Source organism: Pseudomonas sp. YA1 (genome assembly GCF_058680555.1).
Map to the genome: position 1 here is coordinate 1 of NZ_JBZWBG010000029.1, position 55313 is coordinate 55313.

A 55313-nucleotide genomic window follows, 5' to 3' on the forward strand; every position below is an offset into this window, starting at 1 on the left:
TGCCAGATCCAGACCAATGCGACTAAGGTTCATGCTGACTCCCCCTCCGGGACTTGTGGCTGCACCATTAGTCTGGCGCTTGACGCCGTAGGAGGGAGGAGTCCATTTCATTGCCCTACAGGACTTGCCTTATGTGGGCGGAAGCTCCATGCCTGTGGGCCTCGGAGCCAGGGCGGGCTTCGGCTCTGGCTCCGTAGTGCGGATGACCGCTTAGCGCCGATCCGCCGGCCCAGCGGCGTATCGGCGGATGGCCGAGCGCAAGGTCACGGCACCGCCACGAAGCGCAGATCGCTCGGTGACCCCACCTCGACGCTTTGCAGCGTCTTGCCCACCTGGCCGCTCTGCGGATCGCGGGCGAACACCCGCAACTGGTCGCTGTTCTGGTTGGCCACGAGGACGAAGCGCCCGCCGGGCGAGAAAGCGAATTCGCGCGGCTCGGTGCCTTCCACCGAGCGCCGTTCGACGAAGCGCAACTGGCCGCTGGCCGCGTCGACGGCGAAGGTCACCAGTTGGTTGTCGTCGCCGCGATTGAGCACGCCGAGGAAGCGGCCGTCGGCGGACAGGTGCAGGGCGCCGGCGCCGACTTTGCCCTGGAAGCCGGCAGGCGCCAGGTCGTGGGTCTGCAATTGACGCAGGCGGCCATTGCCCTCATGGGCGAACACCATCACCTGGCCGCTCAGTTCCAGGGTCAGGTAGGCGAAACGCCCGTCGGCGCTGAAGATCAGATGGCGCGGGCCGCTGCCGGGCGGGGTCGGGACGAATGCCGGATCGGCCGCCTGCAGCGGACGTTCGGCCTGTTCCGGGGCGTAGCGGTAGACGAATACCTTGTCGGCGCCGAGGTCGGGGGCGAACAGGTACTGGCCGTCGGGCGAGGACACCACCGAGTGCACATGACCGGAAACCTGGCGCGGATGCACCTTGCTGGCCTGGTGCGACTCCACCTGCACCACCGGCGCCAGCGAGCCGTCCGCGCGCACCGGCAGTACCGCCACCGAACCTTCCGGCTGTACCGAGTAGTTGGCGACGAACAGGTAGCGACCGTCGTGGCTGAGGCTGCTGTAGGTCGGATGATCGCCGAGGGTCTGGACCTGGCTGATCTGTTGCAGGCGGCCGCTGATCGGATCGAAACGGTAGGACGTGGCGCGACCGACGGTATCGCCCTTGCCGCCCCGTCCGTTCTCGTTGACCACGAACAGAGTGCGTTGGTCCGGGGCGAAGGTCAGGTACGAGGGGTTGCTGGTATGGGCCACGCGCAGCGGGCCTTTCACCGAGCCGTCGGCGCCGTCGAAGTGGTATACCTGGATGCCTTCGCTGGAGCCTTCGGTATAGGTCCCCACCAGCAGGTTGTAGAGGCTGGCGGCCTGGGCCTGGGGCGCCACGCCGGTGAGCGGCGCGAGGGCCAGCAGGCAGAGGGTGGGCAGTCTTCTCATGGGCAACTCCTTGGCTCGCTATTGTTCTGATGGCTCGGGGTTGGACCGGAGCCAGGCCGTTGGGTTCGCCCCTGGCCGCTCAGTCGCCGGCCTGGCCCAGCAGGCCGCGCCAGCGTTCGAAGGCGGCGGTCGCGTAGCCTTCGCGCCAGACCAGCCAGGTGTCTACTTCGGCAAGGGGCAGGCTGCGCAGCGGCGGTGTGCCGAGCAGTTGCAGCACCGAGCGCGGCAGCACGCCGACACAGGCGCCGGCGGCGACGCAGGCGAGGATCGCATGGTAGGAGCCGACTTCCTGCACCGTCAGCGGCGCGCCCAGGCTGTCCTCGGCCAGTTGCCGGTAGGTGCAGCCACGGGCGAAGCCGGCCAGGGTGCGCAGGCGCACCTCGGCGACGTCGTGGACCGGCGGGTGTTCGGCCGGCAGGATCATCAGCAGGTCCTCGCGGAACAGCGGCTCGCCGCGCAGGCCGCTGCCATCGAGTTCGCCGGCCCAGCCCGGGCCGGCGGCCACCAGCGCGCAATCCAGGCGCCGCGCCCGCACCCCATCGAACAACGCGCGACTGGTGCCGGTGGAGACTTCCAGGGCGACCCGCGGACAGGCCTTGTGATAGCTCGCCAGCAGCGCCGGCAGGCGGCTGGCCGCGGTGCTTTCCATGCTGCCCAGGCGCAGGCGCCCGCCGGGCTCGGCGGGATGCATCGACTGGCGCGCCTCGTCGGCGAGAGCCAGCAACTGCTCGGCGTAGGCGAGGAACTCGCTGCCGCGTTCGGTCAGGCTCATGCGCTTGCCGTCGCGCAGGAACAGTTCGACGCCCAGGTCCTCCTCGAGCTGGCGGATCCGCGTGGTGACGTTCGACTGCGCTCGCTGCAACTGCTGAGCGGCGCGGGTGACGCTGGCTTCGCGGGCGACCGCGCGGAAGATTTCGAGGGAGGAAAGGTCCATCGATTTATCTCTTTATGAGAATGAATTGTTAAAAATATTCTTTTATGAAGATATATTGGTCAAGCGTCGGCCGACGCGGTGTCGTCCGACCGGGAGAGGGAATCGCCATGACTGACCGCTTCACGCGCCTGCTCGGCATCCAGCAGCCGATCGTCCAGGCACCCATGCTCGGCGTCTCCACGCCGGCGCTGGCCGCCGCCGTATCCAACGCTGGCGGGCTCGGTTCGATCGCCATCACCGGTAGCGCCGCCGAGAAAGGCCGGGCGCTGATCCGCGAGGTGCGCGGGCTGACCGACAAGCCGTTCAATGTCAACCTGTTCTGCCACCGCCCGGGTCAGGCCGACCCGGCCCGCGAGCGCGCCTGGCTGGACTACCTGAAGCCGCTGTTCGCCGAGTTCGGCGCCGAGCCGCCGGCGCGCCTGAACAACATCTACCTGAGCTTCCTCGAAGACCCGACCCTGCTGCCGATGCTGCTGGAAGAGCGGCCGGCGGCGGTCAGCTTCCATTTCGGCGCGCCGCCCCGCGAGCAGGTTCGCGCGTTGCAGGCGGCGGGCATCCGCGTACTGGTCAGTGCCACCACGCCGGAGGAAGCGGCCCTGGTGGAGGCCGCCGGCGCCGATGCGGTGGTCGCCCAGGGCATCGAGGCCGGTGGCCATCGCGGGGTGTTCGAGCCGGAGCGCGGCGACGCCGCCATCGGCACCCTGGCGCTGGTCCGCCTGCTGGCGGCGCGTGGTTCGCTACCGGTGGTCGCCGCCGGCGGGATCATGGACGGACGGGGCATCCGCGCCGCCCTGGAGCTGGGCGCGAGCGCCGTGCAGATGGGCACCGCCTTCGTCCTCTGTCCGGAGTCCTCGGCCAACGCCGCCTACCGCGAGGCGCTGAAGGGGCCGCGCGCGGCGCGCACCGCGCTGACCGTGACCCTGTCCGGGCGCAGCGCCCGCGGCCTGCCCAACCGGTTGTTCTTCGATGCCGCCGCGCCTGGAGTGCCGCCCTTGCCGGACTATCCGTTCGTCTACGACGCGACCAAAGCGTTGCAGACCGCCGCTCTGGCTCGCGGCAACCATGATTTCGCCGCCCAGTGGGCCGGCCAGGGCGCGGCGCTGGCGCGGGAGCTGCCGGCCGCCGAACTGCTGCGCACGCTGGTCGAGGAACTGCGCGGCTGAGGGAGGCCGTTCGCTGCGCGCGACGATGACTGTCTCTGTTCAGTTACCCCTGTGTTGTGCTTTTCTGCCTCCAGCACTGGAACGACAGGTGGAACATGGGACAGGACAAGTTGAAGGTCGCCGTTCTCTTCGGCGGCAGCAGTGAGGAACGGGACGTCTCCATCGCCAGCGGCGCGCAGGTGATCCAGGCGTTGCGCAGCGCCGGCCACCAGGTGCTGGCGGTGGATACCGCCAGCGGCCTGCTCGGCGCGGAGGAAGAGCGCCGCCTGCTGGCGAGCAAGGTCAAGGAGGTCCCGCCGGACTCCGACTCGCTGGCGATCATCCGCAGCGGCAAGCAGAGCCTGCTGAGCGCCGGCGAACTGGCCGGGGTCGACGTGTTCTTCCTCGCCCTGCACGGCGGCACCGGCGAGGACGGCACCCTGCAGGCGCTGCTGGATGCCGGTGGTTTCGCCTATACCGGCAGCGGCCACTTGGCCAGCGCCATGGCGATGGACAAGGACGTGGCCAAGCGCCTGTTCCTCGCCGCCGGGGTGGAGACCGCCAGTTGGCTGATGGCGCCGGCCTCGGAAGAGGCGGTGCGCGAGCAACTGGGCTTCCCCCTGGTGGTCAAGCCGAACAGCCAGGGCTCCACCGTGGGGCTGTCCATCGTGCATTCCCAGGCCGAATTGCAGCCGGCCATCGAGCTGGCCGGGCGCTATGGCGACGAGGTGATGCTGGAGCGCTTCGTCGCCGGCCGCGAGGTCACCGTCGGGGTGCTCGACGACCAGGCGCTGCCGGTGGGTGAGATTCTCCTCGGCGGCCAGGAAGTCTTCGACTACGAACACAAGTACCAGGCCGGCGCGGTGCGCGAGGTGTTTCCCGCCGACCTGCCGCCGGCGATCGCCGCCGAGGCCCAGCGTCTGGCGCTGAAGGTACACCGGGCGCTGAAGCTGAGCGGCTACAGCCGCACCGACTTCCGCCTCGACGAACAGGGCCGGCTCTGGTGTCTGGAGGTCAATACCCTGCCGGGAATGACCGCCACCAGCCTGCTGCCGCAGGCCGCGGCGGCGGCCGGGATCGGGTTCGCCGAACTCTGCGAGCGGATCTGCCGGCTCGGTATCGAGCGCTGCAAGGGCGCGCGCAAGGCGCGTTCCTGATTCCCGCGGCCCGCCGCCGGGGCGGGCCGCGCCTTTCGCTCAGGCCTCGAGGTTCTCGACCCGCTCGAGGGTGTCGTAGAGGCTGTAGCGCTCCTGTTCGTCGCGTCGCACCCGGCCCATGGCGACGCACGGATCATGGGTGAAGACCAGCCGGCCGTTGCGGGCGATGAGGCTGTCCAGCAGGCGTTCCTTTTCCTCGATCAGGCCTTCCGGGAAGCGGTCGTAGCCCATGGTCAGCGGCAGGTGTACCCAGGGTGCGCCGGGGATCAGGTCGCCGCTGAATACCACCGGGCCGTCGGGCATGGCGATCTCCGGGAGCATCTGGCCCGGGGTATGGCCTTCGCTGAAATGGAAACGCCAGCCTTCGCCCAGGTGCGCCGAGCGCTCGCCGTCGTCGAGCAGTTCCAGGCGTCCGCTGGCCTGCAGCAGGTCGAGCAGTTCCGGCACGAACGAGGCGCGGTCGCGCGGGTGCGGCTGGCGCGCGCGCTGCCAGTGGCGGCGGCCGCTGACGAAATGCGCGTTGGGGAACAGCAGGCGCGCCGGCTGGCCTTCTTCCCAGGCGGCGAGCAGGCCGCCGGCGTGGTCGAAGTGCAGGTGGGTGAGCAGCACCACGTCGATGTCGGCGTCGTCCAGGCCGACCGCGGCGAGGCTGTCGAGCAGTACGTGGCGCTCTTCCTGGACGCCGTAGCGCTGGCGCAGGGCGGGCGGGAAGAACGCGCCGATGCCGGTCTCCACCAGTACGTTGCGCTCGCCGTCGCGCACCAGCAGGGCGCGGCAGCCGAGGTCGATGCGGTTCTCCGCATCGGGCTGCATCCAGCGTGACCAGAGCGCGCGCGGGGCATTGCCGAACATGGCGCCGCCGTCGAGTTTCTGGCTGTTGCCGAGGAGGGTGGTGAGGGTTCGCATGGATATGTCCTTGTTCCTGGTCTAGCGAATAACCGGCGGTTGCGTCGTTTTTCAAGAATGCCTGGCCGGCTTCCCGGGCGTCGTAGGGCGAATAACCGCTTCGCGGTTATTCGCCGTTATCGCGGGCTGTCGGCGGACAGCGCGTTGCATGCTGTCCCGGAAAAAACACGCGGCCCACGGGCCGCGCGACAACGCTCGACGGAAGCTTCAGAACTGTTCCGCCTCCAGGCCGTACAGGCTTTCGCTGCCGGCTTCGACGGCGGCGGCGAGGGAGTGCACGCGGGGCAGGATGCGGGCGAAGTAGAAGCGCGCGGTGGCCAGCTTGCCGTCGTGGAACGCCGGGTCGGCCTCGCGCTGGCGCAGCGCGGCGGCGGCCATGCGCGCCCAGAGGTAGGCGTAGGCGGTATAGCCGAACAGATGCAGGTATTCCACCGAGGCTGCGCCGATCTCGCGCGGGTCGTTGCCGGCGCGGGCGACGATGCTCTGGGTGAGGTTGTCCAGCAGGTCCAGGGCGGTCAGCAGCGGGGTGACGAACTCCGCCAGTTCGGCGTTGGCGCCGGCGGCGAAGGCTCGCACCTCGCGGCTGAAGATGGAGAGGAACAGCCCGCCGTTGGCGACCACCTTGCGGCCCATCAGGTCGAGCGCCTGGATGCCGTTGGTGCCTTCGTAGATCTGCGCGATGCGCACGTCGCGCACCAGTTGCTCCTGGCCCCATTCGCGGATGTAGCCGTGGCCGCCGAACACCTGCTGGCCGAGCACGCAGCTCTCCAGGCCGGTATCGGTGAAGAAGGCCTTGGCCACCGGGGTCAACAGGGCCACCAGGGCTTCGGCCTGGCTGCGTTCTTCCTGGTCCTCGGCGTACTTGGCCAGGTCGAGCTGCTGCCCGACATAGGTGGAAAAGGCGCGGCCGCCCTCGGTCAGCGCCTTCATGGTGAGCAGCATGCGGCGCACGTCGGGGTGCACGATGATCGGGTCGGCGGCCTTGTCCCTGGCCACCGGGCCGGTCGGCGCGCGGCTTTGCAGGCGTTCGCGGGCGTAGGCGACGGCGCTCTGGTAGGACATCTCGGCGCAGCCGATGCCCTGGATGCCGATGGACAGGCGCTCGTAGTTCATCATGGTGAACATCGCCGCCAGGCCCTTGTTGACTTCGCCGACCAGCCAGCCACTGGCGCCGTCGAAGTTCATCACGCAGGTGGCCGAGGCCTTGATCCCCATCTTGTGCTCGATGGAGCCGCAGTGCACCGCGTTGCGTGCGCCGAGCGCGCCGTCGTCGCCGACCAGGAACTTCGGCACCAGGAACAGCGAGATGCCGCGCGAACCGGCCGGCGCGTCGGGCAGCTTGGCCAGCACCAGGTGAATGATGTTCTCGGTGAGGTCCTGTTCGCCGCCGGTGATGAAGATCTTCGTCCCGCTGATCCTGTAGGAACCGTCGGCCTGCGGTTCGGCCTTGGTGCGGATGATGCCCAGGTCGGTGCCGGCGTGCGGTTCGGTCAGGCACATGGAGCCGGCCCAGGTGCCGGCGTACATGTTCGGCAGGTACCTGTTCTTCAGCTCCTCGCTGCCGTGCGCATCGAGGGCCAGGCAGGCGCCGGCGGAAAGGGTCGAGTAGAGGCTGAAGCTGGCGTTGGCCGCGTACATCATCTCCTCGAACTGCACCGCCAGCATCTTCGGCATGCCCATGCCGCCATGGGCCGGATTGCCGGTGAGGCCGACCCAGCCGCCCTCGGCGTAGGTCGCGTAGGCCTCGCGGAAGCCGGCCGGGGTGCGCACGGCGCCGTCCTGCCACTGCGCGCCTTCTTCGTCGCCGCTGCGGTTGAGCGGCGCGAGCAGGCCGCCGGTGACCTTGGCCGCTTCCTCGAGGATGGCGTCGGCGGTGTCGGCGTCGATCCGCTCGGCCAGTCGCGGCAGGCGCTGCCACAGGGCGGGGGCGTCGAACACGTCGTTGAGCAGGAAGCGCATGTCGCGCAGCGGGGCGTTGTATTCAGGCATTGCACACCTCGTCGGTGAACGGCCGGCGGGACGGCCGCAGGTACAGGGTTGCCCGTGCGCATCCTGCCTACGGCCGCCGTGGCACGGCCGCTGCACGGGCAATTCGGCTGGCGGCGCTCAGAGGGCGGCGGCCCACTCGCGCAGCACGTATTTCTGGATCTTGCCGGTGGAGGTCTTCGGCAGTTCCGAGAACACCACGGTACGCGGAATCTTGAACGCGGCCAGGTGTTCGCGACAGAACGCGACGATCTCGCTCTCGGCGAGCCCCTGATGATCGCTCTTCAGGGTAATGAACGCACAGGGCGTTTCCCCCCACTTTTCGTCGGGCCGTGCCACCACCGCCGCCTCCAGCACCGCCGGGTGGCGGTAGAGCACGCCCTCCAGTTCGATGGTGGAGATGTTTTCGCCGCCGGAGATGATGATGTCCTTGAGCCGGTCGCGGATCTCGATGTAGCCGTCCGGATGGCAGACCGCCAGGTCGCCGGTATGGAACCAGCCGCCGGCGAAGGCTTCCTCGGTGGCGCTGGGGTTCTTCAGGTAGCCCTTCATCACGGTGTTGCCGCGCATGAAGATCTCGCCGATGGACTGGCCGTCGCGCGGCACCGGCTCGAGGGTCTTCGGGTCGGCCACCATCACCCCTTCGAGGGTCGGGTAGCGCACGCCCTGGCGCGACTTGATCGCGGCGCGTCGCTCCAGCGGCAGTTCGTCCCACTCGCCGTGCCAGGCGCAGACCGTGACCGGGCCGTAGACCTCGGTGAGGCCGTAGACATGGGTGACGCGGATGCCCATCTCTTCCACCGCGCCGATCACCTTGGCCGGTGGCGCGGCGCCGGCGACCATGGCATGCACCGGGTGGTCGATGGCGGCCTTGGCCGAGTCGGGCATGTTGATCAGGGCGTTGAGCACGATGGGCGCGCCGCACAGGTGGCTGACCTGGTGCTCGCGGATCAGGGTGAGGACCTTTTGCGGATCGACCCGCCGCAGGCAGACGTGGACGCCGGCCAGCGCGGTCACCGTCCACGGATAGCACCAGCCGTTGCAGTGGAACATCGGCAGGGTCCAGAGGTACACCGGGTGCTGGCCCATGGACCAGGTCATCTGGTTGCCCAGCGCGTTCAGGTAGGCGCCGCGGTGATGGTAGACCACGCCCTTGGGGTTGCCGGTGGTGCCCGAGGTGTAGTTCAGCGAGATCGCCTGCCACTCGTCCCGGGGCCATTCCCAGGCGAACTGCGGGTCGCCCTCGGCGAGCAGCGCCTCGTAGTCCAGTTCGCCAACCGGGCGGCCTTCGCCATACTCGGGGTCGTTGACGTCGACCACCAGCGGCGGGTGGTCGAGCATGCCGATGGCGGCATGGATCACCTCGTGGAATTCGTAGTCGGTGATCAGCACCTTGGCTTCGCCGTGTTGCAGCATGAAGGCGATGGCTTCGGCGTCGAGGCGTACGTTGAGGGTGTTCAGCACCGCGCCGATCATCGGCACGCCATAGTGCGCCTCGAGCATCTCGGGGATGTTCGGCAGCATCACCGCCACCGTGTCGCCCTGGCCGATGCCGCGCCCGGCCAGGGCCGAGGCCAGGCGTCGGCAGCGTTGGTAGGTCTGCGCCCAGTCGCGGCGGATGTTGCCGTGGATCACCGCGGGGTAGTGCGGATAGACGCTGGCGGTGCGCTCGATGAAGCTCAGCGGCGTCAGGGCGATGTGGTTGACGGCGGCGGGCGCGAGACCCTGTTCGAAGATCGACATGAAGAGTACCCCGTGGCTGATTGTTAGCTCTGTTCTGGGTAAGGGTCACGATCTGCCGCGCGCGGAGAGACTGCGTCGAAAACGGCTGGTTTCTCTGGCTCGGCAGATCGTGAACAGCTTCCAAGGACCAGGCGAAGCGCTCCTTGGGTTGGGGCGATTTATAGCAACGATGAAAAATATATGGAAGTTAAACCATAAGCTTATAGTATAAATACCATATAAGTTCCCAGGATCATCTTCCGCCCATGAGTCCGCTTCCCGCTTCGCCTGCCCTCAACAGCCTCCTGCGCCTGCTGCGCGAGGGCGCGCCGCTGGTCGAGCGGGTCGGTGCGCTGCGCCGCTTGCTGCTCGAACATCCGGGCACGCGCCAGGCCTGGTACCTGGCCTGGCAGCCGCAGGCGCAGACCTATACCCCGGTGCCGCCGTCGCCGGCGCTGCCGCCGGGCGCCGGCGAGCCGAACCGGGCCAGCGACCTGGCGTTGCGCGAGCGCCTGGCGCGCGACGGCCGGCTGGCGCTGGACGAATTGCGGCGTTCCGCGTCCTGGCTCGGCGCGCGCTTGCGGCGTGCCGGCGTGGAGCATGGCATGGCCTTCGCCCTCGACCTGCAGGCCGGCGACGAAGGCCTGCTGCTGGTGGCCAGCGATACGCCGCAGAGCGCCGCGCTGGACTGGCTCGGCCTGCTCCTCGCACCGTTGCTCGCCGCCGCCCGTGGCGTCACCCGCGCCGCGCCGTTCCTCGCCGCCGACCCGCAGCCGGCGCTGCTGCTCGACGGCGAGGCGCAGGCGGTGGAATTCAACCAGGCCTTCCTTGCCTTGCTTGGCGAGCGGCCGCGCGAGGCCTGGCGCGCTTACCTCCCGGCCAACCATGGGCAACTGGTGCGCGCCAGCCTGGGGCAGGCGCGGGCCCTCGGCGAGGTGGAGGCGGAGTGCGACGGACGCATCCTGCTCTGGCAGTTCATTCCCGACAGCGCCGAGGCCCGGGTGCTGGCGCGCTGCCGCGACGCCACCGCCAGCCTGCGCGGCGAGCGCGAGGCGGCGCGGGCCAGCCGGCTGTACCGGCTGATCACCGAGAACACCACCGACCTGATTTCCCGGCATACCCTCGACGGCGTTTTCCTCGACGCCTCGCCGGCCTCCTGGACCCTGCTCGGCTACTGGCCGGAGGAACTGCGCGGGCGACCGGCGCAGGCGCTGTTCCATCCCCAGGATCGCGGCCAGGTGGCGCTGCGCGCGCGCGAAGCGCTGGAGCAGGACGGCTACCTGACCATCACCTACCGTATCCGCCACCGCGACGGCCGCTACCGCTGGTTCGAGACCGCCAGCCGGGCGATCCGCGAGACCTACACCGGGGCGGTGGTGGAGGTGGTCAGCGTGTCCCGCGATGTCACCCGGCGGGTCGAGGCGGAGGAGAACCGCCGGCGTCTGGCCGAAGTGGTCGAGGCGAACACCGACCTGGTGCTGTTCGTCGAGCATGGCGGCCGCGTCACCTACCTCAATCCTTCGGCACGCGCCGCCCTCGGCATCGCCGACGGGCAGGAGGCGCCGGCGCTGGAACGCCTGCTGGCCGGCGACACCCCGGCGCGGCTGGCCGAGGAGGGTTGGCGACAGGCGCGCGATGGCGGCGTGTGGAGCCGCGAGGGGCGCCTGCAACCGCAGGACGGGCGTCCGTCGCTGCCGGTCTCGCTGGTGTTGCTGGCCCATCGCGGCCGCGGCGAGGAACGCTATTACTCGCTGGTGGCCCGCGACATGACCGAACGCGAACTGCGCGAGGCCCAGCAACGCCGTCACCAGGACGAACTGGCGCACACCGCGAGGCTGGTCACTCTCGGCGAACTGGCCTCGGGCATCGCCCACGAGATCAACCAGCCGCTGGCGGCGGTGATGAACTACGCCAGCGCCAGCCAGCGTTACCTGGCCGTCCTCGGCAGCCAGCCCGAGGCCGCCGGGCGGGTGGCCGAGGGGCTGGCGCGGATCGGCGAGCACGCCGGCCACGCGGCGGAGGTGATCAAGCGCCTGCGCGCCTTCCTGCGCAAGGGCCAGCGGCGCCTGCAGGCGCTCGACCTCAACCAGGTGGCACGCGAGGCCATCGGCCTCTGCGCCTGGGAAGCCGGGCACTGGCAAGTGGCGGTGGAAGAAGCGATGACCGACAATCCGCCGCCGCTGTATGCCGACCGCGTGCTGCTCGAACAGGTGTTCCTCAATCTGCTGCGCAACGCCATCGAAGCCAACCGCGAGGCGCATCCCGGCTCGCCGTCGCGGGTCGTCATCGGTAGCCGCGTCGAGCCCGGCGGGCTGCTCTGCCTGTGGGTTCGCGACCAGGGACCGGGAGTGCCGGCGGATCAGCTGGAACACATTTTCACGCCGTTCCACACCAGCAAGCCGGAAGGGCTGGGCCTGGGCCTGTCGATGAGCCGCAGCATCGTCGAGGGCTTCGGCGGTACCCTCGAAGCCGAGCTGCCGGTGGATGGCGGGTTGCTCATGAACTGCCGGCTGCCGCTCGCCGCCGGCGCCACGGGAGGTTAAGGATGGCTATGCCTGACGAAGCGCTGGTCTACGTGGTCGACGACGACCAGGGCATGCTCGAATCGACGGTCTGGCTGCTGGAATCGGTCGGCCTCAGGGCGCGGCCCTTCACCCAGGGCCGGGACTTCCTCGACGCCTGCGAGGGCGGCCGCCATGCCTGCGTCCTGCTCGACGTGCGGATGCCCGGCATGGGCGGGCTGAACGTGCAGGACGAACTGCTGGCGCGCGGCATCGACCTGCCGGTGATCTTCGTCAGCGGCCATGCCGACGTGCCCATCGTGGTGCGCGCCTTCAAGGCCGGTGCGGTGGATTTCATCGAGAAACCCTACAACGAACAATTGCTGCTCGACAGCGTGCAGCAGGCCCTCGATCGCCACGCCCGTCGGCGCCGGCACCGCGATCTCGACGCCGGGTTGCGCGAACGCCTGGACAGCCTCACCCCGCGCGAGCGCGACGTGCTCTTGCCGCTGGTGCGCGGCTATACCAGCCGCGAGGTGGCCGAGCAACTGGAAGTCAGCGTGAAGACCGTCGACCTCTACCGCGCGCGGGTGATGAAGCGCATGCAGGCCCAGACCCTGCCGGAGCTGGTGGGCATGGCCATCGCCGCCGGGCTGGTGGACCCGCTGCGCTTGCGCGAGGACGCCTGAGGGCTCAGCCGCGCGGAGCCTCCAGGGACGGCGACCGCACCGGCTGGTAGGAACGCTCGCCGCCCAGCGCTTCCGGCGCCCGGCTGCTGCCCTGCAGGGCGGTGTCGAAGACCCCGGCGAAGCGCTGGCGATCCTCCAGGCTGGTGGCCAGCGCATGGCCATAGGAGACGATCGCCTGGTTCACCGGGAAGCGCTCGGCCTGGTAGCCGGCCAGGGCATCCTCCAGCGCGCAGGCGTCGCGCAAGGCCAGGTCGAGGGCGTCGGCCAGGGCGCTGGCGTCCTCGATGGCCAGGTTCATGCCCTGGCCGGTGATCGGATGCACGTTGTGGATGGCGTCGCCGAGCATCGCCACGTTGTCCGCCCAGTAGCGGTCCAGGTTCAGGTAGCCGATGGGGATGCCCTTGAAGCGCGAAGTGCCGGTGACGGCGGCGATCGCCTCGGCGCTCTCGTCGCCGACGAAGCGTTGCAGGCGCCGGCGCAGCGACTCGCCGCGGGTGTCGGCCATCAGCTCGCGCGACTCCTCCCTGGGGAAGCTCACCACCAGTCGCGCGCGGTCGAAACCGATCGGATAGAAGTAGGCCAGCCCGCCCTGCGCGTCCACGTACAGGCGGTTGCGCTCGGCCACGCAGGGCGCCAGGGCGAAGGTGCCGACCAGCATCGGCGACGGGTAGGGGCGGCGTTCCACCTCGATATCGAGCAGCCGGCGGCGCACGTAGGAGGCGATACCGTCGGCGCCCACCACCACCCGCGGGCGCAGCACGCGGCCGTCGTTCAGGCGCACCTGGTCGATCGCGTGGCGCTCGTCGCGCTGCACCGCTTCGATGCGGGTCTCGAACAGCATCTCGACGGTCGCTTCGCCGTCGATCTTTTCCAGTACCAGGCGGCGCAGCGACTCGCAGGGCATGAGGATGAAATAGCCGCGCGCGTCGACGCTGGAATAGTTGAAATAGCGAAGCAGCTCGCCGTCGTGATAGACCTCCAGCTCATGGCGGACCCGCCCGCCGCGACGGGTCACCTCGGCCAACAACCCGGCCGCCTCGACCACCCGGATGCCGGCTGGCTTGAGCAGGTCGGCGCCGTTGATCGCGCGTTCGCGCCGTGCCTGCTCCACTACCACCACGCGGTGGCCCTGGCGGCCGAGCAGGTAGGCGAGCATCGCCCCGCCGATGCCGCAGCCGTTGATCAGTACATCGATATGGTTGTCCGTCATGGATGAGTCTCCGTGTCGTTCCTGGCGGAAAAGGGAAGGGTGGAGGCAGCAGCATAGCGACGGAACGTTATGCAGAATGGGTGTTATCTGCACTTGGTCGCCTGTCCGGCCCGGTTGTCCGGTCTCGCCGCCAGGCGGGAGTGCCGGCCCTTGCGGGCCGGACAGCTTCAGGAAGCGTCGATCCAGATGGTCTTCAACTCGGTGTACTGGTCGTGTGCCCAGACCGACTTGTCGCGACCGCCGAAGCCTGACTCCTTGTAGCCGCCGAAGGGCGTCGAGGCGTCGCCCTCGCCGAAGCAGTTGACGGTGACGATCCCCGCGCGGATCTCCCGCGACAGGCGCAGTGCGTGGCGCAGGCTGCCGGTGTAGGCCGAGGCGGCGAGGCCGTAGACGGTGTCGTTGGCCAGGGCGATGGCTTCGTCGATGTCGTCGAAAGAGGTGACCGAGAGCAGCGGGCCGAAGATTTCCTCGCGGAACAGCCGGCTGTGCGGCGAGACGCCATCGACCACGGTCGGCTCGACGAAGATGCCAGCCTCGGTGGCGCCGCCGAAGCGCACCGCCAACCGCTCCGTCCTGGCCTGGTCGAGGTACGCGCGGACCTTCTCGAAGTGCGCCGGGCTGACCAGCGCGCCGAGGCGATTACGCGGATCCAGCGGGTCGCCCATGCGCCACTCGCGGAGCTGCGCGCCGATGCGTTCGAGCAGTGCCTCGCGGACCTCGGCGTGGACGATCAGCCGCGAGGACGCCGAGCAGTTCTCGCCCATGTTCCAGAACGCGCCGTTGACCACGTGTTGCGCCACCAGGTCGAGGTCCTCGACATCGTTCATCACCACCGCCGGGTTCTTGCCGCCGCACTCCAGTACCACCCGCTTGAGGTTGGACTCGGCGGCGTACTTGAGGAACAGGCGGCCGGTCGCGGTGGAGCCGGTGAAGCTGACCATCGCCACGTCCGGGTGGCGGCCCAGCGGTTCGCCGGCCTCGCGGCCGCCGCCGGGGACCACGTTGAACACCCCGGCGGGGATCCCCGCCTGGCTGGCCAGTTCGGCGACGCGCAGGGCGGTCAGGCTGGTCTCGGGGGCCGGCTTGACCACTACGGAGCAGCCTGCCGCCAGCGCCGGGCCGATCTTCCAGGCGAGCATCAGCAGCGGGAAGTTCCACGGCAGCACCAGGCCGACCACGCCGATCGGCTCGCGCACCACCATGGCCAGCGCCGCCGAACCGACCGGGGCGGTGCTGTCGTAGATCTTGTCGATCAGTTCGGCATGCCAGCGCAGGGTATTGATGGTTTCCGGCAGGTCGGTGTGCTGGCATTCGCGGATCGGCTTGCCGCTGTCGAGGCTCTCCATCACCGCCAGGTCCAGCAGGTGCTCTTCCAGCAGCTCGGCCAGGCGCAGCAGCGCCGCCTTGCGCTCGGCGGGCGTGCGCGAGCGCCAGCGGCCGTCCTCGAACGCCCGCCGCGCGCTGGCCACGGCGTGCCCGACGTCCTCCGCGTCGCAGGCGGCGACCTGCGCCAGCAGCTCGCCGGTGGCCGGGTTGGTCGAGGCGAAGGTGCGGCCGCCGCAGGCATCGCGGAACCCTCCGTCGATGAAGGCGCGCTGGGGAAGGTCCAGCGTCGCGGCGATGGCCGCGTATTCCTCCCGGCTCAGCAGCTCAGTCATGGCGGCCACCCTCGACGATCCGCGCGACCTCGCCCTTGAGCCTGGCGACGATCTCCGCCAGTGCCGCCTTGCCGGCCTCGTCCAGCGCCTTCAGCGGCGCACGTACGCCGCCGGCGCGCAGGCCGGCCAGCTCGCAGCCGTGCTTGATCGACTGGACGAAGTGACCGCTTTCGAGAAAGTCCATCAGCGGCATCATCGCCGCCATGATGCGCCGGCCCTTGGCGAAGTCGTTCTCGACCACGCAGGCCTGGTACAGGGCGAGGTGTTCGCCAGGGATGAAGTTGGAGCCGGCGCAGACCCAACTGCGCGCGCCCCAGGCGAAGAACTCCAAGGCCTGGTCGTCCCAGCCGCAGGACAAGGCGATCCGCGGGTGGCGGCAGGCCAGGCGGTGCAATTGCGCGGTGGAGCCGGAGCTTTCCTTGATCGCGACGATGTTGCGGCAGCCGGCGACGGCGGCGAAGAACGCCTCGTCCATCTCCACGCCCATCCGCGCCGGATAGTTGTAGAGCATGATCGGCAGGCCGGCGGCGCGGTCCACCGCCAGCACGTGCTCGGCGATCTCCCGCGAGGTCGGCAGCGCGTAGGGCGGCGAGCCGACCAGGATGGCGTCGGCGCCGATGGCGCGGGCGGCTTCGGCGTAGGCCAGCGAGTCCTCGGTGCGGATCGCGCCGGTTCCCACCACCAGCGGCAGGCGCCCGGCGATGACTTTGCTGGCGTGGGCGGCGAGGGCCAGGCGTTCCTCGGCGGTGTGCGCGTAGTACTCGCCGGTGGAGCCGCCGATCACGATGCCGTGCACCTTCGACTCGACGAGAAACTCCAGGACCTCGGCGAAGGCTTGGGTGTCGATGCTGCCGTCGGCGCTCAGCGGGGTGATGGCGGGGGTATAGATACCTTCGAATTTCACGGGGTTTCCTCCTGTGGGATGCTGGGCCGCGGCGCACCCGGCGGACGCTGCCGCGGCGGGTGGTTCAGGTGAGCGAAGCCGCCTGCTGCAGGTTCAGCGAACGGGTTTCCGGCGCCAGGGCCCAGGTCACGAGCAGCCCGAGCAGGGTCACCAGCGCGGCGGCGTACATGGTCTGGGCGGTACCCAGGGTTTCCAGGGAAAGCGGCACCAGGTAGGTGCCCACCGCGGCGCCGACGCGCGATAACGAGGTGCCGACGCCGACCGCGAAGGCGCGGATCTCGGTGGGGAACAGTTCGTTCGGGTAGACCAGTTGCAGCACCTGGGCGCCGCCGATGAACAGCGCGTAGGCACCGAACAGGCCGAGGATGGTCGCCTCCGAGCCGGCGTGGAAGACGCCCAGCCCGAGCAGCGCCAGGCCGGACCAGAGGAAGCTGTGTAGCAGCATGCAGCGCCGGCCGATGCGGTTGATCAGGCGGGTGGCGATGATGCAGCCGATGACGAACAGCAGGGTGATCGCCACCGAACCGTAGGAGGCCCAGTCGCCCTTCAGGTTCAGCGCCAGCAGCACCTTGGGCGCGAAGGCGTAGACGGCGAACACGGGGATCACCGAGCAGGTCCAGAACAGGGTGACGAAGAGCATGCGCTTGCCGTAGCCGGCGTAGAGCAGGTGCCAGATGGTGACCTTCCGTTCCAGCGCCTGTTCGGGCAGGTTCGCCAGCGAGAAGGCTTCGCCGTAGACCTGGCGGATGACCCGTTCTGCGTCCGCGTCGCGGCCCTTGCTCAGCAGCCAGCGCGGCGACTCGGGGGTACCGATGCGTAGCAGGAACAGCACGGCGCCGATCGCCGCGGTGCTGGCCAGTACCAGGCGCCAGGCGTCCTCGCCGCCGCTGCGCAGGATCAGGTCGCCGATCAGGTAGGCGAAGGCGGCGCCGGCGAACCAGAGGATGGTCAGGGTGGCCAGGCGCGGTCCGCGATACTTCTTCGGCAGGAACTCCACCAGCAAGGCGGTGGCGACCGGGTACTCGATGCCCACCGCCACGCCGATCAGGAAGCGCAGGACGAACAGCGCCGCCGCCGAGTCGACCCCGTACTGCGCCAGGGAAGCGAGGACGAACAGGCTGGGGCCGACGAAGAACAGCCTGCGGCGGCCCAGGCGGTCGGTCAGCCAGCCGCCGAGGAAACCGCCGAAGAAGATGCCGACCAGCGCCGAGGCGGCGATCATGCCCTGCCAGAAACTGCTCAGTTGCAATGCCGCGGTCATCTGCAGCATCGCCACGCCGATGATGCTCAGCACGTAGCCGTCGACGAAGGAGCCGCCGCCGGAGCGCAGGGTCAACAGCCGGTGGAAGGCGTTGAGGGGTACGTCTTCGATCGAGGTCGTAGGATTTGTCATTATTGTCTCCTGGTTCTAACCGCTGCCGGTGAATTCGGGCCGAGCGAATCCGCGAGGCTGGAACGCTCTCCAGCTCCGGTCTTCAATGGCCGTCTGAATCGAAGTCGGCGCCCGTGGGCGCGTTACTAGGGATGCCTAGCTTTCTCTACCTGCTCGATACTGCCCCCACCTCAGGTTGAGGTTCACGCCAAGGGAAAGGAGTGGTTCGGGTGGATTGCCGCTGGGACCGGGCGCGCGCAGCAGGAAGTCGATCAGCTCGTTGCGTTCGCCCGCCAGCCAGTCGGCCAGCAGCTTCCCGGTGACGGTCCCGCGGGTTACCCCCAGGCCGTTGCAGCACAGGGCGCCATAGACGTTGGGCGCCAGCTCGCCGAAGTGCCCCATGTGGTTCCTCGACAGCGCCAGCGAGCCGCCCCAGGTGTAGTCGAAGCCGACTTCCGGGAGCATCGGGAAGCGCTGGCGGAACGAGGCGCGATGGCGTACGGCGAAGCGCTCAAGGTACTTCCCGGCGCTGCGTCCGTCAGGGTTGAAACTGAAGCTGTTGCGGATCAGCAGGCGGTTGTCCGGGGTACGCCTCACCGTGGTGCCGTAAGGGTCGGCCGGGATCAGGCCCCAGTAGGGGCGGCCGCCGAGGCGGGCCTGCTCCTCGGCCTCGAGCGGCCGAGTCAGGCTGGCGTAGGTGAAGATCGGCAGCATCCGCCCCTGGAGGAAGCCGAAGCTCATGCCGAAGGCGTTGTTGGCGAGGACCAGGCGGTCGGCCAGGATGCTGCCGTGGGGATGGCTCAGCAGGGTCCTGTCGCCATATTCCACGGCGGTGATCGGTGTGTGTTCGTAGAGGCTGACGTTGCCCGGCAGGCTGTCGGCCAGGCCCTTGACCAGGGCCGAGGGCTGCACCAGCAGGGTACCGGGGGTGAACAGGGCCTTGCGATAGAAGGCGGTGCCGATGTGTCCCGGGAGGTCGTCCGCCTCGATCACCTCGTAGGCCTGGCCGAGCCGATCGAGGCCGCGCCGGTAGGCGTCGAGCACAGCCACGCCGCGCGCCTCGACGGCCGCCTGGTACTTGCCGCAGGCCTTCATCTGGCAGTCGATGGCATGGCGCTGCACCTGTTCGCGGAGCAGCGACTGGCCGGCGAGATTGAGCTTCAGGGCGATCCGGGCGGTCGCTATGTCGCCGATGTAGTCGTCGGCGCCGATGTCGTGGGGCAGGTCGATGGCGAAGCCGGCGTTGCGCCCGGCGGTACCGAAGCCGACTTCCTGGGCCTCGACCAGGACGATCTCCTCGTCGGGAAAATGCAGCGCCAGCTGGCGCGCGGCGGCGAGGCCGGTGAAGCCGGCGCCGACCACCACCCAACGGGCGGCGCTCCTGCCGTAGTGGGCCGGCTTCGGCCGCCGCGGCGGGCTGAGGTGGTACCAGCCGCAGGAACGGTCGTCGGCCGGGAGGTGGGTTACTTTCGTCATCGCAGGGACCTGACTCTTGTTATTGGAACCCGGTAACCATCCCCTGCGTGACCGCCTCAGCTTCTCGGGCGGGGCCGTGGCGCGGGGGGCTCGCTAACCCTCGTAGACCAGCGCCACCTCCACTCCGGCCGGCGCCGCGTACTCGGCCATGCGCCGGCGCGACAGCTCGAAATGCGCACGGACGATGTCCGCCGCCGCATCCGGATCGCGCCGCTGGATGGCATCGACGATCTGGTCGTGCTGGTCGCAGGCGAGTTCCAGGTCGCGTTGCATGTCGTCGGTGGTCGGATGGCGGTAGAAGATCTTGCCCAGCCGCGCATGGTCGATCAGCAAGCGGCGCAGGCTGGGCATGAGGTAGTCGTTGTGGGCCATCCTGCCGATCTCCAGGTGGAAGGCGTCGTTGTGGATGACGCGGTTTTCCACATGCTTCTCTTCGATGGCCTTGCGGAAATCTTCCTGGATCGCCTTGAGCGTCTCGATCTCCGCTTCGCTGGCATGGGTGGCCGCCAGTTGCGTGGTGGCGATGTAGATCAGCGGCGCGGCGAGAAAGAAGGCGTGCAGCGAGTCGTGGCTCATGGCCGCGACGCGCGGCGCACGGTTGGCTTCCAGTTCGATGTAGCCCTCGGCGGCGATCTGCCGCAGCAGTTCGCGCACCGGCGGGCGCGAGAGGCCGAACTCGTCGCACAGGGCGAGTTCGTCGACGACCGCGCCGGGCGCCAGTTCCATGCTCAGGATCCGCCGGCGCAGCGCATCGCCCAGCACCGCCTTGCGGTCGAAGGGGGCATCGGCGCTGTTCGAGTCGACGTCGGGTTGGGCTTTCATGGAGGCCTTTCTACTTGTCATGGGCTGTGTCTACAGTTTGTATAATGACTATAGGATTCTGTTAGACAATATGTCTACAGGTTTTTCGGGGCGTTTCCGTACCGTTCGTCCGCGCTGTTTCCGCTGACGCCGTGGTGTGCGAAAGGGGCAGCCCCCCGAGGGCGTATTTGAGCATATTCCCCCGGCGCGCCAGGGAGGCGCCAAGTTACATGGCTTGCGCATATGATGGAGCGCCCGGGGTTTTCGCCGCGACGGCAGGCGTCGCGGCCCGCTGGCCGGGAACAAGAAGAACAAGAGGCACGAATCGATGGAAAGAAGGCGTTTCAGCGCCGCCCTGCAAGGGCAGAACCTCAGGTTCACCGGGGCCGGGGAGGGGGGCTCGGCACGGGCGCGGGTGGGCTTCCTGCTGCTCGAACACTTTTCCCTGCCGGCCTTCACCCAGGCGCTGGACACCCTGGTGACCGCCAACCTGATCCGCAGCGAGTCCTTCGCGGTGAGCAACTTCAGCCTGAGCGGCGAGCCGGTGACCAGCGACCTCGGGTTGCTGATCTGCCCGGACCTGGCGCTCGCCTCGGCGGCGCGGCAAGGACTCGACCTGCTGGTGGTCTGCGGCGGTTTGCGCACGCCCCTGCGCTCGTCCGCCGCGCTGCGGGAAGCGTTGCAGGACGTGGCGTCGCGCGGCGTGGCCCTGGCCGGGCTGTGGAACGGTGCCTGGTTCCTCGGCGACGCCGGCCTGCTGGATGGCTACCGCTGCTGCATCCATCCCGAGCACCGCGCCGCCCTCGCCGAGATCGCCCGCAACAGCCAGGTGACCAGCGACAGCTACATGGTCGACCGCGACCGCCTGACCGCGGCCAGCCCCACCGGCGCCTTCAACCTGGCGTTGGAGTGGATCGCCCGGCGCCACGGGCGCGACCTGGTGGAGGCGGTGGTGGATATCCTCGCCTTCGAGGAGTCGCGCTACCGGCGGGTGCGCCCGGCCCTGCACGAGAAGATGAGCGAGCCGTTGCGCGAAGTGATCAACCTGATGGCGGCGAATATCGAGGAACCGCTCAGCCAGGAGCAGCTCGCCCACTACGTGGGGCGCTCGCGGCGGCAGATCGAGCGGTTGTTCCAGCAGCAGCTCGGAACCACGCCGGTGCGCTACTACCTGGAGTTGCGGATCACCGAGTGCCGGCGCCTGCTGCAACATTCCGACCTGACCATGCTGGAGGTCCTGGTCGCCTGCGGCTTCGTCTCGCCCAGCCACTTCAGCAAGTGCTACACCGCCTTCTACGGCTACCCGCCGTCGAAAGAAGTGCGCTACGGCAACGTCCGCTCGACGAAATGAGGGCGTTTCGCCGGACGCGGCCGGCATGCTAGAACGGACCTTTCGCCCTGGCCTGCGGAGGTCCTGCGCCATGTCCCAGCCTTTTCTCTGGCGTCGCGTCAACGACTCGTCCGGTTTCGCCGAGCCGCGGGTGTTCATCCGTGTCTACCTGGAACCGGGCAGCATCGATGCGGCCATCGCTTTCTACGAAGACCTGCAGGGCGTCGCCCACGACATGCGCTTCGACTTTCCCGAGAAACGCCTGACACTCGCCGCGGTCGGCGCCTTCCTCCTGCTGGAGGGCAGCGACGAGGCGCTGGCGCCGTTCCGCAGCACCACCGGCACCCTGCTGGTGGACGACATCGAGCCCTATCAGCGGCGGTTGCTGGCTGCCGGCGCGCAGATCATCTTCGGGCCGGCGCGCGCGCCCACCGGCGCCTGCTTCAATGCGCTGCTGCCGGACGGCACGGTGGTCGAGTTCGTCCACCACCGGCCGCAGCCGGGCGAGGCCTGAGCCTCAGCCGTCGCGCCGGGCGGCGCAGTCGTCCATGGCCGCGCCGATCGCCTGTTCGCCGCGCGCCAGCAGCGCTGCGCTGGCGCCGCGGATATCGCGGGCTTCCTTGTTCTGGCTGAGCTTGAACTTGCCGACCAGGCGGGTGATCTCGATTTCGATGCCGACGATCAGCCGGAGCATCTCGTCGATGTAGTCGGCGGGGCCGTCGGTCATTTTCCAGGGCGTTTCCTGGGTCGCCTCGTGGGTGCGGGTCAGGCGCGCCACCAGGCCGCGCACGTAGCGTTGGTCGTCGCGAATCCGCACCCGGCCGTGGGCGTGGACCACCCGGTAGTTCCAGGTCGGCACCTGGCGGTGGTGCTCCTGCTTGCTCGGGTACCACTGCGGCGAGATGTAGGCATCGCCGGCGCGGAACACCACCAGCACCTCGTCGCCGTCGCGCAGCTCGCTCCATACCGGGTTGCTGCGCGCGACATGGGCTTCCAGGGTGCCTTGCGCGCCCTTTTCCGGGCTCAGCTCGAACGGCAGGTGGTTGGCGTCCAGGCCCGCTTCGCCGTGGCTGACCAGCAGGCCCAGCGGATAGTCCCGGATCAGCGCGTGCAGCGCCTGCGGGTCGGACTCTTCGAAATGCGAAGGCAGGTACATGTTCTGTTCTCCTCGGGGACTCGGCCCTTATACGCTGTCGGTGGGTTCCGTCGCCACGCACAGCAGGCGCGAGTCGGCGCGCATGCCGGGCATCATCAGGCGCAATTCGTCGAGCAGCAGGCCGCCCGCTTCGTGCAGGGCCGCCAGCGGCATTTCCGGCAGGCTCTCGAGGATGAACCACATGCGCCGGGCGCCGGCGTCCAGGCGGGTGCGCACGCCCTGGCGCCAGTTCCAGCGGCGGCAGGTGACGCCGAGGTCGTCGCGCCAGACCACCTCGCCGGGGTCGGGGGATTCGTCGAGCGCTTCGCCGTTCTTCAGGGTGTCGAAGGTCTCGCTGCCGTCGGCGACCACCAGGCGCGGCGTGCCGGCATAGGCGGCGAGGTTCTCGCCGCCTACCGGAATGGCGAATTGCACGCTGATGGCGTTGTACAGGTCCACCACCGGGTCGATGCTCGGCAGCCCGCCGTCGCGCAGCGCGCGTTTGCGCAGGGCTTCGGCGGAGCAGGGGGTACGCTGCGGCTTGGCGCCGAAGCGGCGGAACGCCTCGGCCCAGGCTGCCAGGTGCGCCTCGGCCCAGTCCGGTTCGCCACGCGCCAGCGCCTGGCAGGCGCGCTCCACGGCGCGGCCGGCGATTTCCGGACGAACGATCGGCGCCGCCTCGACGGTGAGGCTCAGGGCGCGGAAACCGGGGGCGAGGGCGGCCACCTCGGCGGCGATGACGGGGAGGATCGGGGCGTGCTCGGGCATGGGCGTCTTCAGGGTTCGGTGAGATGGAGGGGCCGGGGCATTCGGCTTGGCCGGCGCGTAAAGCGGTAGGTGGATTTCTACCATCCGGGCTCCGCCCTCACCATGAAATCAGCGAATGAATTATTAGCTGTGCTGATGATCGGGTGGTCGGGTTCAGCTGCGCTAATGGCGGGAGCGGCGTTCGCTTGCCGGCGAAGCCGGCGCCAGAGCCTTCCGCCGGCCGGGCGGGGCTGGACAGCGAGGCGCGAGGGGCGCAGTGTTCGAGCGGTCAGAACCGCCACCACCCGAGGTAGAACGCAGATGGCCAAGGCAGCCGATGTGGTTGTGCAATGCCTGGAAAACGAGGGCGTGCAGTACGTCTTCGGAATTCCCGGCGAGGAGAATCTCGACCTGCTGGAGTCCCTGCGCAAGTCGCAGATCCGGCTGGTGCTCACCCGTCACGAGCAGTCGGCCGGTTTCATGGCCGCCACCTACGGGCGCCTCACCGGCAAGACCGGGGTCAGCCTGTCGACCCTCGGCCCGGGCGCCACCAACCTGGTCACCGCCGGCGCCTACGCCTACCTGGGCGGCATGCCGATGCTGATGATCACCGGGCAGAAGCCGATCAAGAAGTCCAAGCAGGGCCGCTTCCAGATCCTCGACGTGGTCGGCATGATGCAGCCGCTGACCAAGTACACCCACCAACTGGCCTCCGCCGACAACATTCCCTCGCGGGTCCGCGAGGCGTTCCGCCTGGCTGAGGAAGAGAAGCCCGGCGCGGTGCACCTGGAGCTGCCGGAGGACATCGCTGCCGAGCAGACCGACAGCCTGCCCATCCCGCCGAGCCTGAGCCGCCGGCCGCTGGCGGAATACAAGGCGATCTGCGCCGCGGTGGAGAAGCTGCGCGCCGCGCGCAGCCCGATCCTGGTGATCGGCGCCGGGGCCAACCGCAAGATGACCGCCAAGGTCCTCAAGCAACTGATCGACAAGACCGGCATTCCCTTCGTCACCACCCAGATGGGCAAGGGCGTGGTCGACGAGCGTCACCCGCGCTTCCTCGGCAACGCCGCGTTGTCCGCCGGCGACTTCGTGCATCGCGCGGTGGAGGCGGCCGACCTGATCGTCAACGTCGGCCACGACGTGATCGAGAAGCCGCCGTTCTTCATGGTTCGCGGCGGTACCGAGGTGATCCACGTGAACTTCCGTTCCGCCGAGGTGGACCCGGTGTATTTCCCGCAGATCGAAGTGGTGGGCGACATCGCCAACGCCATCTGGCAGATCGGCGAGGCGCTGGACGATACCGCGCACTGGGACTTCACCCGCCTGCTGGCGATCCGCGAGGCCAACGAGGCGCAGGTCGCCGAAGGCGCCGACGACCCGCGCTTCCCGCTCTATCCGCAGCGCCTGGTGGCCGACGTGCGCCGGGCGTTGCCGTCGCAGGGCATCGTCGCCCTGGACAACGGCATGTACAAGATCTGGTTCGCCCGCAACTACAAGGCGCACATGCCCAACACCGTGCTGCTGGACAACGCCCTCGCCACCATGGGCGCCGGCCTGCCCTCGGCGATGGCCGCGCACCTGGTCTACCCGGACCGGCCGATCGTCGCGGTGTGTGGCGATGGCGGCTTCATGATGAACAGCCAGGAACTGGAAACCGCGGTGCGGCTGAAGATGAACCTGACGGTGATCATCCTGCGCGACAACGGCTACGGGATGATCCGCTGGAAGCAATCGAACATGGGCTTCGCCGACTTCGGGCTGGACTACGGCAACCCGGACTTCGTGCGCTACGCCGAGGCCTACGGCGCCCACGGCCACCGGGTCGACAGCGCCGAGGGCTTCCTGCCGCTGCTGGAGCGCTGCCTGGGCACGCCCGGGGTGCATGTGATCGATTGCCCGGTGGATTACTCGGAGAACGACCACATCCTCAACGTCGAGCTGCGCGAACGCGCCCTGGCGGTCTGAACCGCCGGAGCGTCGCGCCGGTGTGCGTTCCGGCGCGACGGCTCAGAACAGCGACAGGTTGTAGCTGGCGATCAGGCGCACCTCGTCCACGTCGCGCGCCGAGCGCTCGAAGTCGGTGCGGTAGGTGGCGTTGCGCAGGCGCAGGCTGAGGTCCTTGAAGCGGCCGCTCTGCACCACGTACTTCAGCTCGATGTCGCGCTCCCATTCCTTGCCCTCGTCGCCGTTGGCCAGGCGGATATGGTCGCCGTTGACGTAGCGGGTCATGAAGCTCAGGCCGGGCACGCCGACGCTGCGCAGGTCGAAGTCGTAGCGCAGTTGCCAGGAGCGTTCCTCGGGGTTGGCGAAGTCGTTCACCTGCAGGTAGTTGGCCAGGTACGGATTGCTGCCGTCGAGGTAGGGCATCGAGCTGGCGCCGTTCATCCGCTGCCAGCCGGCGCTGAGCGTGTGGCCGCCCTGGGCGTAGGCGAGCAGCAGGCTGAGGGCGCGGTTGTCGATCTTGCCGGCGCGGGCCGCGCCGGCGTCCTCGCTGTCGAACCAGCGCAGGTCGGCGCTCAGCTTGCCGGCGCCGAGCTGCCGCTTGCCCACGGCACCGAGGTAGCGCTGGCGATAGACGTTGCGCAGGCCGCCCTGGGCGTATTGCAACAGCAGGCCGTCGTTGACCTGGTAGTCGAGTTGGTAGGCGTCGAAGCGGTTGCCGGTGGTGTCGCAGGCGTAGCGTTTGTTCTTGCAGTGCAGGCGGATGTCCTGGGCATCGCTGGAGTCCCGCGCGGTGTAGCGCTCCAGGCGGGTGGCGGAGAGCCTGAGGCCGGCGATCTCCTCGCTGGTCAGCTGGGCGCCGTGGAACAGGGTCGGCAGCAGGCGTCCGTCGTTGTATTTCAGCAACGGCATGTCCGGCAGCATCGCCCCGTATCTGAACTGTGTCTGCGAGAAGCGCATCTTGCCGGCGACGCCGGCCTTGGCGTACTGGTCGACCGAGCGACGCGGATCGTGGCCGCTGGAAGGCAGCAGGCCGCTGTTGCTGTCCGCGGGGCTGGAGTCGAGCTTGATCCCGAGCATCGCCAGGGTATCCACGCCGAAGCCCAGCGCGCCCTCGGTATAGCCCGAGCGCAGGTCGAGGATGAAGCCCTGCGCGGCTTCCTCGCGCTTGGAGGCGCCCTGCGGGTTGGCCGAGCTGCCGTCGCGGAAGTCGCGGTTGAAGTAGACGGTGCGCGCTTCCAGGCGCGCGCTGCCGTCCTCGAGGAAGGCGGCAGGGGCCGGGGCGACGAATCCGCCGCACAGGGCGAGGGCGCCCAGGCCGCGAAGGGTGCGGGGCGAACGGGGGGAAAACGGGGCGGACATGCGGTGACTCTCGACAGCGGGGGGTAAAAAAGCGCGCGAAGGTGTCACAGATGGTCGGCGGGGTCTTTGCGACCTTGGTCTAGCGCGGCCTGCCCGGCCGGGTCATTCGGGCAGGCCGGCCAGTCGCAGTCCCGTCGCGAGCCGCGCGAGATCCTCCGGACGCTTGATCGGCAGCCAGTGGAGCAACTGCGAGAGGCGCAGCGATGAGTCGAGTGCCCGCAGGCGTCCCATCGCCCGCCGCGCTTCGTCCGCTCGTCCCGCCAGCGCGTGGCTGGCCGCCAGCAGGGCCGCCGCGGCCAGCAGGCTGGGCAGGTTCCCCAGTGCCTTTTCCGCCCACTCCGCCGAGTCGTCGAAGCGCCCGGCGAAGAAATGCGCGAGTGCCATTCCAACCTGCATCCTGAACATTTCCGGGTCGAGCGGGCTCAGTCGCGTCGCATGGAGCAGGTCCTCGATCGCGGTTTCCGTCTCGCCGCGCAGGGCGCGCAGGATACCGCCGAGGTACCAGGCCGGGGCGAGGTTGGGGTTGAGCAGGCGGGCCCTGTCGAGCAGCGCGATGCCGCCATCGACGTCACCCGCCAGGTGGCCCAGCGCATGTCCGCCGCGGGTCAGCGCCACCGCATCGTCGCGACCAAGCTCCACCGCCAGGCGGGCCAGGCGCTCGCCTTCGGCGATTTCCCGCGCCGGTTCCTGCATCCAGCCATTCAACTTGCGCCAGAAGTGGCACCAGGCGGCCATGCCATAGGCCGAGGCGAACTCGGGGTCAAGCTCGATGGCGGTGTAGAACAGCCGCAGCGCCTCTTCGATGGCCTCCCGGGTGCCGGTATGCAGTTTCGCCGTGCCGCGCAGGTAGTAGTCGTAGGCGCCCAGGCTTTCCGTCGGCTTGCGCTTGGCCCGCTCGATCTCCGCCCGTTCGAGCTGCGGCGCGATGGCGCCGACGACGCTTTCGGCGATCCGATCCTGCAGCTCGAAGATGTCGTCGAGCAGTCCTTCGAAACGTTCCGCCCAGAGATGGGCTCCGCTCGTCGCGTCGATCAGTTGCCCGGTGATCCGGACCTTGTTCCCGGACCGGCGCAAGCTGCCCTCCAGGACGTAGCGCACTCCGAGTTCCTGGCCGACGCCGCGGACGTCCACTGCGCGGCCCTTGTAGGTGAAGCTCGAGTTGCGGGCGATGACGAACAGCCAACGGATGCGCGACAGGGCGGCGATGATGTCCTCCACCACGCCGTCGGCGAAGTAGTCCTCGTCCGGGTTGCCGCTCAGGTTCTGGAACGGCAGTACGGTGATGGAGGGCTTGTCCGGCAGGTCGAGTGCGGGCGGCGTGCCTTCCTTCGCGACGAGCGGGACCGGATCGCTGAGGTCGCTCCAGGCGCGTTGCCGTTCCAGGCCTGGTCCGGCGTCCTTGAGCGCGCCGACGAAACGGTAGCCCTTGCGCGGGACCGTGCGCACCAGCCGCTGCTCCTCGCCGGAGTCGCCGACGGCCTTGCGCACCGCGTTGATGTGGCTGGTGATGGTGGATTCCGAGACGATCCGGCCGTTCCACACCACCTTGAGCAGGTCGTCCTTGCTGACGACGTGGTCATGGTTCCTGACGAGGTGCAGCAGCAGGTCGAAGACCTGCGGCCCCACGACCACGGCCTGCCCGCACAGGGTCAGTTCCCGGCGCTCCTGGTCGAGCACGTAGTCTCCGAATTCGAATGGCAAGGTCGTTTGCTCCCGGTCGCGCGCACCCGGCCCGGAGGCCCGGCGGACGACGATTCTTGTTCGACAGTGATAGCACGGCGGCGCGCCTCCCGTTGCGCGGTCCGCCACAAGGCGCGGTACTGGCGCCGGCCTTCCCTGGATGAAAAAACAAGCTTCCCCGAAGGACAATCCAAGGCTGGCGCAAGGACTCGCCTGGCAGCGGGAAGCATGCTCCTCCTCCAGCGACGGCAACGGGTGTCGTCGAACGGAGGAGAGTAGCCATGAAGATAGTCATCATCGGAGGCACTGGCCTGATCGGAGCGAAACTTGCGCGGAATCTCCGCGAGCGTGGCCACGAGGTGCTTGCGGCAGCCCCCAGCTCCGGGGTCAACAGCATCACCCGCGAGGGCCTGGCCCAGGCGATGGACGGCGCCGAGGTCGTCGTCGATGTGGCGAACGCGCCGTCCTGGGAGGATAACGCGGTTCTCGAATTCTTCGAGACCTCCAGCCGCAACCTGCTGGCGGCCGAGGCCGCGGCCGGGGTTCGCCACCACGTCGCCCTGTCGATCGTCGGCAGCGAGCGGCTTCCCGAGTGCGGTTATTTCCGCGCGAAGGTCGCCCAGGAAAACCTCATCAAGTCTTCCCAGGTCCCCTATACGATCCTGCGCGCCACGCAGTTCTTCGAGTTCGTCGGCGGCATCGCCGAGTCGGCCGCCAGCGGCGAGGAAATCCACCTGTCGCCGGCGCTGTTCCAGCCGATCGCCTCGGACGACGTGGCGGCCGCGCTCGCCGACGTCGCGCTCGCTCCGCCAGTCAACGGCACGCTTGAGGTCGGCGGCCCCGAGGCGCTGCCGCTCGACGAAATGGCCAGGCGCTACCTGCGGGCGACCCGCGACAGCCGGCGGGTCGTGGCGGATGTGCACGCGCGTTACTTTGGCGCCCTGCTCGACGACCGGTCGCTGACGCCCGCCAGCGGCGCGCGACTCGGCACGCTTCGTTTCGAGGACTGGCTCGCCCGTTCGCAGGCCTAGCGCTCCGCGGACGGCAACCCATCCGCAGAGCCGCGGCCCGGCGACGGGCCAGCGCCTGCGCTACTGATTCATTCGAAGGAGAACTGCCATGTACACGCGCTTCCTGCTGGCCATTGCCGTGGCCTTGCTCTCGATAGCCGGCGCGTCTGCCGGCGACCGGCTGCCGGGCAAGGTGACGGTGGTGTTCGACCAGGCCCTGCCGAACGTTCCCGGCAAGAGCATGAAGGTCGTGCTCGTCGACTACGCGCCGGGTGGGGCCTCGCCATCCCATACCCACCCCCGTTCGGCCTTCATCTACGCCACGGTTCTCGAAGGCGCGGTGCGTAGCGGCGTCAACGGCTCGCCGGCCAAGGTCTACAAGACCGGCGAGCATTTCATCGAAGAGCCCGGCTCGTTCCACGACGTGAGCGCGAACGCCAGCGACACGGCGCCGGCGCGCCTGATGGCGGTGTTCGTGCTCGACAGCGACGAGGGGGCGCTCGTCACCCCCGCGGGCAAATGACCGATCCGCGCGTCTGGCGATGTCCGGTAGCCTCGGGCCATGCCTCTGGGCTGCCGGCGACGGCGCTTCCCAGCAGGACAGCAGAAGATGAACGCACACGAGGACAAGGCCGCCATGGCTAGCGATGGAGACTCCGGGCTCCACGCGCTGGCCGCGCGGCGGCACAAGAGAAAGCGGCTCGGTCTGCTGTTGTGCGGCGCAGCCCTGGCGGTGCTGGCGGCGGGCTGGCTGATCGCCGGGCCGTTCGCCGGCACCTCGACCGACAACGCCTATGTCCGCGGCGACGTCACCTCGCTCGCGCCGAAGGTGGCCGGCTACGTCACGGTGCTGGAGGTCGGCGACAACCAGGTCGTACGGGCCGGCGACGTGCTGTTCCGGATCGATGACCGCGACTATCGCGCGCGGCTTGCGCAAGCGCAGGCCAATATCGAGGCCGCCGAGGCCCGCCTGGACGATGTCGATGCGCAAACCGGGCTCCAGCGCGCGCTGATCCGCCAGGCCGAGGCCCAGCGGCGTTCGGCCGTGGCCGAGATGAACCTCGCGGCCAAGACCCACGCTCGCAGCCGCAAGCTCATCCTCAGCAACGCCGTCAGCCAGGCCAGCGTCGACGAGAGCGCGGCGGCGCGCTCCAGCGCCGAGGCGGCGCTGGCGGCGGCTGGCGCCACGGTAGAGGCGCAGCAGCAGCGCATCGCGGTGCTCCTGGCCCAGCGTGAGGCGGCCCTCGCCGCCTTGGCCCAGGCCCGGGCCGCACGCGATCTCGCCCGGATCGACCTGGACAGCACGGTGGTCCGCGCGCCGGTGGGCGGCGTCATCGGCAACCGCCAGGTCCGCATTGGCCGCTTCGTGACGCCGGGCGTTTCCCTGCTGGATATCGTTCCGCTCGACGATGTGTGGATCGTGGCCAATTTCAAGGAAACCCAGGTGGAGCATATCCGCCCCGGCCAGCGCGTCCGGATCACCATCGACGGCTATCCGAGCGGGGAACTCGAAGGCGTGGTCGACAGCTTCGCCGCCGGCACCGGCTCGGCGTTCAGCCTGCTGCCCGCCGACAACGCCACGGGCAATTTCGTCCGTGTCGTGCAGCGCGTTCCGGTGAAGATCCGCTTCGCCGCCAACCCGCTGCCCGGGCGCATCGTGCCCGGCCTTTCCGCACGCGTCGAAGTCGCCCGGAGCGCGGGACCGTGAGCGGGACAGCCGCGCTCGTGGCGGCGCCTCGCATGCCGGCAGCCGGTGTGCTCCTGGTCGCGGGCATCCTGCTTGCCGCGCTGACGGAGGCGATCGCCGGCACCGTACTGGCGTTCGGACGCAGCGACATCATGGGCGATGCCCATGCCACGCCCGACGAGTTCGCCTGGCTGGATGTCGGCTACACGGCGCTCAAGCTGATCGGGTTCATGACCGCTCCCTGGCTGATGAGCCGCTTCCACTGGCGCCGCGTGATCATCGGCGCGACCCTGACGATGGGCCTGGCCTGCGGTCTCGCCGCCGTCACCGCGCGGCTGGATCTGCTGGTGGCCCTCCGGCTGGTCCAGGGGTTCGCCGGCGGCACCCTGCTGGTCGGCGGGCAGACACTGTTGTTCCTCGCCTGTCCGCGGGCCCGGCAGCCGTTCCTCCAGGCCCTGTTCGCGATGGGCGCGGTGGTGACGCCCGCCTCGCTCGCCCCGGCCCTGCAGGGCTGGTTGGTCGATAGCCAGTCCTGGGCGTGGATCTTCTTCAGCGTCGTTCCGCTGGCCCTGGCGGCCGCGGGACTGCTGCTGATGGCGGACGGCGAGATACCCGTCGCCAGGCCCCGTCCGTTCGACTGGATCGGCTTCGCGCTGCTCTCCCTGGCCCTTGGCTGTTTCAGCTACGTCCTTGGCCAGGGCAGCCGCTGGGACTGGTTCGAGGAGCCGCACGTGCTGTGGCTGAGCCTGGCTGGGGGGGCGTCCCTGCTGGCGTTTCTCGGCCAGCAGGGGATGGCCGGCGGGCGTGGCCTGCTCGACTTCGACCTGTTCAGGTCGAGCGACTTTTCCTTTGCCTTCATCGTCAGCTTCGTCGCCGGCGCGGCGTTGTTCGGCAGCGCCTACCTGATCCCCGCGTTCGCCCTGTCCGTGCTTGGTTTCACGCCTACCGATGGCGGTCTGCTCCTGCTGCCGAGCGGCGCCTTGTTCATCGGTGCGCTGCTGGTCGCCGCCTACCTCATGCAGGTTCGCGGCGTCGCGCCATTCGCCACGGTGCCCTTCGGAATCCTGATGATCATGGTGGCGATGTGGATGCTGTCCGGCTCGACCCTGGAAAGCGGTGCCGACGACATGATGGCGGCCGTCCTGCTGCGTGGCTTCGGCCTTGGCTTCCTGTTCCTTTCCATCACCCTGATCGCCTTCAGCGACCTCGACCGACGGCACCTTGCCTGCGGCATCGGCCTGTTCAACACCGGCCGCCAGCTTGGCGGACTGCTGGGCGTCGCCGCGCTGCAGACGCTGATCGACCAGCATGTGGTGGCCAACGGCGCGGTCCTCGGCGCCAACCTCGGCACCGGCGGTGCCGCGCTCATCGAGCGGTTGACCAATACGTCCGCCATGCTGGCGCTGAAAGGGATGGACGCGGCGGCTGCGAACCAGGCGGCGACCAGCCTGCTCGGCCGCGCCGTGACGGGGCAGTCCACGGTGATCGCCTTCGACACGGCGTTCAACGCGGTGGCCCTGCTGTTCGTATTCGCCGCCCCGCTGCTGGTCGGGATCAAGATTGGCTTCGCGAAATACGCGAAGGCGCACGCCGCGCGAACGGAAACCCAGGACGGTCCGCCGCCCGCCCGGGCACCTGGGAAACGCTAGAAGCTGTACTCCGCTCCGACGCTGAGGCTGCGGCCGTTGCCGCTGAGGAACGTCGGCTGGCTGGCGTCGGCACGATTGCGGATCACGTAGCTGCTGGCGTAGACCTTATCGGCGAGGTTGTCGCCCAGCAGGTAGACGCTCAGTCCCTCGCGAGCCTTGTAGCTCGCCTTGAAGCCCCACAGGGCATAGGCGTCCTGGTAGTTGCCGCGGGTGTTGGTGTGGTCGGTCGGGGTGTCCTGGGGCAACCAGCGCAGGTTCGGCCCGAGACTCCAGGGACCCTGACGGTAGAGCAGCTCGGCCGACCATGGTTGGCGTGGTACGCCGGCGATGCGCTTGCCCTGGAATTCGCCGCCGCGGAAGCGGAAGTCGCTGAAGGTCCAGGCCACCCGATAGGCGAGGTCACCGCCGATGCTCGCCGCCGTCGGCATCCGCCCGGAGTCGCTCAGCCGATTGCTTTCCGACTGGCAGCAGGCCGGTCGCATCCAGGGCCGGCTGCGCCAGTGGAGCTTGCGCGAGCTGTCCTTCCTGCAGGACCTGGCGAGCGCGGCGGTGCGTTCGTTCTGACGTGCCCCGGCGATATTGCCCCGAACGCTCCGCCTTGCGCTCGCTGCGCTGACCGATGCGGAGCCGGGACGCAAGCCACTAGCGGATCGGCAGCAGCGCGCCGAAGGCGACGAAGAAGCCGCCGCAGACCCGGTTGAAACGCCGCCCTGCCCGTGCCAGCCAGGGGCGGACGCCATGCGCGGCGCTGGCCACGCCGAACTCCACGACGAACTCCACCGCCGCGTAGGTCAGCGCCATGACCGTCGTTTGCAGGAGCAGGCTTCGCTGCGGCTCGATGAAGGGTGTGATGAACGCGGTGAAGAGCAACAGGGCCTTGGGATTGGCGATGGCCGACAACAGGCCCTGGCGGAACAGCGAGGCGTCGCCCTGCCGGCAAGCTGCTCCATGGGTGAGCGCCACCGGCTCCGCGCGCCAGAGGCCGATACCGAGCCAGATGAGATAGAGCCCGCCCACGATCTTCAAGGCGCCCAGCCAGAGCATCGAGGTCTTCAGCAGGACGCCGAGGCCGAGGACGCACAGGGCGATCATGCCGATGAAACCGGTCACGCCGCCGGCAATCGTGAACAGCGTCCTGCGATTGCCATGCAGGGCGCCGTGGGTGAGCACCAGCAGGGCGTTGGGCCCGGGCACCAGCGCTATGCCGCAGCAGGTCAGCAGATAGAGCAGCCAGGTTTCGACTTCCATGATGTCTCCGAGGAGGCGGCAGCGGTGCCGTGCCGGCGATCATGGAATGTGGGTGCCTGGACGGAAAGCGAATATTCTGGCAATCAGGTATTCGATTTTCGAATTCAGGAGTCGTCACGATGCCTCGGGACCTGCAGATCGATTGGCTGAAGTGCTTCGTCGCGGCGGTGGATAGCGGCTCGTTGTCCAGCGCCGCGATCGAGGTACACCGGTCGCAATCGGCGGTGAGCATGCAGTTGAAGAAACTGGAAGCCGCCCTGGGCCGCCAGGTTCTCCGTCGCAGCCCCCGGCAGCTGGAATTGACCGAGGATGGACAGGCCTTGCTCGGCTACGCGCGGCGCATGCTCGCCTTGCACGCCGAGACCCAGGCCGCGTTCGCCGAAGAGACGCTGACCGGACGCATTCGCCTGGGCGTCGCGGAAGACTACGCGGCGCACTATCTCACGCCGGTCCTGAGGCGGTTCGCGCCGCGGCACGGCGGGGTGGATATCGAACTGACCTGCGAACAGTCGACCGCCCTGATTCCCCGCGTGGCCAGCGGCGACCTCGATCTGGCCCTTGTCTCGCGCGACAGTCCCCGACGCGGGGCCTTCCTCTTCCAGGAGCCGATGGTCTGGGTCGGCGCGTCGCAGTTCGAACTGTGGCGGCGCGACCCGCTGCCCATTGCCGTCTACGAGGAGGCCAGCCTGGCGCGTCGTTGCGCGGTCAACGCGCTTGGCGCGCAGGGGCGGCGGTACAAGGTGGTCTACAACAGTTCGAGCCTGGCCGGCCAGATCGCGGCGGTGGAAAGCGGCATCGCGGTCGCGGTGCTGACGCGCTGCAGCGCGCCGGCGCACTTGCAGGTACTGGGACGGGAACATGGGCTGGGGCCGTTGCAGCCGATGGACGTCGCGGTCTATCGAAGCAAGGCGTCGCGCACTTCCAGGGCCGTGGACAGCCTGCGCAGCTTCCTGATCAGGACGCTCGCTTCGCCCGCGCCGGCCTGATCCCTTAGTCGCGTTTCCGCCGCGATCTCCGAAGGCTAGCGCTTCACGCAGACGAACAGGGCATTCCCTGAGCTGCCGCCCCAGGGCGTGATCCTTTCGTAGTCGTGTTCGAAGACCTGCACCTCGAAATGCGCCTGCAACAGGTGCTGCAGCTCGGCGAAGCTGAGGGCGACCATGGCGTGTTCGTCCTCCCAGGTCTGGGTCGTTCCGTCCGTGGTTTTCTCGATACCGAGGCGCAGCGTCTGGCGCTCGCCCTCGCCGCTGTAGTACCAGCCGGAACCGAAGGTGAAGCGGCTGCCTCGATGCTCCACGGAATGGCGGACGAACGAGCGATTGTCGATCTGCCCCTTGTCCACCGTGTTGAAACAGAACACGCCGCCATCCGCCAGTGCGCCATGCACGCTGGCCAGGCATGCGCGCAAGCGCTCCAGCCCTGCGTTGTAGTGGATCGAATAGAGGAAACAGGTGATCAGGTCCAGCGGCTCGTCCACCTGGAAGCCGGCCATGTCCTGCCGGCTGAAGTGCGCTTCGGGGCAGCGCTGTCGGGCGAGGTCGAGCATCGGCTGGTTGATGTCCAGGCCGGCGCTGCGATAGCCGAAATCGAGGAAGTGCCGCACGTGCGGGCCAGTGCCGCAGGCCAGGTCCAGGTGCCGCTGGCCCTGGTTGCCGAACAACTGGTGCAGGCGACGCACGCAGTGGCTCTGCGCCTGGTAGTCGATGTCGGCGCACATCAGGTCGTAATAGTGGGACAGGTCGGTGTACAGCGCGGTGGCGGACATGGGCGGCAAGGATCGGCGGCGAAGGGCGCGGCATGGTACCCCATGCCCGGGCCTTGCCGGCGAAAAAACAGGCGCCGGCTGGCGGATCGCGGGCGGACGTTCGCTGCCGCCGCGGCCGCTCAGCGGCGCCCTTGGATGAGGACCTCAGTCGATCCCGGCAACCCGCCGCTTTCCGGCTGGCGGTGGGCTGCCGGCACGCGCTCACTGCCTGCGGATGGCGACGATGCTGGCCGCTCCCGCGTCGACACGGAAGTCGAAGGTCACCCGGTCTCCCACGGTCAATCCGTGCGACTGCTCCGGGGTGATCTTGAACCTCATCGTCATCGGCGGCCAGCGAAGCGTGGGCACCGCGCCGTGGGCGACGGTGATGCTGGCGCGATCCGGGGCGATCGCCTTGACGGTGCCCTCCGCTGTGGCCGTTGCGGCCGCCTGCTGGGTCTGCATGTCTTCCATCGCCATGCCCGGCATGGTTTCCGCCTGCGCCCCGAAGGTCAGGGCGAGGAGCAGTGTGGCGTAGAGGTAGCGCGTTTTCATCGGGCTTCTCCTGGGTAGTCCGTGGGTAGGTTGGCGAGCGAACGACGGCGAAGCAGCCAGTACGCCGCTGGAATGACGAAGAGGGAAAGCAGGGGAGCGGTGAGCATGCCGCCGACCATCGGTACGGCGATACGGCTCATGACTTCGCTGCCGGTGCCGCTGCCCCAGAGGATCGGCAGGAGGCCGGCGACGATCACCGCGACGGTCATGGCCTTGGGCCGCACGCGCTGCACGGCGCCCTCGCGGATGGCGCGGAGCAGCGTGGCGCGGTCGTCGGACCGTGGCTGTTCGGCCCGGGCGTTCTTCAGGTAGATCAGCATGATCACCCCGAATTCCGCCGCGACGCCGGCCAGCGCGATGAAGCCGACGCCGGTGGCGATCGACAGGTTGTACCCCATCAGGTACAGCAGCCACACGCCGCCGGCGAGAGCGAAGGGCAGGGTGGCCATGATCAGCAGGGCCTCGTCGACACGGCCGAAGGTCAGGTAGAGCAGGACGAAGATGATCGCCAGTGTCGCCGGCACCACCAGCTTGAGCCGGGCATTGGCACGCTCCAGGTACTCGAACTGACCGGAGTAGCTGAGGCTGGTGCCCGGCGCCAGGTGCACGTCGCGTTCCACCGCCTGGCGCAAGTCCGCCACCACCGAGGCCAGGTCGCGGCCGCGAACGTCGACGTAGACCAATCCGGAAAGGCGGGCGTTCTCGCTCTTGAGCATCGGCGGTCCTTCGCTGATGCTCACCCTCGCCACGCTGCCGAGGGTGACCTGGCCACCCTCGGCGGTGTAGATCGGCAGTTCCCGCAGGGCCTCGGGCGAGTCGCGCCATTCGCGCGGGTAGCGCACGTTGATCGGATAGCGGGCCAGTCCTTCCAGCGTCTCGCCGACGTTCTCCCCGCCGATGGCGCCGCTGACGATGGCCTGCACGTCGGCGATGTTGAGGCCGTAGCGGGCCGCCGCCTGGCGGTCGATATCGATGTCGATGTAGCGTCCGCCGGAGAGGCGTTCCGCCAGCGCCGAGGAGACGCCGGGAACCGTCCTGGCCGCCCGCTCCACCGCTTGCGCGACGCGCTCGATCTCGGCCAGGTCGGCACCGGCGATCTTCACCCCGATGGGACTCTTGATGCCGGTGGCGAGCATGTCGATGCGATTGCGGATAGGCGGAATCCAGATGTTGGTCAGGCCCGGCACCTTCACCACGCGGTCGAGTTCCTCCACCAGCTTTTCGCTGGTCATGCCCGGGCGCCAGTGACTCTTCGGCTTGAAGCGGATGGTGCTCTCGAACATCTCCAGCGGCGCCGGATCGGTGGCCGACTCGGCCCGTCCGGCCTTGCCGAACACCGTATCCACCTCGGGCACGCTCTTGATCAGGCGGTCGGTGATCTGCAGCAGCTCCGCAGCCTTCTGCGCGGACAGGCCGGGCAGGGCCGAAGGCATGTACAGCAGGTCGCCCTCGTCCAGCGGCGGGAGGAACTCGCCGCCCAGCCGGGAGAGCGGCCACAGGCTGCTGAGGAAGATCAGCGCGGCGACCGCCAGCGTCGTCCGCGGGTAGCGCAGCACCCGCTCCAGCGCCGGCTGGTAGAGCCCGATCAGCCAGCGGTTGAGCGGATTGCTGCGCTCCTCCGGCAGCCGCCCGCGAATCCAGTAGCCCATCAGGACCGGCACCAGGGTCACGGACAATCCGGCGGCGCCGGCCATCGCATAGGTCTTGGTGAACGCCAGCGGTCCGAACAGGCGACCTTCCTGCGCTTCCAGGGTGAACACCGGAATGAACGACAGGGTGATGATCAGCAGGCTGAAGAACAGCGCCGGCCCGACCTCCATCGCGGCCTCGGTCATCACCCGCCAGTGCTGCTCGCCCACCAGGGGCGTGTCCGGATGCCGCGTATGCCAGGCCTCGACGCGCTTGTGCGCGTTCTCGATCATCACCACCGCCGCATCGACCATCGCGCCAATGGCGATGGCGATGCCGCCCAGCGACATGATGTTGGCGTTGATGCCCTGCTGGTGCATCACGATCAGCGCGATCAGCACCCCGACCGGCAGCGAGACGATGGCCACCAGCGACGAGCGCAGGTGCCAGAGGAACGCGGCGCAGACCAGCGCGACCACGATGAACTCCTCGAGCAGCTTGTGCCCGAGGTTGGACACCGCGCGGTCGATCAACTGGCTGCGGTCGTAGGTGGTGACGATCTCGACACCCGCGGGCAGGCTCTTCTTCAGCGTCTCCAGCTTGTCCTTCACCCGTGCTATGGCTTCGCGGGCATTCTTGCCGCTGCGCAGGACGATCACCCCGCCGACCGCCTCGCCCTCGCCGTCCAGCTCGCCGATGCCGCGGCGCATCTCCGGCCCCAGCTGGATGCTGGCGACGTCGCCGAGAGTGACCGGGCTGCCGTTGCCGGCCAGGCGCAATGGAACCGCGCGGAAGTCGTCGATGCTCTTCAGGTAACCCGATGCGCGCACCATGAACTCGGCTTCGCCCAGCTCCAGTACGCCGCCGCCGGTCTCCCGGTTGGCCTTGCCGATTGCCTCGACCACCTGGCTCTGGGTGATGCCCAGGCTGGCCAGTCGCAGCGGGTCGAGCAGCACCTGGTACTGGCGGACCATGCCGCCCACGCTGGCGACTTCCGCGACGTCGGGCACCGTCTTCAATTCGAAGCGGAGGAACCAGTCCTGCAGGGAGCGCAGCTGGGCCAGGTCATGCCGGCCCGAGCGGTCGACCAGGGCGTACTGGTAGATCCAGCCGACCCCGGTGGCGTCCGGCCCGAGCGCCGTCTTCGCGCTCGCCGGCAGACGCGCCTGCGCCTGGTTCAGGTACTCCAGCACCCGCGAGCGCGCCCAGTAGAGATCGGTTCCGTCCTCGAACAGCACGTAGACGAAGCTGTCGCCGAAGGAAGAAAAACCGCGCACGGTCTTCGCCCCGGGAACCGACAGCATGGTGGTGGCCAGCGGGTAGGTGATCTGGTTTTCGACGATCTGCGGTGCCTGGCCCGGATAGCTGGTACGGACGATCACCTGGACGTCGGAGAGGTCGGGAAGCGCGTCGATAGAGGTGCTACGCAGCGACCAGAGGCCCCAGGCGACGATGAACAACGTTGCCAGCAGGACCAGGAGGCGGTTGGCCACCGACCAGCGGATGAGTGCCTCGATCATGGCCGCTCCTCCTGCTGGCGTACCCGCTCGATGAGCAGGCCGGCGTCGCTCTGGCTGACGCCGAAGCGGATACGCTCGCCGACCTTCAGGCCATCGGCCAGTCCGGGGCGGGCGAGGGCGAAGGTCATGGTCATGCCGGGCATGCCCAGGGTCTCGAACGGTCCGTGGCTGATGGTCAATCCCTCCGCCGTGATGGCCACGATGCGCCCATCGGCCTCATGCACGGGCGGCGTCGTCCGCATCGCGGCGGGCTCCGTCGCGGTGTGCGGCGCGATGCCTCTCAGGCTGGCTTCCGAGTCGATCAGGAACTGTCCGGAAGCGACCACCTGCTGGCCTTCGACGAGTCCATGCAGGATCGTCACCCGACCGTCGTTCTCCTGGCCCAGGCGCACTTCCACCGGCTGGAAGCGTCCGTGTTCCCCGGCGAGCATCACCAGGTCGCGCTTGCCGGTGCGGATCACCGCTTCGCTGGGGATCTGCAGCACATCGGCCTGACCGGGTAGGTCGAGATTGACCGCGACCGTCATCCCTGGGCGCAACCGGCCGTCGGCATTGGCCAGTTCGATGCGCAGGCGCGACGTGCGGCTTTGCGCGTCGTTCTCCGGCAGGATGCTGGCCAGGGTGCCGCTCAGCGGACGCTCCGGGAAGGCCGGCAGGCGGGCGTCGACCGTCTGGCCGGGGCGGAGTCCTCTGGCCTGGCTCTCCGGGACCGCCGCTTCCAGCCAGACCTGCTCCAGGCCATTGATCCGGGCCAGGGGCGCGCCGGCCGACAGGGTCATGCCGGTGCGTACGTCCAGTTCGCGGATTGCTCCGGCGATGGGCGCGGCCAGGGTAATCACCGGGTGCACCCTGCCGCTGCGGACGATCTGCGCGACGAGTGGGTCCGGCATGCCCGCCAGCCGCAGGCGTTGCCGCGCCGCTTCCTGCAGGGCCGGCTCCGCGGCGCCGCGCAGGGCGAGGAACTCCTCCTGCAGGGCGGCCCATTCCGGGACCAGCAGATCGGCGATCGGTGCGCCGGCCTGCACCACGTCTCCCGGCGCCAGGGCGTAGGTGCGCTCGACGAAGCCGCCGGCGCGGGCCTGTAGCACTGCCACGGCGCGCTCATCGTAGGCCAGCACGCCGACGACCCGCAGTGTGCGGTCGAGCCTGCCGCGGCTGACGGTGGCCAGGCGCATACCGAGGTTCTGCCGGATGCCGGGCTCGACCTCGACCCCTGGTGCGCCGTCGGGCTCATCGGCGTACCTGGGCACCAGCGGCATATCCATGAACGGCGACTTGCCCGGCGCATCGAAGTGCTGCTGCGGGACCATCGGGTCGTACCAGTAGAGCGGCTTGCGTTCCGCCATGCCCGGCGCCGGGGCTTCCGGCATCGGCGCGCGGCGTTGCTGGGCGTACCAGTAGCCGCCGGCGCTGCCGATAGCCAAGGCGAGGACCAGCGCGGCGGATGCTTTCACAGGGAAACGGCTCATGCGCGTCCCTCCTCGTAGGTGAAGTAGAGACGCGCGGCAAGCTGCGCCAGGGAGCCCTGCAGGTCGATCTGCCTGAGCCGGGCCTCGACCCGTTGCTGGCGGGCGCCGAGCAGTTGTTCGAGATCGAGCGTGCCGGCGCGGTAACCGGCCAGGGCCAGGCGGACCTTCTCCTCGGCCAGCGGTAGCAGGGTGGCGGTGCTGCGCTCGAGCGCGCGCTGCAGGCGGCGGTACTCCGCCAGGTCGGACTCCAGTCGCTGCTCGTACTCGCGGGTCATGGCGGCGCGCTCGGCTTCCAGCTGCCGGACCTGGGCGCGTCGTGCGGCAATCTTTGGGTCCTGGCGGGTGGCGCTGAAGAGCGGCAGGTCGAAGCTGACTTGCAAGGTCATCATGTCGCCGAACTCGCGGCCACGACGCTGGTAGTCCAGCTCCCAGCTCCAGTCCGGTTTTTTCTCCGCCACGGCCTCGCGCACCAGGGCCTCGGCCTCGCGGGTCATCGGGTCGTAGGCGGCGAGTGCCGGATGTAGACGGAGCGCCTGCCGCGAGTGCGCGGCGTCGATCGTCCAGTGCGGGAAGTCGCCGTCCAGCGCATCGGGCGCATCCTCGCCCGTCCAGCGCTTGAGCGTCGCGCGGGCCTGGGCCTGCTGGCGCAAGAGATCGTCCTTGCGCTCATCCAGCAGCGCTGCCTCCTGGCGTGGCGCCACTACGTCCACGGCGCTGGCGCCGCCGCCGGCCAACCGTGCGCGGACCGAGGTGGCCAGCAGGCGGTTCTCGCGGAAGAAGTCGTCGAACAGGGCCAGCTTGCGCTGGAGCGTATAGGCCGCGATCCAGGCTTGCGCCGATGCGCTGCGGACCTGCAGGCGCTCGACGCCGGCTTCGGCATCGGCACGTTCGACGGCGGCCTGCGCGGTTTCCATACGCGCCTTGCGTTTGTCGCGGTTGGGCACCTCCTGCATGACCCCGACCATCTGCATGGTCATGAAGTCCCGGTTTGTGGTGAAGCGATCGTCGCCTTCGATGGGGACGTTCTGCAGTCCAAGGTTCAGCTTGGGATCGGGCAGTGCGCCCGCGGGAATCGCGGCGCTTCTGGCCGCCGCGCGTTTTTCGTTCTGTGCCAGCAACGACGGAGCGTTGCGTTCGGCCAATCGGAGGGCGTCGTCCAGGGAAAGGGAGGCACCCTGTGCGGACAGGCTGGACAGCATGAAGAGCAGTATCCAGCCCGAACTGATACGGATGGGAGTCACGGTGATGATTCCTCGGGAAAACCTGCGCATAGGCGCGAATCACCCGGCAGCCAGCATGGCCGCGGGAGGGTTTCAGATCGGTAGAGGAATCAGGCGCAGGGAGGTCGCCAGCGTTCGGCCGGGGCCTGGCTGAGGATCGGATCGCTGTAGGGCGCGGGGGCCGTGGTCGGAGCGGGGGGCAACGAGGCTTTCAGGACGTCGATCTGGAGCAGGCTGCTGGTCTTGCACTCCTGGCCGGTCTTGCAGGACTTCTTGCCGTGCTCGTTCATCGTGCCCGAGTCCTGGCAGCAGTCCTGGTCCATTCCGGCCATTTCGCTCATGCCCATACTTTGCATGGGGCAGGGCTCCATCGGCGCTTCGATGCCCGCCATCCCGGTGAGGGGAAGCGTAAGGCTGAGAAGCAGGATGATCAGCAAGCGAAGACGACGGCGCATGCGGCGAAGTGTATGCGCACCGTGAAGACGGCGGCAACTGAATCGGCGACGGCCGGTTTCAGTCCTGCCGTGGCCAGTGATCGGCGATCCGGTACCAGCAGGCCATCGACGCGGCCTGGACATGCTTCTGTTTCTCCGCTGGGAAGGGCGTGTCCAGGCTGCCGAGGGCGACCGATACCCAGTCGGCGAACTTGCCTTCGCTCCTTGACCAGAACAGCGGCGAGCCACAGCGCGAGCAGAAGCGCCGGAGCACGGCGGGGGAGGAGCTGAACGTGGAGAGCAGGTCGGCGCCGCGGTCGATGTGCAGGTCCGCGACGGGGACGCTGCCATAACTGGCGAATGCCGCCCCATGGGCCTTGCGGCACTGGCCGCAATGACAGTGGGAGAGCGCCCGCGGGGGCGACGACAGGCGGTAGCGCAGCGCGCCGCACAGGCAACTGCCGTGGAAAGTCTGGCTCATCGGAAGGCGTTCCCGGATTCGCAAAGGCGGCGAGTCAAGCAGCCTGCGCCACGCTTGTCGAGTGCCTCCTCCGGTCGTGGGCTGTCGGTGCTGGCGTCGATGTCTGCTAGGCTCTGCCGTTTCACCCTAGGAGTATTTCCCCATGGCCCGAGCCACTGCCCGCCACATCCTGGTTTCCAGCGAAGCCAAGTGCAACGAACTGAAGACCGCCATCGAAGGCGGTGCCGACTTCGCCGAAGTCGCCCGCGAGCATTCCACCTGCCCCTCCGGCCGCGACGGCGGCAACCTGGGTTCGTTCGGTCCCGGCCAGATGGTCCGCGAGTTCGACCAGGTGGTCTTCAGCGCGCCGTTGAACGTGGTCCAGGGCCCGGTGAAGACCCAGTTCGGCTACCACCTGCTGGAAGTCACCAGCCGCCAGGACTGAACGTACGGCGGCGCATAACGCCCCTCTTCCACGCGCCGATCCAGGCGTGGGGCGAATAACCGCTGCACGGGATAAACGGCGGATAACGCCGTTGGCGTTATGCGCCCTACCTGTTCCGGACGATGAAAGAGGTCGCACTTCCACGCGCCAATCCGGGGGGGGGGGGGGCGAATAACCGCTGCACGGGATAAACGGCGCATAACGCCGTTGGCACCTGTTCCGGACCGATGAAAGAAGCTGCACTTTCACGCGCCGATCCAGGCGTAGGGCGAATAACCGCTGCGCGGTTATCCGCCGCTGCGCGATCGATAGCCTGGCTGGCCTCAGGGCGCGAAGTAGCGGGAGATCTGCGAATAGACGCCGCTGAAATCGGAGAAGTAGTCATTGCGCTGTGAGGTGGGCGCGCCGCAGTACGAGGGGCCGCCGTACAGGCCACCGCGTAGCTGGTAGGAACCGTCGCCGGCGACGGTCAGCAGGCCCGAGCCGGACGAGCCGCCTTCGACCACCGCCGACGGCCAGTCGACGCGGGTCAGGGCGGTATGCCCGTCGTAGGTGACGCCCACTGCCGAGACGTTGCCCTGCGAGTACTTCTTGGCGTCGCCGCGCGGATGGTGGATGTCATGGCCGAGCGAGCCGTTGGCGATCGGCGTGGCGCTCCAGCCCTGGTAGAACACGCCGGCCGGCGGAGTACGCTTGAGTTCCAGCAGCAGGGTGTCGCGCTTCGCGTCGCGGTGCAGGATATTCGCCCCGCCGGTCAGCACGGTGACGCTCTGGTTGATGGTCGAGGCGTCGCCGTAGCACTGGGTGGTGTTGTAGAACCAGATGGTCTGCAGCGTCGCGGCGGTGGCCTGGTCCTCGATGCAGTGCGCGGCCGACCAGAACAGCTGGCGCTTGGGCGAGTTGCCGTTGTTCAGCAGGGTGCCGGTGCAGATGTAGCTGCCGCCGTCCGCCGAGCTGGTGAAGACCATCTTCGCTACCGCGGCGGTGGCGTTGTCATAGGCCCGCGTACCGCTCTGGGTCGCGCAGACCGTATCCACCTCGCAACTGCCGCTGGCGCCGAAGCCGTCGCGGTAGCCGGCCTTGTACAGGGAGTCGGCGAAATACGATACCTGGGGTACCGACAGGCGCAGGTCACCCGGTTGCAGGTTGGCCGGCAGCACCAGTTCGACGGTCAGGGTATCGCCCTCGATGACCGGGCTCCAGTAGGGACGGTTGAGCGACAGGTCCTTGCCGCTGGCCTCGAAGATTTCCTTGCCGGCGCCGGCGAAGTGCAGCAGCACGTCGTCGGGCAGCGAGCCGCTGCGGGTTTCCAGGCGAATCGCGGCGCGCAGGCTGGCGGCCCCCGCGGCGCTGATCGGGAAGCGCGCGGTGTGGCGCCCGTCCGGGGTGTCGATCCATTCGAGGGTTGCCAGGTCGATTTCCGGAGTCGCCGTCTTCAGGCCCACGCCCACTTGCAGCGGCGTACCCGGTTTCGGCGCCAGCGGCGCGGCGCGGGCCACGCGGCGGGCGGGGGGCGCGGCGAAGTGGATGCCGGCCGCCGAGGTCGCCGCGTTGGGGTTGGCGAAGCGGGCGTGGCCGGTGCTCGCCGGAGAAGCCTGGAGCACGGCGACGTCGCCAGCCATTTCGCTCGCACCGGGCGCGGCCGAGGCCTGGCTCGCGCCCGCAGCCAGCGCGAGAACCAGGCATGCATTCAGGTACGTTCTCTTATGCATGAATCGACTCCTTCAGTTTGGGGATGGCAACTTCCTTAATCGTTCGCGTGGCGAAAGATATGCAGGGGTGACGGAGTCGTTCAAATATTTTTTATATTCGTTTCTGCTAGCTATTAAATATGAAGAAGCGTTTATGGATAGCAGAATAGATAGCTATTCACCTCACTTGTCATTGATGTTGGAGTGCTCTCTCTACCAACTAAAGTTTGGTCTGGAGTGCCGCTATAGAGCCTTCGGCTTGCTTCAGAGAGGTGCAGGGTGTAGTGCGCGAGTGCTTTGCTGGTGCATCTATCGATGTGATCGGGTTAACGAAATCCGGATTTTCAAGTTATCCGGTTTGACCAGTCCTGAATATAAGGCTGGGTGAATCTTTTATTCACCGCTCGGAAACCGTTCCGATGTCGGCTTGGTTGAATTCCAGGATATCCGGCTTATCGTCGTATCAGTCATCTTTATAATCGCGGGGCATATATAGAGCCCTGGCCGCTTACCATTACTCCAGGGTTTTCCAGGATACGCCTCCGTCTTTGTTTCAGAGCGGCGGATGCAACGGCGGCGCATGCCGCGCGATCAGTTCGGCGACCCACTCGATGAACACCCGCAGCTTGCCGCTGACGTGGCGGTTTGGCGGGAACGCCAGGTACAGCGGCATCGGCTCCAGGCTCCAGTCCTCGAACAGCGGCAGCAGCTCGCCGCGGGCGAGGGGCTCACGCGCCATGTAGTGCGGCAGCCAGAGGATGCCCAGGCCGGCCAGCCCGGCCGCCAGGTAGGCGTTGCCGTCGTCCACCGCCAGCACATGGCGGCCCGCCACCCGCAGGCTTTCCTCGCCCCTGTGCATGGCGTAGGGCAGGGCCTTGCCAGTGCGCGCCCAGAGGAAGCCGACGATGCGCTGGTGGCTGTCCTCCAGTTCGCGCGGGTGGCTCGGCACGCCGGCGCGCTGCAAGTAGGCCGGTGCCGCGTAGACCCCCAGTTGCAGGTCGCCGACCCGCCGCGCCATCAGCGACTGGTCGCGCAGTTCGCCGCCGCGGATGACGCAATCGACGTTCTCGTCGATCAGGTCGACGAGCCGATCGCTCACGCCCAGGTCGATCTGGATCTCCGGATAGCGCGCATGGAACTCGGGTAACGCCGGGATCAGCAGCAGCCGCGCCAGCGGGCTCGGCACGTCGATCCGGAGACGTCCGCGGGGCGCCAGGGCGGCGCTGGAGAGGCTGGTCTCGGCATCGTCCAGTTCCGCCAGCAGGCGTACCACCCGCTCGTAGTAGGCGGCGCCGTCGGCGGTCAGGTTGAGCTTGCGCGTGGTGCGATTGAGCAGGCGTACCCGCAGCCGCGCTTCCAGTTGCTGGACCAACTGGGTGACGCTGGTGCGGCTCATGTGCAGCGTCTCCGCCGCCTTGGTGAAGCTGCCGGTCTCCACCACACGGGCAAAGGCCTGCATCGCATCGAAACGGTCCATCGGGGCTCCGGGTCGTCGGGGATTGTTTGGATTCTACAAACAGTCATGGCCAGGGTTGCGCGTTTATCCACGGCGCGCACGACCTTACCGTTCTTCCATCGACGATGACGGGGCCGGGAGCCCCAGGATGGAGGTATCGCATGACTGTACGCGACGTGGTTTTCCCCGCCGGCCGCCAGGCCCTCTACGAGCGCAACCGCTATTCCCCGGCGGTCCGCAGCGACGGCCTGCTGTTCGTCTCCGGCCAGGTCGGCAGCCGCGACGACGGCTCTCCCGAACCCGAGCTGGAGACCCAGGTCCGCCGCGCCTTCGACAATCTGAATGCGGTGCTCGCCGCGGCCGGTTGCGGGTTCGACGCTGTGCTCGACGTCACCGTGTTCATGGTCGACGCCGAGGCCAACTTCGAGCGCATCTGGAAGATCGTCCCGGAGTACTGGGGCGAGGCGCCGTACCCCACGCTGACGGCGGTGGGGGTGAACTGGCTGTATGGCTTCAGCTTCGAGATCAAGGTGGTGGCGAGGTTGCCGGCGGGGCGGTGAGAGCCGATGCGCAGTGCCGGGGCCAGCTCGGCTAGCGCCGGGGCTCTGAGGGACGCCGCAGGCTTACCCAGGCCGGCGCGTGGTCGCTGGCGTGCTCCTCGCCGCGCACCCAGCGATCCACCCCGGCGTCTTCCAGGTGGTCCGCCAGGCTGGCGCTGAGCAGCAGGTGGTCGATGCGCAGCCCGGCGTCGCGTTGCCAGTGCTGGCGGAAGTAGTCCCAGAAGGTATAGAGGCGCCGGTCGGGGAAACGCTGGCGTAGCGCGTCCACCCAGCCCTGCCGCAGGAGGCGCTCGAAGCACTCGCGGGACGCCGGCTGGAGCAGGGCGTCCTTTTTCCAGGAGCGGGTGTCGTAGATATCGAAGTCGCTGGGCACCACGTTGAAGTCGCCGGCCAGCACCACCGGATGGCCGCTCTCCATCAGTTCGGCGGCGTGGCGGATGAGGTGCTCGAACCAGGCCAGCTTGTAGTCGAACTTCGGTCCCGGCTGGGGATTGCCATTGGGCAGGTAAAGACTGGCCACCAGCAGGCCGTCGACGGCCGCTTCGAGGTAGCGGCTGTGGGGATCGCTGGCGTTGCCCGGCAGGCCGCGGCGTACCTCCAGCGGCTGGCTGTCGCGGGCGAGGATGGCGACGCCGTTCCACGCCGACTGGCCCTGCCAGATCGCGCCGTATCCGGCCCTCTCCAGCGCCGCGGCGGGGAAGCGCGCGTCGGGCGTCTTCAGTTCCTGCAGGCAGACGATGTCCGGCGCTTCCCGCTCCAGCCAGGCCAGCAGCGCGGCCAGCCGGGTCTGGAGGCCGTTGACGTTGAAGGTGGCGATCTTCAGGGTGTCCACCGCTTGTCTCCGCGAATGACGATCAGGCTGCCGCCTGCAGGGCTTCGCCGATGGCTTCGTTGAACGCCTGCAAGTCACCCGGGTTGCGCGAGGTGATCAGGGTCCAGCCGTTCGCCGGGCAGACTTTCACCCGCGTGTCGACCCAGTCCGCGCCGGCGTTGGTCAGGTCGATACGCACGCTGGAATAGGAGGTCAGGGTCTTGCCGCGGGCGACGCCGGCGTCGATCAGCAGCCAGGGGCCGTGGCAGATGGCGGCGACCGTCTTGCCTGCGTCGCTGAATTCCCTGACCAGGCGCCGGGCCTCGCTGTCCTGGCGCAGGGTGTCGGCATTCACTGTGCCGCCGGGGACCAGCAGCAAGTCGTAGTCCTCGGCGCGCAGGCCTTGCAGCCTGGCGTCGGAATTGACGATCAGGTCCTTCTCGCTGTCGTGTACCCAGGTCTGCGCTTCGCCGCCCTCGATGGTCGCGTGGGTGACCGTGGCGCCCTGTCGCTTCAGGGTCTTCAGCGGTTCGAGCAGCTCGTCGCGCTCGATGCCGGTGTTGGCGGTGATGACCAGGACGTTCTTGCCTTGCAGCTTCGCGCTCATGGTTTTCTCCTCTGCTGGGGCGCTCGTAGCGGGCGCCGTGGCGTGACATGCAGGAGAGTGGAAAGCCGGAACGCCGGGGAGTTCGAAAGATTTGCCGGGCGGTGGGCCGGATCCTTGGCCTGTCAGCCTCCGGCGTCAGCGGAACAGCAGCGAATGATGCGCCGCGCCACCGGTGCGCGCGCCGTCGCCCACCGCGATGGCGACGTTGCCGGCCGCCAGCGCCGCGTCGCCGCAGGCGAAGACGCCGGGAACGCTGGTTTCGCGCATGCCGTCGGTCCTGATGAACGGCCCGCTCGGGCCGTCCTCGAACTCGCAGCCGAGCAACGCCGCCAGCGGGCTGGCCATGCGCGTACGCGGCTGGGTGAACAACCCCGCGAGCGTAATCGTGCGGCCGCTGGCCAGGGTCACGTCGGCGCGCGCGCCGCCCACCGCGACCACGGCTTCGCGCTCGATCGCCACGCCGCGCCGGTCCAGCCTGGACATTTGCTCGGCATCCGGTTCGAAGACGCCGTTGAGGAAGAAGGTGGTCGCTCCCCAGTCGGGCAACATCAGGGCGTGGTGGATGGCCAGCGGCGAGGCCGCCAGTACGCCAATCGGCCCGCCGTCCAGTTCGTAGCCGTGGCAATACGGGCAATGGAACACGTGCCGTCCCCAGCGCTCGGCAAGACCGGGGATCTCCGGCAGGTCGTCGGCGACCCCGCTGGCGAGGATCAGCCGGTGCGCGGTGAAGCGTTCTCCGTTGGCGGCCTTCACCACGAAACCGTCCGCCTCCTTCTTCGCCGCGACGGCGGCTTCGGACAGCCACTCGACGCTGGGATAGGCCAGCAACTGGGCGCGGGCGTCATCGACGATGGCCGCCGGGTCGCGGCCGTCCTGGCCGAGAAAGCCGTGGGAGGCCCGGGCGAAGCGGTTGCGCCGCAGTCCCGTGTCCATCACCAGCACCCTGCGCCGCGCCCGCGCCAGTTGCATGCCCGCAGAGATGCCGGCGTAGCTGCCGCCCACGATGATCACGTCGAAAGTCATGGCGTATCTCCCATTCGGATAGTCACGCAACAACGTAAGTTTCATGATGGGCGCTTGTCAACGCTCTCGTAACTTTTTCTGTAGCGAGAGATACTCATGGCTTTTCCGTCTCCACGAGTCCGCCGTCCATGAGAAACGACACCCGCCTCTCGCGCATGCTCCATGTGCTGATCCATATGGCCCGCCACGAAGGGCCGGCGACTTCCGAAGCCATCGGGCAGATGCTCGGCACCAACCCGGTGGTGGTGCGACGGACCATGGCGCTGCTGAAGAACGAAGGCTACGTGAGTTCGGAGAAGGGCCATCGCGGCGGTTGGCGGCTGGCCAAGCCGCTGGCGGACATCACCTTGCTGGATATCCACCAGGCGCTGGGAGCGTCCTCGATCTTCGCCATCGGCCTGTCTACCGATCATCCGGAATGCCTGGTCGAGCAGGCGGTCAACGAAGCGCTCGGCGAGGCGTTCGAGGCGGCGCAGGCGTTGCTCCTGGAGCGCCTGGGGAGCGTCACGCTGGAGCAGTTGGCGAGCGAGTTCGAGCGCCGCTATCGGCCCTGCTGAGGCGCCTGGAAGGGCCGTTCGGACACCGCCGCCGCGCCTGCGGAGGCACGCCGGCGGTCCGGGATCAGAGCGAGTACTTCACCGTGAACATCAGGTTGCGCGGCTCGCCGTAGTTGAGGTTGCCGAAGTCGATGCCGCTGTAATAGTACTTGTCGAACAGGTTGTTGAAGTTCAGCCGTGTGTCGATCCGTTCGCTGACCTTGTAGCCGAGCATGGCGTTGACCACGGTGTAGCCGCCCTGCTGGAAACCGGTGCTGCTGTCCTCGGTCTTGCTCTGGGTGGCCAGGTCGCCGCCGACGCGCCATTTGTGCAGTTCGCCGGGCAGCGTGTAGCTGGTGGCGAGCTTGAACAGGTGGCGTGGCTTGGCCGCGTCGAATGGCTTGCCCTCGTTGGCCTTGTTGCTGTCGTGCTTGTACTTGGCGTCGACGTAGGTATAGCCGGCCATCATCTGCCAGTCGTCGCTCAGCGCACCGCTCAGCTCCAGGTCGACGCCCTGGCTGCGGACCTTGCCCGAAGCGCGCGAGCAATAGCGCGAGGTGGGGCTGAAGGGGCATGGCGAGGGGCCGCCGACGTCCTCGGTGGCGCGGTTTTCCTGGTCGATCTGGAACAGCGCGATCTGCGAATTGAGCGCGCCGCCGAAGTGTTCGCCCTTCAGGCCGATCTCGTAGTTCTTGCCGGTGATCGGGTCGAGCAGGCCGCCGCCGGCGTCGAAGTTGCTCTGCGGCTTGAAGATGTCGGTATAGCTGGCGTAGACCGAGTAGGTCTGGTTCAGGTCGTAGATCACCCCGGCATAGCGGGTGACGTTGCGGGTGACCTTGTAGCTGTCGGTATCGGCGTCGGCCTTGTACCAGTCCAGGCGCCCGCCGAGGATCACTTTCAGCGGGTCGGCGAGGTTCAACCGGGTGGTGAGGTAGGCGCCTTTCTGTTCCTGGTCGAGCTTCATGCCCCACAGGCTGGTGTTCAGCCTCGGCTTGAGGGTCGAACTCGGGTCCCACTGGGTCGGGTCCATCGGCCCGGTCGGGGTGCCGTCCTTGTTGAACAGGCTGCCCCAGCCGCCGTGGCCGTCGAAGCGTTCCTGGCGATAGCTGGCGCCGACCACCAGCTCGTGCTCGCGGCCGAGCAACTGGAAGGGACCGTTGGCATAGGCGTCATAGCTGTCGTGGTCGTCGGTGTAGCTGTAGTCGCCGGGGTTCTGGGTCATGCTGGCGCAGCCGGTGGTCGAGTAGTAGCAGTCGTTGTACAGCCCGAGCATGTTGATTCGCGCCCACAGCTTGTCGGCGGCCAGCTTCATCTGCCAACCGTTGGCGAAGCGGTGGGTCAGGTCGCTGAACAGGTGGGTGGTGTCGGTATCCCAGTAGGACCAGTCGGCGCCGTAGTAGGACGAGCGCTTGAGGTCCAGGTGGCGGCCGCCCAGCGGACTGGGTAGGCCTACCCAGTTGTCGTTGCGGTTGTCGTTCTGGTTCGAGGCGCCGATGGCGAAGGTGGTGTCCGGGCTCAGGTCGGCTTCGGCGATCCCGTAGAACACGCCGCGTTCGCTGCTGACGTGGTCCTGGAAACTGTTGCCTTTCTGGTAGGCGACCACCGCGCGGCCGCGCAGGGTTCCTTCGCTGTTCAGCGGACCGGAAACGTCGGCCTCGCTGCGATAGCGGTCCCAGGTGCCGACGCTGCCTTGCAGGGAGGCGCGGAAGTCCTGGGTCGGACGCTTGCGCACCATGTTGATCGCCGCCGCCGGGTTGCCTGCGCCCTGCATCAGGCCGGTGGCACCGCGCACCACTTCGACGCGGTCGAACATGGCCAGGTCGGCGGCGGAAATGACGTCCTGGGTATAGGTGGAAATGCTCGTCGGCAGGCCGTCGTACATGATGTTGTCGACGTCGAAGCCGCGCGCCGCGTACTTCACCCGGGCCGGCCCGTACTGTTGCACGGTGAGGCCGGTGACGCCCTTCACCGCGTCGTTGAGGTCGCGCATGCCCTGGTCGTCCATGCGCTGGCGGGTGACCACGCTGACCGACTGAGGGGTCTCGCGGATCGACATCGCCAGCTTGGTCGAGGTGCGCATCGCCCGGGTGGTGTAGGAGCCGCTGTCTTCGGTGATGGCGGCGGTGGCCGGGTCCTGGGTGGCGACCACGCTGAGCGCGCCGAGGTCGACGCTGTCGCCGGGGGCGATGCCGGCACCTGTCGGCGCGGCCTCGACCCAGGCGTCGCCGCCCCGTACCTCCCCGCTCAGTCCGGAACCTGCGAGCAGACGCTGCAGTGCCTCGCTTGGCTCCAGCGTGCCGCGTAGGGCCGGTGCGCGCCGGTCGGCCACGGCCGCGCGGTCGAAACGGATGCGCAGGCCGCTGGCGCCCTGCAATTGCTCGAGGGATGCGGCCAGGGGCTGGGCGGGAAGGTCAAGGGCGATGGGAGCGGCCTGTGCGGCCAGGGAAAGCGAGGAGAGACCGAGCAATAACGCACTGGAAACGACGTGTTTCATCTGCAGTGTCCTGGATGGCGGCGCAGGCAGGCCGTTGGCGCGACCGGCTGCGTTTCTTGTTTATGTGGGAAACCGGCGTAGGAATTCGCGGCGGGGCAAGTGTATGTAAATGTAAAAATGGAGTAAATGATAGAGATTATCGTTATCAGTAGTATTCGCGGGAATCCGATGAACTGCGTTCTGCCAGCGGCTGGCGGGAATTTCCGCTGGATACCTCCCGTGAAGGCCGCCTGGATTCGTGACTCCAGCGCAAATGAATTTGCTCGATTCGGGTCTTAATCGAAGAGATGTAAGCCGCCACACTGCGCTTCATTCGAGCCATCCCGCCCACGGAGCGCAGCCATGTCTTCCACCATCCACCCCCTCCCGTCCTTCGGTCTCGGCACCTTCCGCCTTACCGGCCAGGTCGTCGTCGACTCGGTGCGCAGCGCCCTCGAGCTGGGTTATCGCGCCATCGATACCGCGCAGATCTACGGCAACGAGGCGGATATCGGACGGGCGATCGCCGAGAGCGGCGTACCGCGTTCCGAGCTGTTCCTCACCACCAAGGTCTGGGTCGACAACTACGCCCGCGAAAAGCTGCTCGCCAGCCTGCGCGAGAGTCTGGAGAAACTGCGCACCGACCGGTTGGACCTGGTCCTGATCCATTGGCCGGCACCCGGCAACGGCGTCGAGCTGGCGGAGTACATGGCGGCGCTGGCGGAAGCCAAGTCCCTGGGCCTGACCCGGCGGATCGGCGTCTCCAACTTCAACATCGAGCTGACCCGCCAGGCCATCGCCGCGGTCGGTGCGGGCGAGATATCCACCAACCAGATCGAACTCAGCCCTTACTTGCAGAACCGCGCGCTGACCGCCTACCTCGAGGAGCAGGGCATCGCGGTCACCTCGTACATGACCCTGGCCTACGGCAAGGTGCTGAAGGACCCGACGCTGGCCGGGATAGCCGCCAGGCACCGGGCCACGGTCGCCCAGGTGGCGCTGGCCTGGGCGATGCAACTGGGCTACGCGGTGATCCCGTCCTCGACCCGCCGCGAGAACCTCGCCAGCAACCTGCTGGCGCGCGACCTGCGCCTGGACGCCGAGGACATGGCGCGCATCGCCGGCCTCGAGCGTAACGGCCGCGAGGTCAGTCCGCAGGGCCTGGCGCCGGCCTGGGACTGAGAACCGCGTCGAGGGTCCGCCGCGCGGAGGCTCCGGTCGCGCGGTCGGTTCAGAGCTCGATGCGGTATTCGATCACGCCCGGCTTGTCCGCCACCCAGTCGTACAGGCGCTGCGCCCTGTGGTTGCTTTCCTGGGTATGCCAGTAGAGCCGCGCGCAGCGACGTTCCTCGGCCTGCCGGCGGACGTACTCGATCAACTGCTTGCCGATCTGCTGGCCGCGCACGTCGGGCGAGACATAGAGGTCTTCCAGGTAGCAGACGTCCTGTGCCGCCCAGGTCGAGCGGTGGTAGAGGAAGTTGACGATGCCATGCAGGCGGCGACCGTCGCTGGCCACCGCGCAGTGCATCGGTTCGCCCTCGTCGAAGAAGCGCCGCCAGGTGGCCTCGGTGGTCTGTGCCGAGAGTTCGACTTCATAGAACGCCTGGTAGGCCTTCCAGTGTTCGAGCCACTGCTCGAAGTCCTCGTGTGCCACGGGGCGTACCGATACCAGTGTGTGCAGGGATTGCATCCAGTGCTTCCTTCTTTGGCTTGATGGGGCGATCCGGCGGAGGCCGGGACCGAGGGTCTTGACCCGGGTGTTTTTATAGCCGCCTAATGGCTTGCCATATCCCACCAATTAGATGATCGAGGGCAGACCATTTGTTCAGGCAATCACTGCTCGAATCGGTCAAGGCGCGCCTCCTCCATCCACAGCTCCAGGCCCTGCCGCTGCATGCGCGGATCCAGCGCGCGATCCGCCAACTGATCCTCGACGGTGCCCTGGCGCCGGGCAATCCGTTGCCGGCCTCGCGGGCGCTGGCGCAGTCGTTGGGGGTATCCCGCGACACCGTCGAAGCGGCCTATTCGCGCCTGCATGCCGAGGGTTTCATCGAGCGTCGGGTCGGCAGCGGCAGCGTGGTCGCCGCGGCTACCCGGCTGTCCCCCGGCCGGCGCGGCGCGGGCGCTCCACGGCGGGTCGGCGGCGCGCCGCGACTGAGCCGGCGTGGCGAGGCGATGCAGGCTGGCGGCGGGGTTCGCGAGCAGCTCGTCCCGCTCCCCTTCGCTCCCGGCGTGCCGGAGACCCGCACCTTTCCCCTGGCGACCTGGGAGCGCCTGCAGCGCCAGGTCCTCAAGGAATATGGCGCGCGCGCCCTGACCCACGGCGACCCGCAGGGCGCCGAGCCGCTGCGCCAGGCGATCGCCGACTACGTCAACCTGGAGCGCGGCGCACGGGCCACGGCCGACCGGGTACTGGTGCTGACCAGTTCGCAACAGGCGCTGGGTCTTTGCGCCAGCGTGCTGCTCGACGCCGGCGAGCGGATATTCGTCGAGGACCCGGCCTACTACGGCGCGCGCAAGGCCTTCGAGGCCGCCGGCCTGGAGTGCCTGCCGGTCCCGGTCGACGAACAGGGCCTGCGGCCCGAGCCGATCCTCGCCCAGCCGCAGGCGGCGCGGGCGCTGTGCCTGACCCCGTCGCACCATTACCCGACCGGCGTGACCCTGTCGCTGGAGCGTCGCCTGGCGCTGATCGAATGGGCGCAGCGGCAGCAGGCATGGATCATCGAGGACGACTACGACAGCGAGTTCCACTACGCCGGCCGGCCCACCGCCTGCGTGCAAGGCCTGGACGCCCACGAGCGGACGCTCTACATCGGCACGTTCACCAAGTCGCTGTTTCCCGGCCTGCGCATTGGCTACATGGTCCTGCCGCCGGCGCTGGTGGCACCGATGACCGTCGCCCGCTCCCTGCAGGACGGGCACAACGCCTCGCTGGCGCAACTGACCCTGGCGCGCTTCATCGCCGGCGGCCACTTCGGCGCCTACGTGCGCGGCATGCGCAAC

At 68.4% G+C, this 55313-nt stretch carries 49 protein-coding genes (1 of these 49 running past the window's edge); 18 read left to right on the forward strand and 31 right to left on the reverse strand.

Annotated elements, in window-relative coordinates; translation table 11 throughout:
• Positions 1-263 precede the first annotated feature (263 nt).
• Together ppgL and nmoR are read right to left on the reverse strand one after the other, a co-directional pair.
• Positions 264-1430, reverse strand: a complete 1167-nt coding sequence (gene ppgL / locus AC4OR5_RS29235; RefSeq protein ID WP_058160479.1) for a gluconolactonase PpgL — start codon at positions 1428-1430, stop codon at positions 264-266.
• Positions 1431-1509: 79 nt separating this feature from the next.
• A complete protein-coding gene (gene nmoR / locus AC4OR5_RS29240) occupies positions 1510-2364 on the reverse strand; it encodes a LysR family transcriptional regulator NmoR (RefSeq protein ID WP_058160480.1) in 855 nt (284 codons plus the stop codon).
• A gap of 107 nt (positions 2365-2471) precedes the next feature.
• Here nmoR and nmoA point away from each other — a divergent pair, with 107 nt between their 5' ends.
• Together nmoA and AC4OR5_RS29250 are read left to right on the forward strand one after the other, a co-directional pair.
• The gene (gene nmoA, locus AC4OR5_RS29245; protein ID WP_058160481.1) at positions 2472-3527 is read left to right on the forward strand and encodes a nitronate monooxygenase; all 1056 of its coding nucleotides are present in this window, start codon (positions 2472-2474) and stop codon (positions 3525-3527) included.
• A gap of 95 nt (positions 3528-3622) precedes the next feature.
• Positions 3623-4663, forward strand: a complete 1041-nt coding sequence (locus tag AC4OR5_RS29250; protein WP_003093601.1) for a D-alanine--D-alanine ligase — start codon at positions 3623-3625, stop codon at positions 4661-4663.
• A 39-nt stretch (positions 4664-4702) separates the two neighbouring features.
• Here the strand turns inward: AC4OR5_RS29250 and AC4OR5_RS29255 are convergent, their stop codons facing one another.
• The 3 genes from AC4OR5_RS29255 to AC4OR5_RS29265 form a co-directional block, all read right to left on the reverse strand.
• Positions 4703-5569 (reverse strand): MBL fold metallo-hydrolase, encoded by an 867-nt coding sequence (locus AC4OR5_RS29255; RefSeq protein ID WP_003093600.1) that lies wholly within the window; start codon positions 5567-5569, stop codon positions 4703-4705.
• A 207-nt stretch (positions 5570-5776) separates the two neighbouring features.
• Entirely contained in the window at positions 5777-7558 is a 1782-nt protein-coding gene (locus AC4OR5_RS29260) for an acyl-CoA dehydrogenase C-terminal domain-containing protein (RefSeq protein WP_058160482.1), read from the reverse strand.
• A 117-nt stretch (positions 7559-7675) separates the two neighbouring features.
• Positions 7676-9298, reverse strand: coding sequence for an acyl-CoA synthetase (locus AC4OR5_RS29265; protein WP_003137504.1), 1623 nt, complete (start codon positions 9296-9298; stop codon positions 7676-7678).
• Positions 9299-9543: 245 nt separating this feature from the next.
• Between AC4OR5_RS29265 and bfiS the strand changes: the two genes are divergently transcribed.
• Positions 9544-11820: a two-component system sensor histidine kinase BfiS gene (bfiS, locus tag AC4OR5_RS29270; protein ID WP_058160483.1), complete on the forward strand. Its 2277-nt coding sequence runs from the start codon at positions 9544-9546 to the stop codon at positions 11818-11820.
• Positions 11821-11822: 2 nt separating this feature from the next.
• Positions 11823-12467, forward strand: coding sequence for a two-component system response regulator BfiR (gene bfiR / locus AC4OR5_RS29275; RefSeq protein ID WP_023125239.1), 645 nt, complete (start codon positions 11823-11825; stop codon positions 12465-12467).
• 4 nt (positions 12468-12471) lie between these two features.
• On the opposite strand, the gene pqsL is transcribed toward bfiR, so the two are convergent.
• The 6 genes from pqsL to AC4OR5_RS29305 all read right to left on the reverse strand — a co-directional run bounded on the left by pqsL (position 12472) and on the right by AC4OR5_RS29305 (position 19909).
• On the reverse strand, positions 12472-13677 hold the full coding sequence (pqsL, locus tag AC4OR5_RS29280) for an FAD-dependent monooxygenase PqsL (protein ID WP_021265310.1): 1206 nt from the start codon (positions 13675-13677) through the stop codon (positions 12472-12474).
• A 167-nt stretch (positions 13678-13844) separates the two neighbouring features.
• On the reverse strand, positions 13845-15335 hold the full coding sequence (locus AC4OR5_RS29285; protein ID WP_058160494.1) for an aldehyde dehydrogenase: 1491 nt from the start codon (positions 15333-15335) through the stop codon (positions 13845-13847).
• On the reverse strand, positions 15328-16239 hold the full coding sequence (locus tag AC4OR5_RS29290; RefSeq protein WP_017001523.1) for a dihydrodipicolinate synthase family protein: 912 nt from the start codon (positions 16237-16239) through the stop codon (positions 15328-15330). Before AC4OR5_RS29290 ends, AC4OR5_RS29285 begins: the two co-directional genes overlap by 8 nt.
• A gap of 64 nt (positions 16240-16303) precedes the next feature.
• A complete protein-coding gene (locus AC4OR5_RS29295; RefSeq protein WP_058160484.1) occupies positions 16304-17632 on the reverse strand; it encodes an MFS transporter in 1329 nt (442 codons plus the stop codon).
• A 135-nt stretch (positions 17633-17767) separates the two neighbouring features.
• The gene (locus tag AC4OR5_RS29300) at positions 17768-19087 is read right to left on the reverse strand and encodes an NAD(P)/FAD-dependent oxidoreductase (protein WP_058160485.1); all 1320 of its coding nucleotides are present in this window, start codon (positions 19085-19087) and stop codon (positions 17768-17770) included.
• A 93-nt stretch (positions 19088-19180) separates the two neighbouring features.
• Positions 19181-19909 (reverse strand): GntR family transcriptional regulator, encoded by a 729-nt coding sequence (locus tag AC4OR5_RS29305; protein ID WP_003101372.1) that lies wholly within the window; start codon positions 19907-19909, stop codon positions 19181-19183.
• 307 nt (positions 19910-20216) lie between these two features.
• On the opposite strand from AC4OR5_RS29305, the gene AC4OR5_RS29310 reads away from it, so the two are divergent.
• Positions 20217-21239 carry a GlxA family transcriptional regulator gene (locus AC4OR5_RS29310; RefSeq protein WP_003129343.1) on the forward strand — a complete coding sequence of 341 codons (1023 nt, stop codon included), beginning with the start codon at positions 20217-20219 and terminating at the stop codon, positions 21237-21239.
• A gap of 25 nt (positions 21240-21264) precedes the next feature.
• Positions 21265-21732: a VOC family protein gene (locus AC4OR5_RS29315; protein ID WP_079980186.1), complete on the forward strand. Its 468-nt coding sequence runs from the start codon at positions 21265-21267 to the stop codon at positions 21730-21732.
• A gap of 3 nt (positions 21733-21735) precedes the next feature.
• On the opposite strand, the gene AC4OR5_RS29320 is transcribed toward AC4OR5_RS29315, so the two are convergent.
• Together AC4OR5_RS29320 and AC4OR5_RS29325 are read right to left on the reverse strand one after the other, a co-directional pair.
• Positions 21736-22374 carry an FMN-binding negative transcriptional regulator gene (locus AC4OR5_RS29320; protein ID WP_058156423.1) on the reverse strand — a complete coding sequence of 213 codons (639 nt, stop codon included), beginning with the start codon at positions 22372-22374 and terminating at the stop codon, positions 21736-21738.
• Between the two features lie 27 nt (positions 22375-22401).
• Entirely contained in the window at positions 22402-23121 is a 720-nt protein-coding gene (locus AC4OR5_RS29325; RefSeq protein ID WP_023874899.1) for a B3/B4 domain-containing protein, read from the reverse strand.
• 300 nt (positions 23122-23421) lie between these two features.
• On the opposite strand from AC4OR5_RS29325, the gene AC4OR5_RS29330 reads away from it, so the two are divergent.
• The gene (locus AC4OR5_RS29330; protein ID WP_009313290.1) at positions 23422-25065 is read left to right on the forward strand and encodes an acetolactate synthase large subunit; all 1644 of its coding nucleotides are present in this window, start codon (positions 23422-23424) and stop codon (positions 25063-25065) included.
• Positions 25066-25107: 42 nt separating this feature from the next.
• Here AC4OR5_RS29330 and AC4OR5_RS29335 read toward each other — a convergent pair whose 3' ends face one another.
• Entirely contained in the window at positions 25108-26403 is a 1296-nt protein-coding gene (locus AC4OR5_RS29335) for an OprD family porin (RefSeq protein ID WP_003093566.1), read from the reverse strand.
• Between the two features lie 102 nt (positions 26404-26505).
• On the reverse strand, positions 26506-28104 hold the full coding sequence (locus AC4OR5_RS29340) for a winged helix-turn-helix domain-containing tetratricopeptide repeat protein (protein WP_022580513.1): 1599 nt from the start codon (positions 28102-28104) through the stop codon (positions 26506-26508).
• A gap of 260 nt (positions 28105-28364) precedes the next feature.
• On the opposite strand from AC4OR5_RS29340, the gene AC4OR5_RS29345 reads away from it, so the two are divergent.
• The 4 genes from AC4OR5_RS29345 (at position 28365) to AC4OR5_RS29360 (ending at position 32429) form a co-directional block, all read left to right on the forward strand.
• The gene (locus AC4OR5_RS29345) at positions 28365-29114 is read left to right on the forward strand and encodes an SDR family oxidoreductase (protein WP_022580512.1); all 750 of its coding nucleotides are present in this window, start codon (positions 28365-28367) and stop codon (positions 29112-29114) included.
• Between the two features lie 88 nt (positions 29115-29202).
• Positions 29203-29616: a cupin domain-containing protein gene (locus AC4OR5_RS29350; protein ID WP_023097187.1), complete on the forward strand. Its 414-nt coding sequence runs from the start codon at positions 29203-29205 to the stop codon at positions 29614-29616.
• Between the two features lie 87 nt (positions 29617-29703).
• Positions 29704-30801, forward strand: a complete 1098-nt coding sequence (locus tag AC4OR5_RS29355) for an HlyD family secretion protein (RefSeq protein WP_058160486.1) — start codon at positions 29704-29706, stop codon at positions 30799-30801.
• A 32-nt stretch (positions 30802-30833) separates the two neighbouring features.
• The gene (locus AC4OR5_RS29360; protein ID WP_058160487.1) at positions 30834-32429 is read left to right on the forward strand and encodes a DHA2 family efflux MFS transporter permease subunit; all 1596 of its coding nucleotides are present in this window, start codon (positions 30834-30836) and stop codon (positions 32427-32429) included.
• Here the strand turns inward: AC4OR5_RS29360 and AC4OR5_RS29365 are convergent.
• Positions 32426-32857 (reverse strand): TonB-dependent receptor domain-containing protein, encoded by a 432-nt coding sequence (locus AC4OR5_RS29365; protein ID WP_031627812.1) that lies wholly within the window; start codon positions 32855-32857, stop codon positions 32426-32428. The two genes, AC4OR5_RS29360 and AC4OR5_RS29365, sit on opposite strands and share 4 nt — an antisense overlap.
• On the opposite strand from AC4OR5_RS29365, the gene AC4OR5_RS29370 reads away from it, so the two are divergent.
• Entirely contained in the window at positions 32838-32993 is a 156-nt protein-coding gene (locus tag AC4OR5_RS29370; protein ID WP_022580507.1) for a hypothetical protein, read from the forward strand. The two genes, AC4OR5_RS29365 and AC4OR5_RS29370, sit on opposite strands and share 20 nt — an antisense overlap.
• 78 nt (positions 32994-33071) lie before the next feature.
• Here AC4OR5_RS29370 and AC4OR5_RS29375 read toward each other — a convergent pair whose 3' ends face one another.
• Positions 33072-33677: a LysE family translocator gene (locus AC4OR5_RS29375; RefSeq protein ID WP_023108271.1), complete on the reverse strand. Its 606-nt coding sequence runs from the start codon at positions 33675-33677 to the stop codon at positions 33072-33074.
• Between the two features lie 119 nt (positions 33678-33796).
• On the opposite strand from AC4OR5_RS29375, the gene AC4OR5_RS29380 reads away from it, so the two are divergent.
• On the forward strand, positions 33797-34663 hold the full coding sequence (locus tag AC4OR5_RS29380) for a LysR family transcriptional regulator (protein ID WP_022580505.1): 867 nt from the start codon (positions 33797-33799) through the stop codon (positions 34661-34663).
• A gap of 35 nt (positions 34664-34698) precedes the next feature.
• On the opposite strand, the gene eftM is transcribed toward AC4OR5_RS29380, so the two are convergent.
• The 7 genes from eftM to AC4OR5_RS29415 form a co-directional block, all read right to left on the reverse strand.
• On the reverse strand, positions 34699-35442 hold the full coding sequence (gene eftM, locus AC4OR5_RS29385; protein WP_034026250.1) for a class I SAM-dependent methyltransferase EftM: 744 nt from the start codon (positions 35440-35442) through the stop codon (positions 34699-34701).
• A 201-nt stretch (positions 35443-35643) separates the two neighbouring features.
• Positions 35644-35976, reverse strand: coding sequence for a copper-binding protein (locus AC4OR5_RS29390; RefSeq protein WP_015502318.1), 333 nt, complete (start codon positions 35974-35976; stop codon positions 35644-35646).
• Positions 35973-39125, reverse strand: a complete 3153-nt coding sequence (locus AC4OR5_RS29395) for an efflux RND transporter permease subunit (protein WP_058160488.1) — start codon at positions 39123-39125, stop codon at positions 35973-35975. The genes AC4OR5_RS29390 and AC4OR5_RS29395 overlap by 4 nt, the downstream gene beginning before the upstream one ends.
• A complete protein-coding gene (locus AC4OR5_RS29400) occupies positions 39122-40594 on the reverse strand; it encodes an efflux RND transporter periplasmic adaptor subunit (RefSeq protein WP_096263218.1) in 1473 nt (490 codons plus the stop codon). Before AC4OR5_RS29400 ends, AC4OR5_RS29395 begins: the two co-directional genes overlap by 4 nt.
• Complete coding sequence (locus tag AC4OR5_RS29405; RefSeq protein WP_022580500.1) at positions 40591-41835, reverse strand: TolC family protein; 1245 nt, start codon at positions 41833-41835, stop codon at positions 40591-40593. Before AC4OR5_RS29405 ends, AC4OR5_RS29400 begins: the two co-directional genes overlap by 4 nt.
• 89 nt (positions 41836-41924) lie before the next feature.
• Positions 41925-42170 carry a hypothetical protein gene (locus tag AC4OR5_RS29410; protein ID WP_015502322.1) on the reverse strand — a complete coding sequence of 82 codons (246 nt, stop codon included), beginning with the start codon at positions 42168-42170 and terminating at the stop codon, positions 41925-41927.
• A gap of 157 nt (positions 42171-42327) precedes the next feature.
• A complete protein-coding gene (locus AC4OR5_RS29415; protein ID WP_058160490.1) occupies positions 42328-42729 on the reverse strand; it encodes a GFA family protein in 402 nt (133 codons plus the stop codon).
• 142 nt (positions 42730-42871) lie between these two features.
• Between AC4OR5_RS29415 and AC4OR5_RS29420 the strand changes: the two genes are divergently transcribed.
• Entirely contained in the window at positions 42872-43153 is a 282-nt protein-coding gene (locus tag AC4OR5_RS29420) for a peptidylprolyl isomerase (protein ID WP_003093561.1), read from the forward strand.
• A 323-nt stretch (positions 43154-43476) separates the two neighbouring features.
• On the opposite strand, the gene piv is transcribed toward AC4OR5_RS29420, so the two are convergent.
• Together piv and AC4OR5_RS29430 are read right to left on the reverse strand one after the other, a co-directional pair.
• Positions 43477-44865, reverse strand: a complete 1389-nt coding sequence (gene piv, locus AC4OR5_RS29425; protein ID WP_009313293.1) for a protease IV — start codon at positions 44863-44865, stop codon at positions 43477-43479.
• A gap of 532 nt (positions 44866-45397) precedes the next feature.
• Positions 45398-46321: a LysR family transcriptional regulator gene (locus tag AC4OR5_RS29430; RefSeq protein WP_003129354.1), complete on the reverse strand. Its 924-nt coding sequence runs from the start codon at positions 46319-46321 to the stop codon at positions 45398-45400.
• Positions 46322-46461: 140 nt separating this feature from the next.
• Between AC4OR5_RS29430 and AC4OR5_RS29435 the strand changes: the two genes are divergently transcribed.
• Complete coding sequence (locus AC4OR5_RS29435) at positions 46462-46860, forward strand: RidA family protein (RefSeq protein WP_058160491.1); 399 nt, start codon at positions 46462-46464, stop codon at positions 46858-46860.
• A gap of 31 nt (positions 46861-46891) precedes the next feature.
• Here the strand turns inward: AC4OR5_RS29435 and xth are convergent, their stop codons facing one another.
• The 3 genes from xth to AC4OR5_RS29450 form a co-directional block, all read right to left on the reverse strand.
• Positions 46892-47692, reverse strand: a complete 801-nt coding sequence (xth, locus tag AC4OR5_RS29440) for an exodeoxyribonuclease III (RefSeq protein WP_058160492.1) — start codon at positions 47690-47692, stop codon at positions 46892-46894.
• Positions 47693-47714: 22 nt separating this feature from the next.
• A complete protein-coding gene (locus tag AC4OR5_RS29445) occupies positions 47715-48278 on the reverse strand; it encodes a type 1 glutamine amidotransferase (RefSeq protein ID WP_015502325.1) in 564 nt (187 codons plus the stop codon).
• 135 nt (positions 48279-48413) lie between these two features.
• Positions 48414-49346 (reverse strand): NAD(P)/FAD-dependent oxidoreductase, encoded by a 933-nt coding sequence (locus tag AC4OR5_RS29450; RefSeq protein ID WP_073665979.1) that lies wholly within the window; start codon positions 49344-49346, stop codon positions 48414-48416.
• An 83-nt stretch (positions 49347-49429) separates the two neighbouring features.
• On the opposite strand from AC4OR5_RS29450, the gene AC4OR5_RS29455 reads away from it, so the two are divergent.
• Positions 49430-49858, forward strand: coding sequence for an Rrf2 family transcriptional regulator (locus AC4OR5_RS29455; protein WP_003115857.1), 429 nt, complete (start codon positions 49430-49432; stop codon positions 49856-49858).
• Positions 49859-49922: 64 nt separating this feature from the next.
• Here the strand turns inward: AC4OR5_RS29455 and AC4OR5_RS29460 are convergent, their stop codons facing one another.
• Entirely contained in the window at positions 49923-52331 is a 2409-nt protein-coding gene (locus tag AC4OR5_RS29460; RefSeq protein ID WP_023125252.1) for a TonB-dependent siderophore receptor, read from the reverse strand.
• 342 nt (positions 52332-52673) lie between these two features.
• Between AC4OR5_RS29460 and dkgB the strand changes: the two genes are divergently transcribed.
• Positions 52674-53492, forward strand: coding sequence for a 2,5-didehydrogluconate reductase DkgB (gene dkgB, locus AC4OR5_RS29465; protein WP_003118179.1), 819 nt, complete (start codon positions 52674-52676; stop codon positions 53490-53492).
• Between the two features lie 49 nt (positions 53493-53541).
• On the opposite strand, the gene AC4OR5_RS29470 is transcribed toward dkgB, so the two are convergent.
• Positions 53542-54000 (reverse strand): GNAT family N-acetyltransferase, encoded by a 459-nt coding sequence (locus AC4OR5_RS29470; RefSeq protein WP_003110534.1) that lies wholly within the window; start codon positions 53998-54000, stop codon positions 53542-53544.
• 131 nt (positions 54001-54131) lie between these two features.
• On the opposite strand from AC4OR5_RS29470, the gene pdxR reads away from it, so the two are divergent.
• Positions 54132-55313: the 5' portion of a MocR-like pyridoxine biosynthesis transcription factor PdxR gene (gene pdxR / locus AC4OR5_RS29475; RefSeq protein ID WP_031640048.1), read on the forward strand. Its footprint extends 309 nt past the window's final position; only the first 1182 of its 1491 coding nucleotides appear in the window; its start codon is at positions 54132-54134; its stop codon lies beyond the right edge, outside the window.

What these genes read in the sequence shown, in the direction of transcription:
- ppgL (WP_058160479.1), bottom strand. Translation starts at nt 1,430, where the DNA reads ATGAGAAGACTGCCCACCCTCTGCCTGCTGGCCCTCGCGCCGCTCACC.
- nmoR (WP_058160480.1), bottom strand. Translation starts at nt 2,364, where the DNA reads ATGGACCTTTCCTCCCTCGAAATCTTCCGCGCGGTCGCCCGCGAAGCC.
- nmoA (WP_058160481.1), top strand. Translation starts at nt 2,472, where the DNA reads ATGACTGACCGCTTCACGCGCCTGCTCGGCATCCAGCAGCCGATCGTC.
- AC4OR5_RS29250 (WP_003093601.1), top strand. Translation starts at nt 3,623, where the DNA reads ATGGGACAGGACAAGTTGAAGGTCGCCGTTCTCTTCGGCGGCAGCAGT.
- AC4OR5_RS29255 (WP_003093600.1), bottom strand. Translation starts at nt 5,569, where the DNA reads ATGCGAACCCTCACCACCCTCCTCGGCAACAGCCAGAAACTCGACGGC.
- AC4OR5_RS29260 (WP_058160482.1), bottom strand. Translation starts at nt 7,558, where the DNA reads ATGCCTGAATACAACGCCCCGCTGCGCGACATGCGCTTCCTGCTCAAC.
- AC4OR5_RS29265 (WP_003137504.1), bottom strand. Translation starts at nt 9,298, where the DNA reads ATGTCGATCTTCGAACAGGGTCTCGCGCCCGCCGCCGTCAACCACATC.
- bfiS (WP_058160483.1), top strand. Translation starts at nt 9,544, where the DNA reads ATGAGTCCGCTTCCCGCTTCGCCTGCCCTCAACAGCCTCCTGCGCCTG.
- bfiR (WP_023125239.1), top strand. Translation starts at nt 11,823, where the DNA reads ATGGCTATGCCTGACGAAGCGCTGGTCTACGTGGTCGACGACGACCAG.
- pqsL (WP_021265310.1), bottom strand. Translation starts at nt 13,677, where the DNA reads ATGACGGACAACCATATCGATGTACTGATCAACGGCTGCGGCATCGGC.
- AC4OR5_RS29285 (WP_058160494.1), bottom strand. Translation starts at nt 15,335, where the DNA reads ATGACTGAGCTGCTGAGCCGGGAGGAATACGCGGCCATCGCCGCGACG.
- AC4OR5_RS29295 (WP_058160484.1), bottom strand. Translation starts at nt 17,632, where the DNA reads ATGACAAATCCTACGACCTCGATCGAAGACGTACCCCTCAACGCCTTC.
- AC4OR5_RS29300 (WP_058160485.1), bottom strand. Translation starts at nt 19,087, where the DNA reads ATGACGAAAGTAACCCACCTCCCGGCCGACGACCGTTCCTGCGGCTGG.
- AC4OR5_RS29305 (WP_003101372.1), bottom strand. Translation starts at nt 19,909, where the DNA reads ATGAAAGCCCAACCCGACGTCGACTCGAACAGCGCCGATGCCCCCTTC.
- AC4OR5_RS29310 (WP_003129343.1), top strand. Translation starts at nt 20,217, where the DNA reads ATGGAAAGAAGGCGTTTCAGCGCCGCCCTGCAAGGGCAGAACCTCAGG.
- AC4OR5_RS29315 (WP_079980186.1), top strand. Translation starts at nt 21,265, where the DNA reads ATGCTAGAACGGACCTTTCGCCCTGGCCTGCGGAGGTCCTGCGCCATG.
- AC4OR5_RS29320 (WP_058156423.1), bottom strand. Translation starts at nt 22,374, where the DNA reads ATGTACCTGCCTTCGCATTTCGAAGAGTCCGACCCGCAGGCGCTGCAC.
- AC4OR5_RS29325 (WP_023874899.1), bottom strand. Translation starts at nt 23,121, where the DNA reads ATGCCCGAGCACGCCCCGATCCTCCCCGTCATCGCCGCCGAGGTGGCC.
- AC4OR5_RS29330 (WP_009313290.1), top strand. Translation starts at nt 23,422, where the DNA reads ATGGCCAAGGCAGCCGATGTGGTTGTGCAATGCCTGGAAAACGAGGGC.
- AC4OR5_RS29335 (WP_003093566.1), bottom strand. Translation starts at nt 26,403, where the DNA reads ATGTCCGCCCCGTTTTCCCCCCGTTCGCCCCGCACCCTTCGCGGCCTG.
- AC4OR5_RS29345 (WP_022580512.1), top strand. Translation starts at nt 28,365, where the DNA reads ATGAAGATAGTCATCATCGGAGGCACTGGCCTGATCGGAGCGAAACTT.
- AC4OR5_RS29350 (WP_023097187.1), top strand. Translation starts at nt 29,203, where the DNA reads ATGTACACGCGCTTCCTGCTGGCCATTGCCGTGGCCTTGCTCTCGATA.
- AC4OR5_RS29355 (WP_058160486.1), top strand. Translation starts at nt 29,704, where the DNA reads ATGAACGCACACGAGGACAAGGCCGCCATGGCTAGCGATGGAGACTCC.
- AC4OR5_RS29360 (WP_058160487.1), top strand. Translation starts at nt 30,834, where the DNA reads ATGCCGGCAGCCGGTGTGCTCCTGGTCGCGGGCATCCTGCTTGCCGCG.
- AC4OR5_RS29370 (WP_022580507.1), top strand. Translation starts at nt 32,838, where the DNA reads ATGCTCGCCGCCGTCGGCATCCGCCCGGAGTCGCTCAGCCGATTGCTT.
- AC4OR5_RS29365 (WP_031627812.1), bottom strand. Translation starts at nt 32,857, where the DNA reads ATGCCGACGGCGGCGAGCATCGGCGGTGACCTCGCCTATCGGGTGGCC.
- AC4OR5_RS29375 (WP_023108271.1), bottom strand. Translation starts at nt 33,677, where the DNA reads ATGGAAGTCGAAACCTGGCTGCTCTATCTGCTGACCTGCTGCGGCATA.
- AC4OR5_RS29380 (WP_022580505.1), top strand. Translation starts at nt 33,797, where the DNA reads ATGCCTCGGGACCTGCAGATCGATTGGCTGAAGTGCTTCGTCGCGGCG.
- eftM (WP_034026250.1), bottom strand. Translation starts at nt 35,442, where the DNA reads ATGTCCGCCACCGCGCTGTACACCGACCTGTCCCACTATTACGACCTG.
- AC4OR5_RS29390 (WP_015502318.1), bottom strand. Translation starts at nt 35,976, where the DNA reads ATGAAAACGCGCTACCTCTACGCCACACTGCTCCTCGCCCTGACCTTC.
- AC4OR5_RS29395 (WP_058160488.1), bottom strand. Translation starts at nt 39,125, where the DNA reads ATGATCGAGGCACTCATCCGCTGGTCGGTGGCCAACCGCCTCCTGGTC.
- AC4OR5_RS29400 (WP_096263218.1), bottom strand. Translation starts at nt 40,594, where the DNA reads ATGAGCCGTTTCCCTGTGAAAGCATCCGCCGCGCTGGTCCTCGCCTTG.
- AC4OR5_RS29410 (WP_015502322.1), bottom strand. Translation starts at nt 42,170, where the DNA reads ATGCAAAGTATGGGCATGAGCGAAATGGCCGGAATGGACCAGGACTGC.
- AC4OR5_RS29415 (WP_058160490.1), bottom strand. Translation starts at nt 42,729, where the DNA reads ATGAGCCAGACTTTCCACGGCAGTTGCCTGTGCGGCGCGCTGCGCTAC.
- AC4OR5_RS29420 (WP_003093561.1), top strand. Translation starts at nt 42,872, where the DNA reads ATGGCCCGAGCCACTGCCCGCCACATCCTGGTTTCCAGCGAAGCCAAG.
- piv (WP_009313293.1), bottom strand. Translation starts at nt 44,865, where the DNA reads ATGCATAAGAGAACGTACCTGAATGCATGCCTGGTTCTCGCGCTGGCT.
- AC4OR5_RS29430 (WP_003129354.1), bottom strand. Translation starts at nt 46,321, where the DNA reads ATGGACCGTTTCGATGCGATGCAGGCCTTTGCCCGTGTGGTGGAGACC.
- AC4OR5_RS29435 (WP_058160491.1), top strand. Translation starts at nt 46,462, where the DNA reads ATGACTGTACGCGACGTGGTTTTCCCCGCCGGCCGCCAGGCCCTCTAC.
- AC4OR5_RS29445 (WP_015502325.1), bottom strand. Translation starts at nt 48,278, where the DNA reads ATGAGCGCGAAGCTGCAAGGCAAGAACGTCCTGGTCATCACCGCCAAC.
- AC4OR5_RS29450 (WP_073665979.1), bottom strand. Translation starts at nt 49,346, where the DNA reads ATGAAACTTACGTTGTTGCGTGACTATCCGAATGGGAGATACGCCATG.
- AC4OR5_RS29455 (WP_003115857.1), top strand. Translation starts at nt 49,430, where the DNA reads ATGAGAAACGACACCCGCCTCTCGCGCATGCTCCATGTGCTGATCCAT.
- AC4OR5_RS29460 (WP_023125252.1), bottom strand. Translation starts at nt 52,331, where the DNA reads ATGAAACACGTCGTTTCCAGTGCGTTATTGCTCGGTCTCTCCTCGCTT.
- dkgB (WP_003118179.1), top strand. Translation starts at nt 52,674, where the DNA reads ATGTCTTCCACCATCCACCCCCTCCCGTCCTTCGGTCTCGGCACCTTC.
- AC4OR5_RS29470 (WP_003110534.1), bottom strand. Translation starts at nt 54,000, where the DNA reads ATGCAATCCCTGCACACACTGGTATCGGTACGCCCCGTGGCACACGAG.